Annotated in this window: 42 protein-coding genes and 1 riboswitch (1 of these 43 running past the window's edge); of the genes, 26 read left to right on the forward strand and 16 right to left on the reverse strand. The window is 37.3% G+C overall.

Features of this window, described 5'->3' with window-relative positions:
- Nucleotides 1-318, reverse strand: the 5' end (the start) of a protein-coding gene (locus Q0X77_RS01420) for an iron ABC transporter permease (protein WP_297792123.1). The gene continues 663 nt to the left of window position 1, outside the view; only the first 318 of its 981 coding nucleotides appear in the window; its start codon is at nt 316-318; the stop codon falls past the left edge of the window.
- 50 nt (nt 319-368) lie between these two features.
- Nucleotides 369-1,529: an ABC transporter substrate-binding protein gene (locus tag Q0X77_RS01425; protein ID WP_297792125.1), complete on the reverse strand. Its 1,161-nt coding sequence runs from the start codon at nt 1,527-1,529 to the stop codon at nt 369-371.
- 202 nt (nt 1,530-1,731) lie between these two features.
- A riboswitch (cobalamin riboswitch) is annotated at nt 1,732-1,958 on the forward strand.
- Nucleotides 1,959-2,027: 69 nt separating this feature from the next.
- Between Q0X77_RS01425 and Q0X77_RS01430 the strand changes: the two genes are divergently transcribed.
- Nucleotides 2,028-3,893, forward strand: a complete 1,866-nt coding sequence (locus Q0X77_RS01430; RefSeq protein ID WP_297792127.1) for a TonB-dependent receptor plug domain-containing protein — start codon at nt 2,028-2,030, stop codon at nt 3,891-3,893.
- 7 nt (nt 3,894-3,900) lie between these two features.
- Here the strand turns inward: Q0X77_RS01430 and Q0X77_RS01435 are convergent, their stop codons facing one another.
- Nucleotides 3,901-5,379, reverse strand: coding sequence for a S41 family peptidase (locus Q0X77_RS01435; protein WP_297792129.1), 1,479 nt, complete (start codon nt 5,377-5,379; stop codon nt 3,901-3,903).
- 238 nt (nt 5,380-5,617) lie between these two features.
- On the opposite strand from Q0X77_RS01435, the gene Q0X77_RS01440 reads away from it, so the two are divergent.
- The 5 genes from Q0X77_RS01440 to Q0X77_RS01460 all read left to right on the forward strand — a co-directional run bounded on the left by Q0X77_RS01440 (nt 5,618) and on the right by Q0X77_RS01460 (nt 8,706).
- Nucleotides 5,618-6,127 carry an RNA polymerase sigma factor gene (locus tag Q0X77_RS01440; RefSeq protein ID WP_297792209.1) on the forward strand — a complete coding sequence of 170 codons (510 nt, stop codon included), beginning with the start codon at nt 5,618-5,620 and terminating at the stop codon, nt 6,125-6,127.
- Nucleotides 6,114-6,533, forward strand: coding sequence for a hypothetical protein (locus Q0X77_RS01445; RefSeq protein WP_297792132.1), 420 nt, complete (start codon nt 6,114-6,116; stop codon nt 6,531-6,533). Before Q0X77_RS01440 ends, Q0X77_RS01445 begins: the two co-directional genes overlap by 14 nt.
- Nucleotides 6,534-6,545: 12 nt before the next feature.
- A complete protein-coding gene (locus Q0X77_RS01450; RefSeq protein WP_297792134.1) occupies nt 6,546-7,100 on the forward strand; it encodes a DUF4252 domain-containing protein in 555 nt (184 codons plus the stop codon).
- A 98-nt stretch (nt 7,101-7,198) separates the two neighbouring features.
- On the forward strand, nt 7,199-7,738 hold the full coding sequence (locus tag Q0X77_RS01455; protein ID WP_297792135.1) for a DUF4252 domain-containing protein: 540 nt from the start codon (nt 7,199-7,201) through the stop codon (nt 7,736-7,738).
- Nucleotides 7,739-7,893: 155 nt separating this feature from the next.
- Nucleotides 7,894-8,706 carry a mechanosensitive ion channel domain-containing protein gene (locus Q0X77_RS01460; protein ID WP_297792137.1) on the forward strand — a complete coding sequence of 271 codons (813 nt, stop codon included), beginning with the start codon at nt 7,894-7,896 and terminating at the stop codon, nt 8,704-8,706.
- 71 nt (nt 8,707-8,777) lie between these two features.
- Here Q0X77_RS01460 and purB read toward each other — a convergent pair whose 3' ends face one another.
- Nucleotides 8,778-10,121, reverse strand: coding sequence for an adenylosuccinate lyase (gene purB, locus Q0X77_RS01465; RefSeq protein WP_297792139.1), 1,344 nt, complete (start codon nt 10,119-10,121; stop codon nt 8,778-8,780).
- Nucleotides 10,122-10,232: 111 nt separating this feature from the next.
- Nucleotides 10,233-10,814 (reverse strand): adenylosuccinate lyase, encoded by a 582-nt coding sequence (locus Q0X77_RS01470; protein ID WP_297792141.1) that lies wholly within the window; start codon nt 10,812-10,814, stop codon nt 10,233-10,235.
- A gap of 36 nt (nt 10,815-10,850) precedes the next feature.
- On the opposite strand from Q0X77_RS01470, the gene Q0X77_RS01475 reads away from it, so the two are divergent.
- Complete coding sequence (locus Q0X77_RS01475) at nt 10,851-11,324, forward strand: heme-binding domain-containing protein (RefSeq protein ID WP_297792143.1); 474 nt, start codon at nt 10,851-10,853, stop codon at nt 11,322-11,324.
- On the opposite strand, the gene Q0X77_RS01480 is transcribed toward Q0X77_RS01475, so the two are convergent.
- Complete coding sequence (locus Q0X77_RS01480) at nt 11,287-11,982, reverse strand: NAD-dependent deacylase (RefSeq protein ID WP_297792145.1); 696 nt, start codon at nt 11,980-11,982, stop codon at nt 11,287-11,289. The genes Q0X77_RS01475 and Q0X77_RS01480 overlap by 38 nt on opposite strands.
- Before the next feature lie 45 nt (nt 11,983-12,027).
- Between Q0X77_RS01480 and Q0X77_RS01485 the strand changes: the two genes are divergently transcribed.
- Genes Q0X77_RS01485 through Q0X77_RS01495 form a run of 3 tightly spaced genes read left to right on the forward strand, consistent with a single transcriptional unit; the run spans nt 12,028 to nt 13,639 of the window.
- On the forward strand, nt 12,028-12,684 hold the full coding sequence (locus Q0X77_RS01485; RefSeq protein WP_297792147.1) for an RNA methyltransferase: 657 nt from the start codon (nt 12,028-12,030) through the stop codon (nt 12,682-12,684).
- A gap of 41 nt (nt 12,685-12,725) precedes the next feature.
- Nucleotides 12,726-13,259, forward strand: coding sequence for an SRPBCC family protein (locus Q0X77_RS01490; protein ID WP_297792149.1), 534 nt, complete (start codon nt 12,726-12,728; stop codon nt 13,257-13,259).
- A 2-nt stretch (nt 13,260-13,261) separates the two neighbouring features.
- On the forward strand, nt 13,262-13,639 hold the full coding sequence (locus tag Q0X77_RS01495) for a VOC family protein (RefSeq protein WP_297792151.1): 378 nt from the start codon (nt 13,262-13,264) through the stop codon (nt 13,637-13,639).
- A gap of 6 nt (nt 13,640-13,645) precedes the next feature.
- Here Q0X77_RS01495 and Q0X77_RS01500 read toward each other — a convergent pair whose 3' ends face one another.
- The 5 genes from Q0X77_RS01500 to Q0X77_RS01520 all read right to left on the reverse strand — a co-directional run bounded on the left by Q0X77_RS01500 (nt 13,646) and on the right by Q0X77_RS01520 (nt 19,747).
- Nucleotides 13,646-14,458 carry a metallophosphoesterase gene (locus tag Q0X77_RS01500; protein ID WP_297792154.1) on the reverse strand — a complete coding sequence of 271 codons (813 nt, stop codon included), beginning with the start codon at nt 14,456-14,458 and terminating at the stop codon, nt 13,646-13,648.
- Nucleotides 14,459-14,531: 73 nt separating this feature from the next.
- A complete protein-coding gene (locus Q0X77_RS01505; RefSeq protein WP_297792156.1) occupies nt 14,532-16,223 on the reverse strand; it encodes an alpha-amylase family glycosyl hydrolase in 1,692 nt (563 codons plus the stop codon).
- A 130-nt stretch (nt 16,224-16,353) separates the two neighbouring features.
- On the reverse strand, nt 16,354-17,133 hold the full coding sequence (locus Q0X77_RS01510) for a carboxypeptidase-like regulatory domain-containing protein (RefSeq protein ID WP_297792159.1): 780 nt from the start codon (nt 17,131-17,133) through the stop codon (nt 16,354-16,356).
- 74 nt (nt 17,134-17,207) lie between these two features.
- Entirely contained in the window at nt 17,208-19,013 is a 1,806-nt protein-coding gene (locus tag Q0X77_RS01515; RefSeq protein WP_297792161.1) for a DEAD/DEAH box helicase, read from the reverse strand.
- Between the two features lie 149 nt (nt 19,014-19,162).
- A complete protein-coding gene (locus Q0X77_RS01520) occupies nt 19,163-19,747 on the reverse strand; it encodes a non-canonical purine NTP diphosphatase (RefSeq protein WP_297792163.1) in 585 nt (194 codons plus the stop codon).
- Between the two features lie 74 nt (nt 19,748-19,821).
- On the opposite strand from Q0X77_RS01520, the gene Q0X77_RS01525 reads away from it, so the two are divergent.
- From Q0X77_RS01525 to serA, 5 genes are all read left to right on the forward strand, one after another.
- Complete coding sequence (locus tag Q0X77_RS01525; RefSeq protein WP_297792165.1) at nt 19,822-20,274, forward strand: methyltransferase; 453 nt, start codon at nt 19,822-19,824, stop codon at nt 20,272-20,274.
- Nucleotides 20,275-20,387: 113 nt separating this feature from the next.
- Complete coding sequence (locus Q0X77_RS01530) at nt 20,388-20,999, forward strand: SatD family protein (RefSeq protein WP_297792167.1); 612 nt, start codon at nt 20,388-20,390, stop codon at nt 20,997-20,999.
- Nucleotides 20,996-21,694, forward strand: a complete 699-nt coding sequence (locus tag Q0X77_RS01535) for a DUF3307 domain-containing protein (protein ID WP_297792169.1) — start codon at nt 20,996-20,998, stop codon at nt 21,692-21,694. The genes Q0X77_RS01530 and Q0X77_RS01535 overlap by 4 nt, the downstream gene beginning before the upstream one ends.
- Before the next feature lie 9 nt (nt 21,695-21,703).
- A complete protein-coding gene (locus Q0X77_RS01540) occupies nt 21,704-22,864 on the forward strand; it encodes a cellulase family glycosylhydrolase (RefSeq protein WP_297792171.1) in 1,161 nt (386 codons plus the stop codon).
- A 199-nt stretch (nt 22,865-23,063) separates the two neighbouring features.
- Nucleotides 23,064-24,947: a phosphoglycerate dehydrogenase gene (serA, locus tag Q0X77_RS01545; RefSeq protein ID WP_297792173.1), complete on the forward strand. Its 1,884-nt coding sequence runs from the start codon at nt 23,064-23,066 to the stop codon at nt 24,945-24,947.
- Between the two features lie 63 nt (nt 24,948-25,010).
- Here serA and rlmH read toward each other — a convergent pair whose 3' ends face one another.
- Nucleotides 25,011-25,484, reverse strand: a complete 474-nt coding sequence (gene rlmH, locus Q0X77_RS01550; protein ID WP_297792175.1) for a 23S rRNA (pseudouridine(1915)-N(3))-methyltransferase RlmH — start codon at nt 25,482-25,484, stop codon at nt 25,011-25,013.
- Nucleotides 25,485-25,567: 83 nt separating this feature from the next.
- Between rlmH and nadC the strand changes: the two genes are divergently transcribed.
- Genes nadC through priA form a run of 4 tightly spaced genes read left to right on the forward strand, consistent with a single transcriptional unit; the run spans nt 25,568 to nt 30,304 of the window.
- Nucleotides 25,568-26,425, forward strand: coding sequence for a carboxylating nicotinate-nucleotide diphosphorylase (gene nadC / locus Q0X77_RS01555; RefSeq protein ID WP_297792177.1), 858 nt, complete (start codon nt 25,568-25,570; stop codon nt 26,423-26,425).
- Entirely contained in the window at nt 26,426-27,391 is a 966-nt protein-coding gene (locus Q0X77_RS01560) for a YihY/virulence factor BrkB family protein (protein WP_297792179.1), read from the forward strand.
- Nucleotides 27,388-27,834 carry a DUF2147 domain-containing protein gene (locus tag Q0X77_RS01565; RefSeq protein ID WP_297792181.1) on the forward strand — a complete coding sequence of 149 codons (447 nt, stop codon included), beginning with the start codon at nt 27,388-27,390 and terminating at the stop codon, nt 27,832-27,834. Before Q0X77_RS01560 ends, Q0X77_RS01565 begins: the two co-directional genes overlap by 4 nt.
- A gap of 13 nt (nt 27,835-27,847) precedes the next feature.
- On the forward strand, nt 27,848-30,304 hold the full coding sequence (gene priA, locus Q0X77_RS01570) for a primosomal protein N' (protein WP_297792183.1): 2,457 nt from the start codon (nt 27,848-27,850) through the stop codon (nt 30,302-30,304).
- 21 nt (nt 30,305-30,325) lie between these two features.
- Here priA and Q0X77_RS01575 read toward each other — a convergent pair whose 3' ends face one another.
- Nucleotides 30,326-31,018, reverse strand: coding sequence for a LytTR family DNA-binding domain-containing protein (locus Q0X77_RS01575; RefSeq protein WP_297792185.1), 693 nt, complete (start codon nt 31,016-31,018; stop codon nt 30,326-30,328).
- 242 nt (nt 31,019-31,260) lie between these two features.
- Between Q0X77_RS01575 and rpsF the strand changes: the two genes are divergently transcribed.
- The 6 genes from rpsF to hisS all read left to right on the forward strand — a co-directional run bounded on the left by rpsF (nt 31,261) and on the right by hisS (nt 38,040).
- Entirely contained in the window at nt 31,261-31,599 is a 339-nt protein-coding gene (gene rpsF / locus Q0X77_RS01580; protein WP_297792187.1) for a 30S ribosomal protein S6, read from the forward strand.
- Between the two features lie 5 nt (nt 31,600-31,604).
- A complete protein-coding gene (gene rpsR / locus Q0X77_RS01585; protein WP_019668764.1) occupies nt 31,605-31,901 on the forward strand; it encodes a 30S ribosomal protein S18 in 297 nt (98 codons plus the stop codon).
- A gap of 13 nt (nt 31,902-31,914) precedes the next feature.
- Nucleotides 31,915-32,367 carry a 50S ribosomal protein L9 gene (gene rplI / locus Q0X77_RS01590; RefSeq protein ID WP_297792189.1) on the forward strand — a complete coding sequence of 151 codons (453 nt, stop codon included), beginning with the start codon at nt 31,915-31,917 and terminating at the stop codon, nt 32,365-32,367.
- Between the two features lie 98 nt (nt 32,368-32,465).
- A complete protein-coding gene (locus Q0X77_RS01595) occupies nt 32,466-35,642 on the forward strand; it encodes a carboxypeptidase regulatory-like domain-containing protein (RefSeq protein ID WP_297792191.1) in 3,177 nt (1,058 codons plus the stop codon).
- A gap of 57 nt (nt 35,643-35,699) precedes the next feature.
- Nucleotides 35,700-36,170 (forward strand): DUF6495 family protein, encoded by a 471-nt coding sequence (locus Q0X77_RS01600; RefSeq protein WP_297792193.1) that lies wholly within the window; start codon nt 35,700-35,702, stop codon nt 36,168-36,170.
- A 64-nt stretch (nt 36,171-36,234) separates the two neighbouring features.
- Nucleotides 36,235-38,040, forward strand: a complete 1,806-nt coding sequence (hisS, locus tag Q0X77_RS01605) for a histidine--tRNA ligase (RefSeq protein ID WP_297792195.1) — start codon at nt 36,235-36,237, stop codon at nt 38,038-38,040.
- On the opposite strand, the gene Q0X77_RS01610 is transcribed toward hisS, so the two are convergent.
- Together Q0X77_RS01610 and Q0X77_RS01615 are read right to left on the reverse strand one after the other, a co-directional pair.
- On the reverse strand, nt 38,020-38,568 hold the full coding sequence (locus Q0X77_RS01610; RefSeq protein ID WP_297792197.1) for an NUDIX domain-containing protein: 549 nt from the start codon (nt 38,566-38,568) through the stop codon (nt 38,020-38,022). The genes hisS and Q0X77_RS01610 overlap by 21 nt on opposite strands.
- 38 nt (nt 38,569-38,606) lie before the next feature.
- Nucleotides 38,607-39,695, reverse strand: coding sequence for a M42 family metallopeptidase (locus Q0X77_RS01615; protein ID WP_297792199.1), 1,089 nt, complete (start codon nt 39,693-39,695; stop codon nt 38,607-38,609).
- A gap of 140 nt (nt 39,696-39,835) precedes the next feature.
- Here Q0X77_RS01615 and Q0X77_RS01620 point away from each other — a divergent pair, with 140 nt between their 5' ends.
- Entirely contained in the window at nt 39,836-40,486 is a 651-nt protein-coding gene (locus Q0X77_RS01620; RefSeq protein WP_297792211.1) for a DUF4294 domain-containing protein, read from the forward strand.
- 168 nt (nt 40,487-40,654) lie between these two features.
- Here Q0X77_RS01620 and Q0X77_RS01625 read toward each other — a convergent pair.
- Nucleotides 40,655-40,848, reverse strand: a 194-nt coding sequence (locus Q0X77_RS01625; protein WP_297792201.1) for a hypothetical protein, incomplete at its 5' end; no start/stop codon positions are given.

Genomic DNA, 40,848 nt, shown 5'->3' on the forward strand with positions numbered 1-40,848 from the left:
AACTTCAAAAAAATACCAATGAGAAAACAGGGATGACCCCATGATTAAAAGCGCCGCGCCAAGGCTTGCCCCCGAGCTTATTCCTAAAACAAAAGGTCCTGCCAATGGGTTTCTAAAAAGAGTCTGCATTAATAAACCACTCAGAGAAAGCCCGCTACCCACCAAAACAGCTGTAAAAGCCTTAGGAATTCTATAGTTCCATATAATGTAATGCCAGGATTCGTTCTCAACTGCACCACCAAAAATACTTTTCAAAGTGGCAGTGAAGGGAATGGTTACCGATCCAAGGCTCAGATTAAGTACAAAGCATAAAAACATAACCACAATTAGGATTAGAAAGGGAAACAGGTATGTATTTGATCTTTGCACTATTGTAAAGGTTTAAAAAAGAAAAGCTTGTGTTCCGGCAGTAACTGAGGATGAAAAATATGTATAAGGTCTTTTAGTATTAAATCGGGTTTGGAAGGCCCTAGTTCATAAAACAACAAACCTCCGCTTTCTCCTTTTGTATTGGCAAAAGTGTATATTTTTTTTTCTTTATAAGCTTTAAACTGACTGTAGTGTCTGCTTGCCTTATCAAGTTCATTATAAGAAATAAATTGAGAGGGAGAAATCCAAAATGAAGCGTAGGCAGCTTTTGCAAGTACACTTTCAATACTTAAAGAAAGGCTGCCTGTAGCACTTGTGTCACTCCATAAATAATCTGCATTTGCGTCATTAATAAAGCTGGCCGCCCAACTCTTTCCTCCGGGTAGATACCAAACATCTTTATAAAGTGCACCGCTAAGCACCGTTGGCCTGGTAGTGGCTTTCAGAGCTAAATCCCTGGCAGTTAAGTAATTTTTCTCAGTAGTTTTGAATATGTCCTGAGCTTCAGCCTCCAGGCCAAAGAAGGGTGCAAAGAATTTGATCCACTCTGCCTTGCCCAAGGGTGTTTCTTCAGTCCAATCCCCATTGTAAACCACCGGAATATCTGAACGTTGTAAGGTTTCATAGGCCCTATTCTGATTATTTATACTAAACCCTATTACCAGGTCAGGATTAAGGTTTATGGCCATTTCAGTATTAAGAGACTCGTTATTACCTAAATCCTTGATTTTTCCCTCATCTATTTTCTTTCTTGCAGCATCCGAAGAAATATATTTGGTATCCGGAAAACCTACAAGCATGTCTAATACACCAAGATTCTCCAATGCCGGTATATGAGTTGTGGAAGTAACGATTAGACGTTCTATGGGAACATTAATAATGGCGTCAAAATCTTTATTGCTGAGTTCGGGTTTTGTCTTAAGTCCCTTAGGTACTAAAGCATAGGTAAATCCTTCTTTCGCATCCGGCCAGGGAGATAAAATCTTAATTATGGTAATTCCTGAAGCGGACTTTTCAATTGAAAATCCTTTTGCATAATTAATAGCTACCAGCTCACTTTTTACGATTTGTTGTAAAGAGGTCTCAGTTTTCGGTTTACATGAAACGAAGACCACAATGAAACTAAGCAAGGCTATATATTTAAATGGGAACAGATTCATAAACACTTTCGCAAGGTAACAAAAGTCACATTTTTAAAATTAGATACGTTCTAAATTTGTTAAAACTTCATATTTGGTGAGAGATTCGAATATCATAGTCTATATCATAATTGGGATTGTAATACTTCATTTTATTATTGGAATTCTCTGGTTAATTATAAAACTAGGAAGGAAAAGTGACCCGGACTAGAGAAATTGCACTACATTAGCTTCGAATTATGGTTTTCAGTTCTTTAATTAGAAATGAAATTAAAAGGGAATCCGGTTTAAATCCGGAACTGTTCCCGCAACTGTAAGCTTTATTCCTTTTGTTAGGAATGCTTGTTACTACTTCATTACCACTGTAACTATTCATATAAACTGAATATTCACGGGAAGGTTGGTAGCAAGACGTAAGTCAGGAGACCTGCCAAATTCAACCAACAATGTTAAACTTTCGGGATAGAAGTTTGCGTATAGGAACAGCTGTACCTTTTTCCCGCAATATTATTGACTTTAATGATAAAAAGGTATTCTTTTTTTTCCATTTTTATCGTAATACTAACAACAGTTTCTGCCCAGACAAAGGTTGACTCCATTAGGTTGCAGGAATTAGATGAGGTGGTTGTCAGTGATTCCAGATTTCCTTTAAAAAGGGAGAACTCTGGCAAAACAGTCATAAAGATTGGCCCCGGTGAGTTGGAAAATAACCAGGGTAAAACCGTTGCAGAAATAATTAATACCAAAAGTGGTATAGAAATCGCCGGTAGCCGTGGTAGGCAAGGGGAGGTTTTGGGTGTTTTTGCCCGGGGAGGAAGAGGCAGGCAGGTTTTAGTCTTAATTGACGGCGTAAGAGTATCGGACCCTTCTTCATTTTCTCAGGAATATGATCTTAGGCTACTTGCTGTATCAAATATAGAATCAATTGAAATTATAAAGGGAGCTGCCAGTACCCTGTATGGTATGAGCGCAGCAACAGCCGTGATAAATATAACCAGCAAGAAAGTCTCAGATAAAAAGATAAGCGGTGATTTTCAATCCAGTTTTGGAACAAACCAATCTTCCTCTGATCAGAATTATAATATTGCGGATATTAGCAATACTGCTCTGGTTAACGGAACCCTTGATGATTTTACCTATTCTCTGGGCTTTTCCAATGTATATACCAACGGTTTGTCATCAATTATTACTGAAACTAATGAGGAAGACCCTTTTTCAAGATACAATATTGACCTAAAACTGGGGTATGAGTTTAATGACAAGGTAAAGCTAGTTATTTACGGCAATCAGACGAATTTGAACAGTGCCTATGACGAATCTTTTGGTTTGCTTGATGCCCCCTACACTTTTCTTACAGAGCAAAAACGTCTGGGATTATCTTCTAAATGGACTTACAACAAAGGGAATTTAAATTTAAATGGTTCATATACCAATTATAGGTCGGATAACAGAAGTGCATTTCCTTCCATGTTTGAAGGGAATAATTACGTTGTTGATCTGTTTAACAGGTATACCTTTAACGATCGGATATACACAATATTAGGTGTTAATTATAATCTGGATAGGGCGGAAGTTGATGGAACACAAGAATTTTCACTTATAGATCCTTATGCAAATTTGGTTTATGTTTCACCCTTTGGATTAAACGTTAATGCAGGACTGAGACTAAATATTCATTCAGAATATGGTTCACATCTGGTCTACAATATTAATCCGTCTTATACTTTGAAATTTAATGAGGGTTATCTAAAGTTTATGGGCACTTATGCAACTTCATATATCACACCTTCTTTAACACAGTTATTTGGGATTTTTGGTGCAAACCCATTGCTGGAACCTGAAATTAACCGCACAGTCGAAGGAGGTTTGGAGTATAAAGTGAATGAGAAACTGAGGTTGAGCGGGTTGTATTTTAATAGAAAAGAGGACAATTTTGTGTTTTTTGATAATACGCTTTTTCAATACTTTAATGCTTCAAATACCATTGACATACAGGGTTTTGAGGCTCAATTAGACTGGATTCCTCTTGAGAAAATGAATTTTAGCGCAAACTATACTTTTACTGAAAGAAAAGGAGATAATGCAATTAGAATACCCAAGCACAGTATTAATGCGGCCTTGAGCTATAATTTTACATCCAGCACTTATGCCTCACTGACGTATGCCTTTTTAGGGAAGCGCCTCGATACCGATTTTAATACATTTAATGATGAGGTTCTCGATCCGTTTTCAACCTTTGGCATTTACATTTCACAAGAAGTGATGGCGAACAAACTCAAATTCTTTTTAAACATAGAGAATGTGTTTAATGCAAATTTCACCGAGGTTATCGGATTTACCACAAGAGGGAGGAACCTTAGATTAGGAATAAATCTAAAACTTTAAAAAGTTGCTATTTCAGATCAAGATTCAAATGAAGCGGCTTATCCAATACCATATTGTCTTTCATTGGCGTAAACATTTTGGAACTTGTGAACAAATTAACGGGGGTCTTAACGGTAAAATCTCTTTTTCCGGAGACTCCTGTAATGGCTTCAATTGCTCTGGCAAGTAAGGGTTCATTTTCATCTCCCAAAATTCCCAGATTCTCCAAATCCTCGGCTAATTCGATATCCGGTGCAAAACCGGCAGTATAATCAGAAAAACCAACGGCATTTTCATTTCTTCCAACCAAAGGTTGTATGGCCCAACTATTATCCGGATTAATTTGGTTTTCTCTGGAAGGAGTATAAATAAACGGAGCACCTTCGCGGCTGGGATCATCTACCATAGTAAGCGAAAATTCATTCTTACCCCGGGTTGTAGTCCCTATTTTAATAACTTCTACGTATGGATCCAGGGCATTAATCACCAATTCACTAGCTGAAGCTGAACTGCCTGTAGTTAATATGTAAACCCTATTCAGGTTTAACGTATTAATTGTGGTACCTGCTCCTGTTCGGTCTGCAAAATAATCTGTTAAATCTTCATCAGAAAAAATGGCCTGCAATTTGTCATTCCAGCGTTGGCGTAGGTATAAATTATTGGTATTGGTGCTAAAGATCATACTTGAAAGTAAGCGGGAAGAATTTACAGAACCTCCCGGATTATAACGTAAGTCGAGCACTAAATCGGTAACTCCATCAGCCTTTAATTGTCCAAAGGCATCATTCAATTCTTCATCAAATTCATTGGTGAAACCATTATACATTAAATATCCTATTACGTTCCCACTTATGTCAAATGAATTTACAATAAACACAGGATTTTCAACTAACCCATCCTGTTTAGTCAACTCCACACTTTTGCCATTCGGAGTAATTTCACCATTATTGATATCGGCCATATTCAGGGTATAGGTGGCGTTTTCGCCAAATAAGAGATCCCGGTAATTGCTTTCATTTAAACCCTGGCCATCCACTCCGGTGAATAATTCTCCGCGTGAAATATCTTTGGTAGAAGCATCAGAATTTGCCACGATGTAGCGGACGTATCCAAAGATATCTGTATCATTTTCACCATAGAAAAATAACCCAAACTCCAAACCGTTACTTCGTGAAATACCAGCTAAATTTTCAGTGAGCTCTTTATAATCCATGCTATAAAAGCTAAAACGATCTTCTGCAAAGCGCAGTTTATTGTCGAAAAAATCCGCTGGGTCTGCTTCCGAGGCTAAAAATGCGTTGTAATCCTCGTTGTTGGTGAATCTATCATCTGCAAGGTCATCTACATCAGATTGCCAGAAATACCAAATATTCATTGCTTTCCACATAAAGTCCTGAACATTGACAGAAGCGCTGCCTGGGCCATCCACGCCTCCAATATCATCGTCTTTACTGCAAGAAACACTTAGGGAGATTATTCCCACAAATAAAAGGAGAAACTTTTTCATTTATTATTTTTTTTGCAATTTACATAGTTTATGCAACTATCATTCCAATTTTAATATTCATTAACACTATTTTACCTCCCTCGCTAATTATCTGTATATTATCATGATAAGTAGCTTTGAGCGCACAAATTACTTACATCTGCAAGAAAATAAAATTTTTTGTAACAAAATTCGATGTACTTCGTCTTGCTTATGTAAAACACCTTGAATGGTTTATACAACAACAGAACAACCGAATATGACGCAATCAGAATTTTTAAATGTGGTTATGCCTTTTAAAGACAAGTTATACAGACTGTCAAAAAGACTACTCACATCCGCAGAAGAGGCAGAAGATGCCACTCAGGAGATCCTGATGAAGTTATGGTCTAAGAATGACAATATTGCGAAATATAAGAATGTTGAAGCTTTCGCAATGACAATGACCAAAAACTTTTGCCTGGATAGGTTAAAGTCGAAACAGTCCGGTAACCTGAAACTGGTTCACAGCAATTACGAAGATGGGAATGCATCATTACAAAGACAGCTGGAGGCGAGAGATAGCGTAAGTTGGGTGGAAAAGATTATGATGGAATTACCGGAACAACAAAAAATGGTATTGCAATTGAGAGATGTTGAAGAATACGATTTTGATGAAATTGCAGATTTGCTGGAAATGAAACCTACGGCAGTAAGAGTAGCTCTTTCCAGAGCAAGAAAAACAGTCAGAGAAAGATTAATGAAAAAACATAGTTATGGAATTGGATAAAATTGAAAAATTATTAGAAAAGTACTTCGAGGCTACTACCACGGTAGCTGAGGAGAAACAATTGAGAAAGTATTTTTCACAGGATGCGGTGGCACCACACCTGGAGCAGTACGCCCCAATGTTTACTTACTTTTCTACAGCCAAAGACGAACGGTTTACAAAGCAGGTTCCATTAAAACCTAGAGTATCGTACTACAAATGGATTTCTATTGCAGCAGTAGCGGTTATAGCCTTTGGAATATTTTTCGGTAATGATTACCGCCAACAAATGGAAGCAGAATATGCGTATAATGAAACTAAAAAGGCATTAAACCTGCTGGCAGTTAATTTGGAGCGCGGTACTGAAAAAGTGGGTTATTTAAATGAATTTGAAGAAACAAAACAAAAAATTTACAAAAACAATTAAAATTTAAAAAAGATGAAAAAGTATATTCTAATAGTTGCATTGGCAGTTTTACCGCTTTGTGGTTTTTCACAGTCAATCTTTGACAAGTTTGAAGATTCAGATGAAGTAAGTTCTGTAATAGTTAATAAAAACATGTTTAATCTTTTAATGAAGATGGATGTGGATGTTGATGATCCCGAAGCTCAGGAGTTTATGGATGTAGCCAAGAGTTTAAGCGGACTTAAAGTTTTTATCACAGAAGATAAATCGGTTTCTGCAGATATGCAGGCCACGGTGAATAAGTATCTTAAATCTTCTTCTTTGGAAGAACTGATGAGGGTTAAGGATAAAGAAACCAATATAAAATTCTATGTAAAAAACGGTAAAGATGAAGATCATGTAAGCGAATTATTAATGTTTGTTACCGGTATCGACAACGTAGATATGGAAATAAATGACAGAAAGATTGAAACTGTTCTTCTTACATTAACAGGAGATATTGATCTTACCAAAATAGGTTCCCTTACAAAAAAGATGAATTTACCGGAAGAATTGAACAAGGCAGAAAAAAAGGACAAATCAGAATAATATATGCATATAGAGGTAATTGACCGTTGAGATGTTACAAACTTCCCAACAGGTCAATTGCCTTTAGACAAAATTCTGATTAAATAAAAGATCAAAAAATGAAAAAAATATTAACTGTATTTTCCGTAATGAGCTTGCTGTTCTTTATTGCTTGTTCTTCAACTCAAAGCCTTCAGGAATATTATGTGGATAATTCAGAAAACCCCAATTTTATTGCATTGGATGTTCCGACAAGCATGCTGAATCTGGAAAATCAGGATTTATCAGAATCGCAACAAGAGGCCCTGCAGTCCTTAAGGAAATTGAATTTATTGGCTTTTAAAAAGACAAACGAAAACGGGGCAGAATATGAAGTTGAAAAGTCAAAGGTAAAAGCTATTTTAAAGAATGACGACTTTGTTGAATTAATGAAGCTGAATTCACAATACGGAAAAGGAGTTGTTAAGTATGTTGGTGATGAAGACGCTATAGATGAGGTAATTATTTATGGCAGCAGCGATGATAAAGGTTTCGCTATTATCAGGGTTCTGGGAAAAAATATGAATCCCGGACATATTATTCAATTAATGAATGCGATACAAAGTTCTGATTTCAATGGTGAAGGTCTTGGAGAAATAGGAGAATTTCTCAAAGGATAATTCAAATAATTTTATATGCGAAACCCGTCCGGATACTTTCCGGCCGGGTTTTTTTATTCTATTTCTAAAAAAGGGACTAAAAGTTCTTATTTGGTTTAAATTTCTCTATTCAATTTTATATCTTCCCAACTCTTTAATTCTAAAAGTTATATATCATGGAAGACGCTCAGATATGGATGAATAAAGGTATTGATTTCATTACCGAATACGGCCCCAAGCTAATTGGTGCAATTCTGATTTTTATGATAGGTTCCTGGATAATAAAAAAGATAGTCGGGGTATCCAGAAAGGCCATGTCCAAGGGTAAGTATGATGAATCATTGCAAAGATTTCTCTTAAACCTCACTTCATGGGCTTTAAAGATTTTGCTGATTATTATGGTTATTTCTACCCTGGGGGTCAATGTAACAACTTTTGCTGCAGTTATTGCCGCGGCAGGTTTGGCAGTTGGCCTGGCTTTACAGGGATCCCTTTCTAATTTTGCTGGAGGAATTTTGATCATGATCTTTAAACCTTACCGTATTGGTGATTTAATTGAAGCACAAGGCGTATTGGGTGCAGTGAAAGAAATTGAGATTTTCACCACTAAGCTTATAACACCTCAAAATAAGTTGGCGATAGTGCCAAATGGTGCTATGGCTAATGGAAATATTGTTAATTACACGGCTGAAGGTAAAATCAGAGTTGATGTTGAAATTGGTATAGGCTATGGAGAAGATATTAAAAAGGCCAAAGAAGTTTTGATGGAAGTACTTACCTCAAACGAAAAAGTTTTACAAGATCCTGAACCTTCAGTAAATGTTTCAGCCCTGGCAGATAGTTCAATTAACTTTGCAGTCCGCCCATATGCCAAACCTGAGGATTACTGGGATGTATTTTTTGCCACCACCGAGGGATGTAAACTAGCACTGGACAAGGCTGGAATTGAAATTCCTTATCCCCATGTACAAATATTAAAAAACGGATAACCTCAATTAATGCCTGGTTTTTTGGTAAAGGATTATAACATTTCAACTTGATTGTTTAAGGAGACCTCTTGTTATATTCCGGTATAATTTAAGGGACTTATATTTTTTAGTTCCGTTTTAAGATCTTCGCTAATTTCTAATTGGTCAATAAACGTTGCAATCGAGGTCTTGGTTATAGCTTCGTTGGTCCGGGTAAGTCCTTTTAATGCTTCGTAGGGGTTGGGATATCCTTCCCTTCTAAGTATGGTTTGTATCGCTTCGGCTACGACCGCCCAATTATCGTTCAGATCTTTTTCAAATTGGGCCCTATTTAGTAATAATTTGCTCAGCCCTTTAATTGTGGCCTTAAAGGCAATTAAGGTATGAGCGAATGGCACTCCTACGTTACGCAAAACGGTACTGTCCGTTAAATCGCGCTGCATACGCGAAATAGGTAATTTAGCGGACAAATGCTCAAATATTGCATTGGCAATCCCCAGATTTCCTTCGGAATTTTCAAAATCAATCGGATTTACTTTATGAGGCATGGCTGAAGAACCCACTTCACCCTTAGTTATTTTTTGTTTAAAATAATCCATGGAAATATATGTCCACATATCCTTATTCAAGTCTAGGACTATTGTATTGATACGTTTTAATGCATCAAATAAGGCAGCCATATGATCATAATGTTCAATTTGAGTAGTAGGGAATGAGTGGACCAAACCCAAGCTGTTCTGAACAAAACCTTGTCCAAAATTTTGCCAGTCTAAATCGGGGTAAGCCACTTTATGCGCATTATAATTACCGGTTGCACCACCAAATTTTGCGGCCTGTGGAATAGCTTTTAAAAGACCAAACTGTTCTTCTAGCCGAACTACAAAGACGTTAATTTCTTTACCCAAACGAGTTGGCGACGCAGGTTGACCATGGGTTCTGGCCAGCATGGGCACTGCATCCCATTTTTTTACCAATGTTCTTAATTCAGAAGTCAGTTCTTCGAATACCGGGATATATACTTCATTCAGAGCCTCTTTCAAAGAATAGGGTATAGCAGTATTGTTAATGTCCTGAGAGGTAAGTCCAAAATGGATAAACTCCTTGTATTTTTCGAGTCCCAGTAAATCAAATTTGTCTTTGATAAAATATTCAACAGCTTTTACATCATGATTAGTAGTTCGCTCAATTTCCTTTACGGCTAAAGCATCTTCTTCACTAAAATTTTGGACAATATTCCGAAGGGCACTGATTTTTTCTTTGCTTAATGAAGGGAGTTGTGCCAATCCTAATTCACAAAGGGCTATGAAGTATTCAATTTCCACCATTACCCGAAACTTGATTAAGGCTTCTTCAGAAAAGAAATTAGCCAGGGATTCTACTTTTGATCGATATCTTCCATCAATAGGTGAAATGGCGTTTAATTGATTTAACGACATATGCTTTTAGATTGGTTAATTTTTGAAAAATGTAAAGATACTTATATGCTCGGGAGATAAAAAGGATAGTCACTTTTTTTGAATGAATACTCCGGGGTAATAAACACAATTTTATTTAGATAACTTTTCATTCTTTTTAATTAATGCCAGGATTTGCCTTGCCCTTGCCTTATATGCTGCGCTACCCGCATAGAAATTTTGCTCAAGAACAAGCTTAAGTTCAGGTCTTATCCATTCAAATTTTTCGCCTAGTAAATATAGGCTCGACATAGAATAAGCCTTAGCAGCTACTTTATGATCGCCTATAAGCCAATCAAAACAACAGGATGTGATTCTCTTTAAGTGATCGTCTTTTAATGAATCCCGAACATCATTATTTGAACTCGAAAAATAAACCTTCATAAGGATTTCGCAAATTTTGGCTATAGGTCTTACCGACGAATCTAAATGTACTTTTGATATCCCGTGAATAAAAGAATCCGTATGCATTAGGATGTATTTCAGGTCTTTTTTAGCTATAAACTCCAAAATCCAGCACGCTTTAGAAGATATTGATCCACGATCCTCAAAAGCAATTTCCATTAAGGGTGCAATATTTCCGGGATTATCCAGAACAAGTTCTGTAGTTTCCTGCCGATTATAGCGTGTACCGTTTACATAATTTAAAGATTCTAACAATTCAGCTTTGGTCACGAAAATTTGTATTTTAGCCCTTTAAAGCACCCCCAAATGAAAATAATAAAAAAAATAGCAAAATTGCTATTACTACTTTTTATTGCGCTTCAATTTTTCAGACCGGACAAGAATAGTAACCAAGGCGATCATACAGTCTACTTTAGAACGGAAACTAATCCGCCCGAAGATGTCATGGCTATTCTGACACAAAGTTGTTTTGATTGTCATAGTAGCAATACTCAATATCCCTGGTACAACAATATTGCACCTGTTTCCTACTGGATTTCAAATCATATAAAACACGGTAAAGAAGAATTGAATTTTTCGGAATGGGACCAATATAGCAAGAATCAGAAGGACCATAAGTTGGAGGAATTGATTGAGGAAGTGGAGGCAGCTAAAATGCCTTTAAACGAGTACACCTGGACACATGAAAAAGCAAGGCTTACGGAAGAGCAGCAAAAAGCTTTAGTGGAATGGGCTAAACGAACTAGAATTCTTTATGGATTAGGTGAGTTACCAAGGTAGGAACTCCTTTTGCCGCTGTATTTTCAATAACGGTCAGGTTTTCATAATAGGAGGCGTTGATATTAGGCTTGGGGTCAATAAAGTATATTGGGATGCCTTGTTTTGCAAAGTTTAATAAACCAGCTGCTGGATATACCTGCATTGAAGTTCCAATAATAATAAGAATGTCTGCAGATTCAGTAATTCGGGAAGCTTCCGTTAAAAGAGGAACCTCCTCGCCAAACCATACTATATGCGGACGTAATTGGTACCCCTTTGGGCATGTATCTCCGAGATTCAAATCTTTTTTCCACTCTAATACCGTTGACGCATCACCAGTACTACGAACTTTTAGCAATTCTCCATGAAGATGGATTATGTGTGAACTTCCCGCACGTTCATGCAAATCGTCTACATTTTGTGTTATTATAGTTACATTAAAGTGCTGTTCAAGGGCAACAAGTACCTCATGACCGGGATTGGGTACAACTTCCGACAGTTGCCTTCTCCTTTGGTTATAAAAATCAAGAACCAGAGCCGGGTTTTGGGCGAACCCGTATGGAGAGGCTACCTCCATTACATCATGTCCTTCCCATAACCCATCGGCGCCACGAAAAGTTCTAATCCCGCTATCTGCGCTCATGCCGGCGCCTGTAAGTACTACAATCCTTTTTTGCATAATTTAGGTTCTACTATAAAGATACATTTTTCTTAAATTAGAAGGATGATAGATCAGAATCTGCTTGCCTATTTGGAAACATTTATTACCCCTGACCGGATAAATCGATTTAAGGCGGTTTTAGCGGAGCGCACAGATTATATCACGGTGGCTATTGAGGATGTTTTTCAGATGCATAATACCAGCGCTGTTCTGAGGAGTTGCGATGTTTTTGGTATACAAAGTATTCATGTTATTGAAGCAAAATTTGCTCAGGATCTCGATAAAAATATCGCTATGGGAGCTGAAAAATGGGTAGATATTCAGCGATATTCAACCGCCAAATCCTGTATAGATCATCTAAGAGAACAGGGATATAAAATTGTTGCAACCACGCCTCATACGGAATCTTGTTTGCTCGAGGACTTTGATATAACAGATAAAACGGCATTGTTTTTTGGGACCGAAAAAGAAGGCCTGAGCGAAGTGGTTTTAAAAGAGGCGGATGCTAAGTTGAAAATACCTATGTCCGGGTTTTCTGAAAGTCTCAATATCTCCGTATCTGCCGCTATTATTCTGTATGATTTAACCCAAAAGTTAAAACGATCAGATGTATCCTGGCAATTGACAGATACTGAGATTTTGAAAAAACGATTGGATTGGACTAAAAAAACAATAAAGAGTATTGAAGAAATTATGGAAAGATATGTGAAAGGGCATTAAATTTTTTTATATTTAAAGGTAACTAATTAATTGATAAACAAATGGATACAGTATTATATATTCTTGCCGGCATAGCTGTTCTGATTCTGATTTTAGGTATCATAGCTCCTAAAGGTTATGATGTTAGCCGTTCTATTAAAGTACGGCAACCCGTTTCTGTGGTATTCGATTATCTGAAATATTTGAAAAATCAGGACCATTGGAGTCCGTGGGGTAAAAGGGACCCTAATATGAAAAAGGAATTTGTTGGAACAGACGGTGAAATAGGAGCAACCAGTAAATGGGAAGGAAATAAAGAAGTTGGTAGCGGCGAACAGGAAATAACAAGGATAGTGGAAAACGAACTAATTGAGTCTGATCTGCGATTCCTCAAACCCTGGAAGTCGCAATCAGATGCCTATTTGAAGGTTAATGAAGCCGGTTCGGGTGAGACAGAAGTTACCTGGGGTTTTACAGGTAAGAATAAATTTCCAATGAGCATTATGATGCTTTTTATGAATATGGATAAGGCTGTAGGCAAAGACTTTGAAGAAGGTTTAGCGAGTTTAAAGGCTATTTTGGAAAAAAACCCGTAATTATGGAACATAATATGGTGGGGTGGTTTGAAATACCTGTTAATGAAATGGACAGGGCGAAGAAGTTTTATGAGGAAGTCTTTCGCATTTCAATTTCAGTACATGATTTAGGTGATATTACAATGGGTTGGTTTCCAGGGGTACAGGGAAAACCGGGCAGTCCCGGGTCTTTGGTAAAACATGAAATGTATACTCCAAGCGATAATGCCGGACCACTTCTTTATTTTTCGTGCAAAGACCTTGCAATAGAATTGGCCAGAGTACCAAAGGCCGGAGGATCTGTAATTCAGCAAAAAAAAGAAATAGGCGGTGGCCATGGTTTTATGGCACTTCTCACGGATACTGAAGGAAACAGGATAGCACTGCATTCCCTGCAGTAAATTAAACTAAACATAAAAAACGGTAGCTTCGGCTCTGGAACCCATTCGAATTGGAATATATTTTGTTCCAATGCCTTTGGATACATACATTCTTGTATCATTAAGCCTATACCACCCTCTTAGAAACCTTCCACTGCCACCTGGCTTATAAAACGCCTTCCCAAGAAAGGTTATTTGCCCTCCATGGGTATGACCGGATAATATAAGTTTAATATTGACCTTTTGAGTTTCATTTAAAAATGCAATTTCATCACTATACTCAGGACAATGATTTAGTACTATAGCTTCTTCAGATCTGTCATAGGCCGATGTGGCATTTATGAAATCCGGATTACCTCCAATTAGGTCATCAATGCCTATTATATTAAGGTGTCTGTTGGCAGTTGTGAATTTTAGACTTTCATTGATCATTAATTGACCATTGTGTTTTTTAATTAGCGTTCTGAAAGAATCTATATTAACTTTTCCCGCATATTCCTTGTTACCCATGATCACAAACTTGGGTATTTCTTTACTTATAAGGTCTAAAAATTGATCTAAGACGGGTAATCCCTTATTATTGTTAACTGCATCTCCTGTAATGCAAATGAGATCCGGCAATTCTTCGTTTATTTTAGAGGCAATAGATTTATGGAAAGTTTTTAGCTCATTTATATGAAGATCAGATAATTGTATGATTTTTATTTTGCTATCCGATTCGGAGAGATCATAGGTTGTCCACTGAATAACATATTTCTCAAACCAGAAAATGTCAAAAAGGAATAACCCCAGAAAGGCTAAAACGGACTTAATGATAAAACTTCTCCTATTTATCTTCATAAAAATCCCTTAATTAACGCAAATATCTTAAACATAAAAAATCATAGATTATGCTTTACAATAAGAAAACTAATTAATCTGCTAATTCAAGGAGCGCTATATCATTATCATTTTCCAGGATTACCTTTCCATTTCTTACTTCAACATAAGTTTCGGAGTAGGTATCAAATAGTTTTGTGCCATCACCAAAAAAGCCTTTCACCCACAGGGACTTTTTACCTTTAGGCAAATCGAGGCCAACAACGACCTTATCCTTATAATTCTCATCCACAAATGTTCTGCTGAAAACATAGGGTTTTTTAGCCAGTCTCTTATGCTTTCCGGCTCCGATTGCGGGGTGGTTGTTTCGAAAGCTACCTAGTTTTCGCCAATGGGCCAGAATATTCTGGGTTTCCGGGATACTATCAATATCCTGCCAATTCATAAATGACCTCAGAGTAGCATCCCCCGCCGTATTTTCTATCGTGAGATCTCTGGCAGATTCATCCCCGTAATAGATCTGTGAAGTACCGGGGGTTAAGAAAAGGACATTCGCCATGTAATAGGGTCGTTTCCTTTCTTTATCAAATGGTTCTGCGTCATCATGGGAAGTCAGATAATTCACCACACCTTTATTTTTTAATCCTGTGTTTAGGATGCGGTTGTATTTTTTAAAAATTGTTTCGTAATTCTTTTTGGCGTCATTTTTTAGCTCAAAATTGATAAGACTTTCAAATCCATGGTCAAAATAATCAACATCTTTATCGCCAAAGGAATATTTTCTGCCGTTTGAAATTCCATAGCCATAGACTTCACCAACCATATAGAAGGGGGTATCATCCAAAACATCTTCCGGGTGCTTTTTTTTCCAGGTTGCGAAGGCGTTTGAAGCTTCAGCATATAATTCAGCCCATGTTTGTTCGTCGGCGTGTTTTACAGTATCCACTCTGAAACCATCAATACCAAGATCATTTACATAATCGGTCAGCCATTTAATAATATAAAACCTGGGAGCCCTTGGATATCCCGTCCTTTGAAAGAAAAGCTGGAGTTCGTCCAATTCATTACTCAACCTTCCTTCTTCCTTCCATTTGGCCAGTAAGGGGTCCGGGAGTTCCACTGCTTCATCAGATTCTGTATAAATATCCGGCAAGTTCGCAACCAGAGTACAACTTGTAGTAGTCTCGTAATTGGTATATTCACATACCGGTGCAGTTCTAACCCAATCCTCTGGCCATACCGGATCTTTTTCCGTTACAGGCCCCGTATGATTAATTACAACATCCATAAGTATCCGGATATCATTTTTATGGGCTGTTTTCACAAGGTTTTCGAGATCCTTTTTAGTGCCAAAATTGGGATCAAGAGCTGTCCAGTCCTTCGTCCAGTAACCGTGGTAACCATATGTGTTACCTGTTCCTTCATCAGTATCTCCATGAACTTGCTCTACCACGGGTGTAAACCAAATTGCATTTACTCCGAGTTTTGAGAAGTAACCATCTTCAATTTTATTAATTATTCCCTGAATATCGCCACCCATAAAACCTCTCAGTGGAGCCGTTTCATTTGTTCGGTCAAAGTTTAAATCATTTTCGGGGTTTCCATTGTTAAATCTGTCTGTGAGTAAAAAATATATATTGGCGCCTTGCCAGACAAATGGAGCTTTTTTAGGAGCGGTTTGCGTGCTATCAACAGCTGCTGCAACTACAATTTCCGATTCTTTTTTTTCTTCTTTACAAGTTAAAAAAAGTGCAGAAATTATGAAGGCAATAAGCAGTTTTTTCATTTTCACAGATTTTGGCTAAAGCTATAAAATGAATATGTAATAATAAAATTTATTTCACCAACCTTCAAAACAATTCATAAGGCTATTCCTACATGAAAATATTGACTAAGTGATGTTTTTAACTTTTGATTTATTTCTTACGGTTAAGGACCTTGTACTCTTCATAGCAACTGCTGATCGCATCCAATATTTGCAAATCATTGGCGGTTTTTATAAAAGAAGTAGAATAGTTGCAATTGGAGAGGATATCATCAATATCGAATTTATCAATTTGCAGTAATTCCGTAAGTGTTTCACGGTCAAATTTTGAGGCCAGCAGATCCCTGATATCTTCATCCTCTTTAATTTGCCTTAATTTTTTCATCTGATTAGGTCGTTTACCAAATAGGTTACGCAACAGATCTGCCGGATTGAGAATGGAACCTAGTACCTTGGTGACGGCGCTGGGGTTTTTACTGCCTGCCTCATAGCTGGTAGGCAGTCCTGAAATGCTATATTGATATGAAGTATTTATAGGTAAGTTTTTAACATCAATTTCAAGATACCCGGTTAATTGGTATGGTTTAACTATAACTTCTTCCAAAGCATAGGCGAGTTCAGTAAGTGAAATTTTGGTATCCTTAAACTTCAATAAATCGTTAGTTACTCTGACTTTTTGAGATTTAAATCCCAAATAGGAAAAATAAAGGGTATCGTTAACTGAAGCATTAAGGGTAAACTCACCTTTGGCGCTGGTAATTGTACCCACTACCTTATTGAGATTAATAACGTGAACGCTTTCCAGTGGAATACCGGACTGTGCATTAACCACTACTGCCTTAAACTCCTGTTCCTGTTGATCAGCTTCATTTTCCTGGGATATCCCGAAAAAGCCTGTAAACGCCAACATGCACAATAAATAGTTCCTCATTCAGCCTTATCCTAATTAATATTGCGAATAAAACAAAAATAGATTCTCTGGCACATTTTTTAATATACAATTAACTAAAAGAAACCATCTCTATTTTTACTTCGTCTTTTTCCGGAAGATGAACCTTGTTTGGATCCGGATCTTCGGGAACCACTTTTGGAATATTTACCTTCCCTTTTCTTTCCATAGCTTCTATCCCGGTCTCGGTTATCCTTATTCTTTCTTGGTCCTCTATCACTTCTTTTTCTTCTTCTTCCACCTTCGGGGCTATCGGAGACTTCAACGTTTACGAAGCGTCCTTTTACTTTGAAGTCTGTAAACGTCTCCAAAATTTGGTCTTTAAGAGCCGCTTCGGTATTGAAAAATGAAAAACTGTCTTTAACATCTACTTTAAACAAATCGTCTTTACCAAGATGAAGTGTATCCTTTAAAAAGTCCTTTAATGACATCCAGTCATAGCCATCTCGTTCGCCAACATTAATAAAATAACGAACAGATCCGTTTCCTGAAAAACTCTGGTCGGTTTTGCCTTTACCTCTTTCCCTGCGATCCGGTTCTGCAGAATTCAGATCCTTGGTTTTGTTATAATAATTGAAAAAACGGGTAAATTCTACTGATACAATTTTTTGAATTAATTCATCCCTGTCCAGACCATCTAAAACGTCATGGATGGCAGGCAAATAATTATTTATTTCCTCATTGATTTCCGTTGTACGTATTCTATTGGCCAAATGATACAATTGAATTTCGCAAATTTCGATTCCTGTAGGTATTTTTTTTGAGATAAAATTTTGCTTTATCTTTTTCTCAATGGAATGAATTTTCCGCAACTCACTTCGGGTTATAATTACCATAGAAATACCAGACTTTCCGGCTCTACCCGTACGACCACTCCTATGGGTATAGGTTTCAATTTCATCCGGGAGCTGATAATTTATTACGTGGGTGATATCGTCTACATCAATACCTCTTGCCGCAACATCTGTTGCTACCAACATCTGAATTTGTTTCTTGCGGAAAGCATTCATTACCAGGTCGCGTTGATTCTGGCTTAAATCACCATGCAGTGCTCCGGCATTGTAACCATCTTCAATTAACTTCTCGGCCACCCTTTGAGTATCTCGCTTAGTTCGGCAAAAGACAACGGAAAATATTCCAGGATTTGCATCTGATAAGCGTTTTAAAGCAGGATACCTGTCGCGGCCACCTACTAAATAATATTCATGCTGCACGGTGTCTACTCCCGAATTCTTGGCCCCCACTGTAATTTCCGTAGGATTGTGCATGAACTTTTTTGCAATTGTAGCTACTTCTTTTGGCATGGTAGCCGAAAAAAGCCAGGTTGATTTCTCCTTGGGTGTGTTTGAAAGAATATCTTTTATATCTTCATAGAACCCCATATTTAGCATCTCATCCGCTTCATCAAGAATGCAATAGTCTATTTTGGTTATATCTATAATACCACGGCCTATCATATCTTTCATTCTTCCCGGGGTGGCAACCACAATTTGGGCACCTCTTTTAATTTGGCGCGCCTGCTCTGTTATGCTTGCACCACCATAGATTGCTACTGTATTCAATCCTTTTACGTATTTAGAATACAATTGCATTTCATTGGTAATCTGTAGGCAGAGTTCTCTGGTTGGTGAAAGTATAAGGCCCTGAGTGGTTCTGCTATCGCTGTTTATCTTTTGAATTAGCGGAAATCCAAACGCTGCAGTTTTCCCTGTACCAGTCTGGGCCAGGGCAACCAGATCTATTTCATCATCTAATAAAAGGGGTATGGACTTCTCCTGAACTTCTGATGGAGTTTCAAATCCTAAATCGGCAATAGCATTTAATATGGAACTATTAAGCCCCAATGCTTCAAATTTTGTCATAATATGTTATAATTTACCTAATCGCAAATATGTATGTTGCATAGAGCGATTATCCTTATAACGTCTTAGACTCAGCGCAACACATGCTATACCAGCGGCTTTAATTTAAGCGGCAAAGATACTCCTATTTATTTAGATGGTAGCCAAACTTAAAATCTTTTCCGTTTTGTAAGGTAGTTAATGAGCTTTTGAAAGGCCTTTCCGCGATGACTTATTTGATTCTTTACCTGCAAAGGCAATTCAGCAAATGTTTGGTCATAACCTTCAGGTCTAAAGATAGGATCGTAACCAAACCCTTCATCACCTATTTTTTTTGTGGCTATTGTACCTTCAACTATCCCGTCAAAAAGTAATTTTTGATTATTAAAATTTAAGGCAATTACTGTTTTAAACCTTGCTTCACGAGAGGATATATTCCTTAGTTCCTTCAAAACTTTCTCCATGTTTTTTTCCGGATCTTTTTCTTCACCTGCATACCTGGCGGTATGCACTCCGGGGGCGCCATTCAAAGCATCAATAATCAACCCTGTATCATCTGAAAAGCATGGAAGTCCAAAGCGATCACTGATATAATCTGCTTTTAATTGTGCATTAGCTTCAAGGGTAGCTTCTGTTTCCGGTATTTCTTCATGGAAGCCAAGTTCTTCCAGGGAGATAAGACGAATATCATTGGGAAGTAAAAGATCTACTTCCTTAACTTTGTTGGTATTGTGCGTAGCGAATATCAAATCCATATAAAGAAAAAATTCACCTTATCAAAATGGTTGAGGGGATCAAAAATAGTAATTTTAGCTGCCTTATTTTTATTATGAAACTTAAAATACCACCAGTACTTGTTTTCGTGATCTTTGGAGGTCTGATGTTTCTGTTGGCAGAATTTTTGCCATTTGGATATTTTGATTTTTTTGGAAGGAGGTATCTAATCCTGGCCTTATTGTTTTTGGCCATAGTGATTAGCTGTTATGCCTTAATTCAGTTCTATCTGGCAAAGACCACATCAAACCCAAAAGATCTTTCCAGAGCCTCATTTTTGGTTACGAATGGTATTTATAAATATTCGAGAAATCCTATGTATTTAGGTTTGCTACTACTATTATTGGCTTGGGGCCTTTATTTGGGTAACGCATTCAATGTTCTTTTAGCTGCCGGTTTTGTGTCGTATATGAATACTTTTCAGATAAAACCTGAAGAAGTGGCTCTCACCTCCTTATTTGGTAAAGAATACAAACAGTATTGTATACTGGTGAGAAGGTGGTTTTAGCCAAAAAGCGCTTCTTTTCAAAAGCATACTAAATATTATCTAAATAACTAATATTTAAAATAATTAGTAAAATAACTTATAATATACTATATTAGCAATTAAGATTATAAAATATGATTGCAGTATTAACAGGTGATATTATTAATTCGGCAGGTTATAACACCTCTGAATGGCTTCCGAAATTAAAGGAGTATTTTTTAGCTCTGGGCAATACACCACAGGATTGGGAAATATACAGAGGAGACGAATTTCAGCTAAGGATTGTACCTGAAAAAGCCATGGAGGTAGCTATATATATTAAAGCCCTTATAAAAACTACCAAGAACCTGGATGTAAGAATAGGGATCGGATTGGGAGAAGAAGATTTTAAGGGTTCCGGAGTAAGTGAGTCTAATGGTACTGCTTATCAAAGATCGGGCAGGACCTTAAGTTTTTTGAAGGAAAAAAAAATAAATCTGGCTATTGCAACAGGTGACCTGCAATTGGATGATACCCTTAATTTAATATTGAAATTGGGATTAGATTTCATGGATGCCTGGAGTGTGGTTTCTGCCGAGATCATCATAATGGCGCTGAAAAATCCAAAAACTTCCCAAACTGAATTTGCTAATCAACTTAAAATTCAACAATCTGCAGTAAGCCAGAGGCAAAAACGAGCGCGATTGGACCTTGTTAAAGACCTGTTGAACTATTACCACAAAAATTACAAAAACCCCCAATCATGATACTCCTTACGAAACTTTTTCTGGCACATATCATTGGCGATTTTATTTTACAACCAAAACGTTGGGTCATTCAGAAAGAATCTAAGAAGGCGGCTTCGGCATTTCTGTACCTGCATATTTTAATCCACTTTTTGCTTGTCATTGTGATCCTGTGGGATATAAACTATTGGCAAATTGCCCTGATTATTGCCTCCTCTCATTATGTAATCGACCTCCTTAAAATCTATTTAACCCCTGCATTTAAAAATAAAGCCGTTCCTTTTTTTCTAGATCAATTTCTGCATATCGTGGTCTTGTACATATGTGTTTATTACGGTAATCTTATTGAACATACCAATTCTTTAATAGAACAAATAGACTGGAGACTTTTAACCGTTATGGTTTTTGTTACCTACCCTGCAGCTATCTTAATGAGAATTCTTCTTGAAGGAATGTCCAATCAGATAAATTTAGATCATAAATCACTTCCAAATGCCGGAAAATATATTGGCATAATTGAACGATTATTTGTCCTTGTTTTTATCATTATGGATCGATGGGAGGCAATAGGATTGCTTATTACAGCTAAATCGGTATTTCGATTTAATGATTTGAAAGAAAGTAATAGCAGAAAATTAACAGAATATATTTTAATAGGAACCCTCTTGAGTTTTGGTATAGCAATAATAGCAGGGATTATTTACAATTACATATAAATTAGGTTTATGAAAATACTTTGCACCGGTCTTTTAATACTATTGGTACTTGGTTGTGGCGAGAAAAAGATCCGAAAAGAAGAAAAGCTAACTATAGAAATCCCTGGAGAACAATGGACTGAGGAAAAAGCCTGGGATTGGTATGAGGAACAACCCTGGTATATGGGAACCAATTTCAATCCAAGTACAGCCATTAATCAGCTCGAATTCTGGCAAGAGGATTCATTTGATCCTAAAACTATCGAAAGGGAATTAAAATGGTCGGCAGACCTGGGAATGAATCTGCATAGGGTATATCTGCATAATTTACTTTGGAAACAGGATTCAATTGGTTTTTTGAATCGGGTTGATCAATATTTGACAATTTCTCAAAAGTACAGGATTAAGACCATGTTTGTATTGCTGGACGATGTTTGGCACCCAATCCCTAAACTGGGAGTACAACCAGAACCAGTTCCTCATGTGCATAATTCCGGTTGGGTGCAGTCGCCAGGAGCCGATATTCTGCGGGATACCAGCAGGTATATAGAATTGAAGCCATACATTAAAGGGATAATTGGGCGCTTTTCTAATGATGAGAGGGTTTTGGTTTGGGACCTTTATAACGAACCTGATAATGTTGCAGGTCAGCCAGGGAGGAAAGAGCTTGAAGTACAACAAAAGCACATATATTCCCTTAAACTTCTAAAGAAAGTCATGAATTGGGCAAGGGAGATAAATCCTAGTCAACCCCTTACAACCGGAATTTGGAGAGGCAGGATTGAATATTGGGGCACTCCGGATAGTTTACCTGCCTTAGATCGTTATATGCTAATGAATTCTGATGTAATTTCATTCCATGCCTATGACGGCAATATAGAAAAGGTAAAGAAGAAAATTTCGGAGTTGAAAATATACAACAGACCTCTATTTTGTACCGAGTACCTCGCAAGAGGAGTTGGGAATACGTTTCAAAATGTGCTACCTGTTCTAAAGGAGAACAAAATTGCAGCAATCAATTGGGGTTTTGTTTCGGGTAAAACCAATACTATTTACCCGTGGAAGAGCTGGGATTCTACATTTACATCTGAACCTAAAATATGGCATCATGACATACTCAGGGGTGATGGCACACCCTTCTCTAAGGAAGAAATAAGCTTTATTAAGCAATTAACCGGTATTTCTCAATGATATTAGGTAATTGTTAGGGAATTAAATGATCACTGTATACAGGTAAATTTCAATTTCGAAATTAAATAGCCATATCTACGAAAGATCAACAATGGTTTTGATTTATCCTTGAATTAACTTCATTTTTAAACAATTAAGCCCTTGTGCACCAAATTAATTTAATAATTTTACGCCCTAAATTTAATAAAGCCGGATAGAAGTGGGACGTAAGTATGTATTTGATTTTGATAGTACCTTAACCCGTGTTGAAGCACTGGATGTATTGGCAGAAATGACCCTGCAAGGAAGGCCTGAGAGAGATGATGTTATCCATAAGATCCAGGAAATAACGAATCTTGGCATCGACGGGGATATTTCTTTTACGGAATCCCTCGAAAGAAGAATTCAACTTCTAAAGGCACACAAAAACCATTTAGACCCGCTCGTTGAGGAATTACGTCAAAAAATTTCTAAATCAATTTTGGCAAACAAGGAGTTTTTTGAAAAATATTCCGATGACATTTATGTTATTTCATGTGGATTTAAAGAATTTATAGATCCCATAGTTGCCGAGTATAATATTCCTTCTGATAGGGTATATGCCAATACCTTCGAATTTGATGTGGATGGAAATATTGTGGGATTTGATGAAAAAAATGTCCTCGCCACACACAATGGCAAAATTGAATGTTTGAGACAACTCGATCTTGAAGGCGAGGTACAGGTCATTGGAGATGGTTATAGTGATTATGTAATGCGTGAAGCAGGCATCGCCCATAAATTTTTTGCCTATACTGAAAATGTACACAGAGATAAGGCTGCCGACAAGGCAGACCATGTTACACCGAATCTGGACGAATTTTTATTTGTTAATGACCTGCCCAGGAGTCTTTCCTATCCAAAAAACCGAATCAAGATACTTTTACTCGAAAATGTACATCCCGCAGCTTTTGATAATCTTTCAGAAGATGGTTTCTCCGTTGAGCTTATAGATAAAAGTTTATCGGAAGATGAGTTAATTGAAAAAATAGAAGGAGTTCACGTCCTCGGAATACGGTCAAAAACAAGGCTTACCCCCAGGGTGTTGGATGCAGCCAACAAATTATTGGTCGTTGGTGCTTTTTGCATAGGGACAACCCAGATTGATCTTGACTATTGCAAAAAGAAAGGAGTGGTAGTTTTTAATGCACCCTATAGTAATACAAGGTCTGTTGTGGAATTGGCTATTGGCCAAATTATTATGCTGTTTAGGAATGTTTTTCCGCGCTGTACGGAAATACACAATGGCGAATGGAATAAGACAGCGGTTAATTCCAGAGAAGTCCGGGGTAAAAACCTTGGCATTGTGGGATATGGAAATATAGGTAAACAATTGTCTGTTCTGGCCGAGGCAATAGGGATGCGTGTTTATTACTATGATATTGAAGATAGATTAGCATTGGGTAACGCCGTAAAATGCGAAACACTCGAAGATTTATTAAATGTATCCGACGTGGTTTCCTTGCATATGGATGACAATAAAGCCAACGTCAACTTTATTGGGGAACGTGAAATTAACCAAATGCGTGCAGGTGCTATCCTCATAAATCTTTCAAGGGGATTTAGCGTTGATATTGAAGCCTTGGTAAAAGGGTTGAAAAGTGGCAGATTACGTGGTGCAGCTATTGATGTTTTTCCGCAGGAACCTATGTCAAATGGCCCTTTTAAATCAGAATTACAGGGAATTGATAATGTTATTCTAACACCACATATTGGGGGTAATACCGAAGAAGCTCAGAGAAATATAGCCGATTTTGTACCCAATAAGATTATGTATTATATCAACTCGGGAAATACGGTAGATGCGGTTAACTTTCCCAATATTCGCCTGCCTAAACAAAATCAGGCACATAGATTCCTGCATATTCACAAGAATGTACCAGGGATTATGGCTAAGATTAACGAGGTGCTTGCTCACTATGAGATGAATATTTCCGGGCAATACCTGTCAACCGACAGCGATGTTGGTTATGTGATCACAGATCTGGATAGAGATTATAATAAGGAGGTAATTAAAGCCCTTAAAAAGGTAGAAAATACAATTAAATTCAGGGTGTTATACTAAATTATTATTTACTTCAGGGAAATTCGATGCTCAAATAGTCTTGGGTTGGACAGCTATTAGTTGCTATTTATTATGATAAGATTCATTTCTTAGGATGGTAAATGCCCGGTAAATTTGTTCTACTGTAAATAATCGCACCATTTGATGAGAGAAGGTCATTTTTGAAAGACTGATTTGGCCTTTAGCTTTTTGTTTTAATACGTCACTAAAACCATAAGGTCCACCAATAACCAAAATCCATTCTTTAATCCCTGCATTCATTTGTTTTTGTAAAAGGTTAGCAAAGCCGGTTGAAGTATATTCCGTACCGCTTTCGTCTAATAAAAATACATTATCAGTGTTATTGACATGTTTAAGGATAATCTCGGCCTCCTTCTTCTTTTGATCACTCTCAGACAGGTTCTTGGTGTTTTTGATATCGGGTAAAACGATAAGTTCAAAGTTGATATAATGTCGTAGTCTTTTCAGGTAGACCTCTATTAATTTCTGTAATTCCCGGCTATCAGTTTTTCCAACGGCAAGTAGTTTTATCCTCATCCTGCTAAGTTATGATTTTAGGGAAAGTGAATTTCTTTATTGGCTAATGTTTTTATTAATTTAGTAACCTTCAAGAAAGGATAATGATATCAGAAGAACAATTTCAAAAGGAGATATCTTTAATAATTAAAAATGCCATAAGGGAAGATGTTGGAGAAGGGGACCACAGTTCTCTTGCATGCATCCCACAGGATGCAATGGGTAAGGCTAAACTCCTGGTTAAAGATGAAACTGTATTAGCCGGTGTTGATTTTGCCAAACAGACTTTTAATTATGTGGATAAGGATTTGAAAATGGAAATCCTCCTGAATGATGGCCAAAAAGTCAATTATGGGGATGTGGCCTTTTATGTTGAAGGCAGATCACAATCTATATTGAAAGCGGAACGCCTGGTGTTAAACGCAATGCAAAGGATGTGTGCCATAGCAACCAAAACCAATTATTTTGTTTCACTTCTGGAAGGTACTAAAACAAAAGTCCTTGACACCCGTAAAACCACTCCCGGAATTAGAGCGCTTGAAAAGTGGGCGGTAACCATCGGAGGAGGGGAGAATCATAGGTTTGCTTTGTATGATATGATTATGTTAAAAGATAACCATATAGACTTTGCAGGGGGCATTACCAGGGCAATAGAAAAAACCAGGCATTACCTGGAAGAATCAAATAGGAATTTAAAGATTATTGTTGAAGCCAGGAATCTAAGAGAAGTAGAAGAAATTCTGCAAGCCGGAGGCGTTTTCAGGATCCTGCTAGATAATTTTAATTATACGGATACACGAAAAGCGGTAGCCTTAATAGGCGATCAGTGCTTTACCGAATCGTCCGGGGGGATAAATGAAAATACAATGAGAAAATATGCTGAATGTGGTGTGGATTACATTTCATCTGGTGCTTTAACGCATTCAGTATATAATAAGGACCTTAGTCTAAAAGCAATTTGAATGACCGCTGAGATAGAAGAAAAACTGGAGAAAATTCCCGTTGTAAAATGGCTGGTCAGGTTGCTAAAAAAAATCAAACTCCCCGCGTTTGAAGGACTTTCATTATATGATCTTGTAGAAATGTACATAATAGGCTTGGTGCAGGGTGCTTTATCAACCCGTGCAAGTTCCATATCTTTCAGCCTTTTTGTGGCTCTTTTCCCGTTGCTTATTTTTTTATTTACCCTGATTCCTTTTATTATTCCATACGTAAGTGTCGGAAACCAAAATTTCGATAGTCAATTCCTCGATTTTTTGGAATCTTTTTTGCCTTCCGCCACGGGTGATTATTTTGAAGGAATTTATTACCAAATTAAGGATCAACAGAGTGGGGGACTACTTTCCTCGGCATTTATTTTGTCCATTTTTCTAATGACAAATGGTGTAAGTGCCATTTTTGCCGGGTTCGAGGATTCCTACCATATTAAACTTACCAGAAATTTCTTTAAGCAATACGGTTATTCCATGATGGTAGGCTTTCTTCTTTCATTATTATTAATCGTTGGGGCAGTGGGATATGTTTACTTCGAATTCTATATTTTGGAATATTTAAATGAGTGGGCTGTTCAAACAGGGACCTATGATCTTTCGGAAAAAGATATTGTTGGAGCTAAAATAGGGAAGACCTTGTTTTTTATTCTGCTTTCCTATCTTACTACTGCAATTCTGTACTATTTCGGTACCATGGAGGGTAAACAGGCCAAATTCTTTTCTTACGGCGCACTAATGACTACCTTGCTGTTCTTATTAACCTCCTATTTATTTGGGATCTATATCGACAATTTTGCACGCTATAATGAATTATATGGTGCCCTGGCAGGATTGTTAATTCTTATGTTTTATATATGGCTTAATTCTAACATTTTATTGCTTGGATTTGAATTAAATGCCACCCTCAATTATCTTAGAAAAAAACACCAGAAATGAAATACCTATTCTTCAAAATACTTTTATTGGTATGCATGTTAATATTAAACGTGCAGGTGGTGAGTTCCCAGAGTGTTTTAGGGCAATGGAAGACAATAGATGATGTTAGCGGAAATGCCAAATCTATTCTTGAAGTATATAAAAAAGGGGATCGTATCTACGGAAAAGTTCAAAAAATTCTTGAAAAAGGAAAGGAAAATGCACTTTGTATTAAATGTGAAGGTGAACTAAAAGACAAACCCGTTGTAGGGATGCAAATTATCAACGGTTTGAAAAATTCGGATGACAATGAATATAGCGGCGGTGAAATACTCGATCCTGAAAATGGTAAAAAATACAGATGCAAAATCTGGGTAAACCCTGAGAACCCCAACGAACTCAAGGTAAGGGGTTATCTGGCTTTTTTTTATAGGACACAAACCTGGCATAGGGTAACCAATTAGATGGTAGAGTTTAATGGAAATATTTATAAATGTAGTACTGCCTATTCCCCTGCAAAAACACTTCACTTACAGCGTAAGTGAAATTGAGGCTGCGCGTTTAAATATTGGGATGAGGGTGGCGGTGCCATTTGGTAAATCTAAGTTATTTACCGCCCTGGTGGTTAAAATTCATAATGACCCGCCTGAAGTATATGAGGCTAAACCCATACATGACATCCTGGATGAACATCCAATAGTAACCACAATTCAATTAAAACATTGGCAGTGGATAGCTGATTATTACATGTGTACATTAGGAGAGGTATTTAGAAGTGCCATTCCGAGTGCACTTTTACTGGAGAGCGAAAGCCTTATTCTTCTCAATAAAGATGTTGTAATTGATGAAGATGACTTAAGGGATGATGAATTCCTGATCTATGAGGCCCTCAAACAACAGAATATTCTTCGTGTGGATGATATAATGGAAATAGTTGAAAGGAAGAACATTTTACCAATTCTTAATGGTCTTATCAAAACAGGGGCTATATCAATAAAGGAAGAAATTCACGAACGATACAAGCCAAAAATGGTTCGTTATGTTCGAATGGGGGATAAATACAATTCGGAAAAAGAATTGCAGGAACTATTAAATTCACTAACCCGGGCTCCAAAACAAAGTCAGGTCGTATTATCCTTATTTCATCTTCAGGCCACCCAAAAGAAACCAATAAAGCTTAGTGAATTGGAAATTGATAGCAGGACGAGTCGCGCTGTAATTCGTGCCCTGATAAAGAAAGAAGTTCTTGAAGAGTATTTCATCCAAAAAGATCGTGTTGAGTTCAAAAGCACAAAAGAACTTGTGCCCCCAAAAACTTTGAATGAATATCAGGTAAAAGCATTGAATGACATTAAAGGCTATTTTCAAAATGATAGCGTTACACTGCTTAAAGGGGTAACCTCTTCCGGTAAGACCGAAGTATATGTAAAACTGATTGCCAATTGTCTTTCCGAGAATAAACAGGCGTTATATCTGGTTCCGGAAATTGCCATTACCACACAACTTATTTCAAGGTTGCAGGAATATTTTGGTTCTGCTATTTCTGTTTTTCATTCCAAATACAATATGCAGGAAAAAGTAGAGGTTTGGAGGAATGTTTTAGAGGATAAACCCAAGGCACAATTAATAATTGGTGCACGTTCTGCTCTGTTTTTACCTTTTGCAAGTTTGGGACTTATAATTATAGACGAGGAACACGAAACATCATTTAAACAGTACGATCCCGCTCCGAGGTACCATGCAAGGGATGCGGCTATTGTTCTTGGGAGTTTCTTTAAAAGCAACATGCTTTTGGGATCGGCAACGCCAAGTATAGAAAGTTATCACAATGCCAAAACAGGGAAGTACGGATACACACAAATCGAAAGAAGGTTTGGAAATGTATTAATGCCCGATATGGAATTGGTTGATATCAAGGAGCAACATAGGAAAAAGCGAATGAATGGGCATTTTTCTGAACGCCTGATAGAGGAGATCACCGAAACCCTTGATCAGGGAGAACAGGTCATCTTGTTTCAGAACCGCAGGGGATATGCCCCCATTTTAGAGTGCACTACCTGCGGCCACACTCCGCAATGTCCCAATTGTGACGTTAGTTTAACATATCATATGCATAGAAAACAACTTAGGTGCCATTATTGCGGACATCATATGGCTTTACCTGATAGTTGTCTGGCTTGTGGGAGCACTACCCTGGACACCAAGGGTTTTGGCACGGAACAGGTAGAGCAGGAACTAAATACAATTTTTCCTTCTGCAAGGGTGGGCCGAATGGATCTGGACTCTACAAGGGGGAAACACGCCTATGCGAAAATTATTCATGCCTTCGAAAACCAGGAAATGGACATCCTTGTCGGAACCCAGATGCTTACCAAGGGTCTTGATTTTCGAAATGTAAACCTGGTGGGTATTATGAATGCAGATGCACTTTTAAATTTTCCCGATTTCAGAGCTCATGAGCGAACGTATCAATTGCTAACACAGGTAGCCGGCCGGGCCGGGCGCACCAAAAAAAGAGGTAAAGTAATCATTCAAACTTACAATCCTTATCATCAGATCCTTAAGCAGGTAACTACCGGAGATTATGAAGGAATGTTTCGGGAACAATTATATGAAAGGGAGCAGTATAAATATCCTCCGGTCAACCGGATCATAAGATTAACTTTTAAGCACAAAGAGTTCAATAAATTAAATGAAGCTTCGGCCTGGTTTGCCAAAGCCCTCCGTAATAGGAATGAAATTATAGTTTTAGGGCCGGAGTTCCCTCCGGTTGCCCGAATTCGCAATCAGTATTTAAAACATGTTCTGATAAAGATACCTCAGGGCGTATCTCTTAAGATCACAAAAAAAAACATCAAAAGAATACATAATTCCTTTGATGCTATTTCTCAGTTTAAAGCGGTTCGGATAATCTACAATGTAGACCATATGTAACTAGAACAATGCTTAGTGTAACTAAACATTGCTTAAAGCTTCCGCCAACTCTGTTTTTTTGTTTCTGCTCAACGGAATAGACCTCCCGCTTACCTCTACATTCTTACTATTGAATTTCTCAATTTTTTCAAGATTTACAATGTAAGACTTGTGAATTCGCAGGAATTTATCCTCCGGCAATTGTTTTTCGAATGCTTTCATTGTAGATAGAATAACAATGTTTGCTTCATCAGTAACTAATTTTATATAGTCACCTAAAGCCTCTATCCACTTTATCTCATTCAGGATAACTTTTCTTTTCTTAAGATTACTTTTTACGAAGATATGCTCTTCATCTTCCGTTACCTTATTCATCTGCTCATATTTCGCTACCGCTCTTTTCACAGAGGCATCAAAACGAGCCATGGTAATGGGTTTATGGAGATAGTCGGTAACATCGTAATCAAATGCTTTTAAAGCATAATCCGGCTTTCCGGTAATTAAGATAACTTGTGGTCTGTTTTCCAGGGACTCCAATAAGTCAAAACCACTAATGATAGGCATCTCAACATCAAGAAAAATTAGGTCAATTTCATTATTCTTGATGCCGTTTTTGGCTTCAATAGCATTACTGTAGTCGGCGACAAGTGCTAGATTGGGATGATTGTTAACTAATTTTGCAACTGCCATACGTTGCATCGACGAATCATCAACAACAATACTTCTTAGTTTCATAAATGGGTTGATTTGTGGGGTTAAATCATCGACAAAGTACCGAAAAAACAAGTTTAACTGCAATAAAAGTTGTAAACATTGTTAATAAATACGTGTAAATGGTAAATGATTATAGATTTTAGGTTTAAATAGGTTAAGTCTGATTTTTATGATTCTTGATACCTATAACGAAGAATTTTTCAATTTCTTGTAATTAGAACTAAATATTATTACTTTTGCGCTCCTAAAAAATATATAACGATATGAATAATTATGAAACTGTTTTCATTTTAAATCCCGTTCTATCAGACACTCAGATAGAGGAAACAGTAAAGAAATTTGAGGATTTCTTGAAAAAAAACAAGGCCAAAATGGTCGCAAAAGAGAATTGGGGGCTAAAGAAGTTGGCCTATCCAATCCAGAACAAAAAAAGTGGTTTTTATCACTTATTTGAATTTACTGCTCCCGGTGAGGTAATTGCCCCTTATGAGCAGGAATTCAGAAGAGATGAACGTATTATGCGTTTCCTAACCGTAAAATTGGACAAACATGCCATTGAATGGGCGGAAAAAAGAAGAACCAGACTAAAAGATAAAGCGTAAGTAATATGGCATCAATAGAACAACAAGCAAAAGGTAAAAAGGACGGTGAAATCAGGTATTTGACCCCTCTTAACATTGAGACTAACAAGCAAAAAAAATATTGCAGATTTAAGAAATCCGGTATCAAATATATAGATTATAAAGATCCTGATTTTTTGATGAAATTAGTAAATGAACAAGGGAAACTTTTACCCAGAAGATTGACCGGAACTTCATTGAAGTATCAAAGAAAAGTGGCCCAGGCCGTTAAAAGAGCACGTCATTTGGCACTTATGCCATATGTTGGAGATTTATTAAAATAAAAAATAACGGAGTATGGAACTTATTTTAAAAGAAGACGTCCAAAACCTAGGTTTTAAAGATGATTTAGTGAAAGTGAAGAATGGTTATGGTAGAAATTACCTTATACCTCAGGGCTTAGCCATGTTGGCAACACCTTCCGCGAAAAAAGTCTTGGCAGAAAACTTGAGGCAAAAAGCACATAAAGAAAAAGAAATTGTAGCAGCAGCAAACGAAACTGCTACAGCTTTGAAGGACTTACAGATAAAAATTTCGGCAAAAGTAGGAGCGGCAGAGAAGTTATTTGGTTCAATAACCAGTATAGATGTTGCTGATGCCTTGGTGAAAGAAGGACACGAAATTGACAAAAAATATATCAGTATAAAGGGAGGAACAATTAAAAGAACCGGACCCTATGAAGCACAAATCAGGCTTCACAGAGATGTGGTTGTTGAATTTCCTTTCGAAGTTGTGTCTGAGAAGAAGTAGTCAAAATTAGTTGATAACTTAAAAGAGCTATAATTTTATAGCTCTTTTTTTTATGCTACTTTTAAAATTAGAATTTCAATCAACTAAACTCATTACCAATGAAAATCAAAACACTATTAAGCATCCTGCTTCTCAGTATCGGGATCAGCTCTTTTGCTCAGGTTACAACCTCAAACATCAGAGGTTCTGTGGTAGATGACCAGGGAACTCCACTATTAGGTGCAAACGTCGTTGCAATACATACACCAACAGGTACCAAACACGGCACCGTGAGTAACGAAGATGGACGCTTTAACCTTGTAAACCTTCGGGTAGGGGGCCCTTATGAACTGACAATTTCTTACATAGGGTTTAAATCTCAAACCCAAAATGACGTTTATTTATCATTAGGTAAAACATTTAATGTAGACGTCAAATTGGTATCTGAAAGTCAGGCATTGGACGAAGTTACCGTAACTTCTGATAGAGGAGGTACATTCGGTAGTGATCGTACAGGCCAGGAGACCAGTATTGGAAATAGGGAATTAACAAGATTACCTACTATTTCCAGATCAGCCAGTGATTTTACCCGGCTAGATCCTACCGCTTCAGCAGGAGCATCAGGCACATCTTTCGGAGGAAGGAATGACCAATACAATAACTTTTCCCTTGATGGTGCAATCTTTAATAATCCATTTGGATTGGATGCCGCTACCCCAGGTGGACAAACCAGTGCCCAACCGATTTCATTAGATGCTATTGACCAGATACAGGTTACAACAGCGCCCTATGATGTTACACAATCTGGTTTTACCGGTGCATCTGTTAATGCAGTTACGAAAAGTGGGACCAATGAATTCTATGGCACGGTATATGGATTCTTTCGAAATGATGATCTTACGGGAGGTAAGATTAAAGGCGATAAAGTCTTTAAAACAGGACTCGAACAAAAACAGTATGGCGTTAGTATTGGAGGCCCTATTATAAAAAATAAATTGTTCTTTTTTGCAAATTTTGAACGTGATGAGTTAACATCGCTCGGAACGGATGGCTTTGTACCCAATACTGGAACAGGAGAAATAAATGAAAGTAGGGTGTTGGAATCGGACTTTCAATTGGTGGATAATCTGTTGCGCCAGGTGGTAGTTGGTCAGGATGGTCAGGGAAATGATATTTTCTATGACCCTGGTAGATATACCGGATTTAATTTCGATCAGGAATCAACTAAGGGTATTTTTAAGCTGGATTGGAATATTAATGATAATAACCGTTTGGCCATTATATATAATTTTCTGGATGCTTCCAAAGGTAAACCGGCCAATAGGGATGCAATAGCATTCAGAGGTCCCAATACACAAACCCTGCAGTTTGAGAATGCGGGTTATGAAATAAATAATAAAATTAACTCCATTCAATTGGAGCTCAATTCCAAATTGTCTGATGTGGTTACCAATAAACTGCAATTCGGGTATACCCATTTTGATGATTTCAGAAATCCCTTTTCCAGCCCGGCACCCAGTATTGTAATTTTGGACGATACAGGGAGTTCCAATTATATTATCGGCGGTCATGAACCTTTCTCTATCAACAATAGATTGGATCAGAAGGTGTTTCAAATCACCAATAATCTAAATTATTTTGCTGGAAATCATACCTTTACAATTGGTTTTTCTTTTGAAAAATTTGAATTTGATAACTCATTTAATTTGGGTGCTTATGGTGCCCAGGGTGTTTTCTTTCCAACAACAACGATAACAGATTTTCCGAATTTCGCGAGTTCTGGTGCATTACAACAATCATTTGATGATGCTATAGCTGCCGATAGGGCATTTAATGCTGCCGGCACAGGTAATCCGGGAGGATGGTCATTGGCAGAAACTAATGTAGGTCAGTTATCTTTTTATCTGCAGGATCAATGGGATATCAAAGAGAATTTTAAGCTTACCTATGGAATACGTTTCGACAAGCCGTTATATTTTGACACAAAACAGAAAATCCAGGAGAACATCCAAAGGAAAGGCGGTGAAATGGGGACTTATATACCATCAATTCAATACTTTGATCCGGAAACCAATGAACCCATATTCCTTGATTCAGAACAGTTGCCAACGAACAAAATATTGCTTTCTCCAAGAGTAGGATTTAACTGGGATGTAAAAAGTGATAAAACATTGCAGATCAGAGGTGGGTCCGGATTATTCACCGGGAGATTTCCTTTTGTTTGGCTGGGTAACCAGGTTCAGGGCGTAGACTTTTTCTTTTATCAATTGGTGGACCCTGATTTTAGATGGCCACAGGTTTGGAGAACTAATGTGGGCGTAGACAAACAGTTTAAGGATGGGCTAATACTTACTGCAGATGTATCATACACCAAGGATGTTCATGCAGCTCATGTACAAAACTGGGGTCTTAGTGCTCCTTCATTGACATTAAATGGGGTTGATAATCGCGCAAGGTATTCCAACGATGACAAATCACAAATTTTTGGAGGTCCTACAAATGCCTATGTGTTTACAAACTCCGATAAAGGCAGAATATGGAATGCTTCTGTTAAGGCACAAAAAACATGGAGAAATGGGATCTACGCCATGGCGGCTTATAGTTTTTTAAATGCAAAGGAAGTAAACTCAATAGATGCCGAAATTACCGGAGATGCTTTTGCTGGCAATGCCGTAGTTGGGGATGCCAATAAAGATGTTCTTGCTTTTTCAAGATATGGTGATAATCACAGATTTATTGGGGTATTCTCCAAAGCATTTAATTTTGGGATGACAGTATCGGCTTTCTTTGAATATGCTAAAAGCGGACGTTTTAATTATATCTATGGCGGGGATATCAACAATGATGGATCGAGCATCAATGACTTGCTTTATATCCCAACCGCTTCTGAAATTGGACAAATGGCTTTCAGCGGTCCCGGCCAAGCTGAGGCATTAGAAACATTTATCCAACAAGACAAGTACTTAAGTGGCCGAAGGGGTCAATATGCAGAACGTTATGGAGCCCTTGCACCCTGGAGAAGTACATTTGATTTAAAAGTTCTGCAGGACATTAAGATCAATGACAAAAACAAATTTCAAATAAGTGTGGATATTCTTAACGTTGGTAACCTGTTGAATTCGAATTGGGGGGTTGTTCAGGCACCTAATTTTGACCAGCTAATAGGGGTAAGTGTAGACGACACCAATACGCCAACCTATACTTTTGATCCCAGTAGAAATGATACTTTTGGTCCTGTAACTTCAGAACTTTCAAGATGGAGGATGCAGATCGGACTACGTTACTTATTTAACTAGTAAACATTGAAATTAAATAGGGCTGCACAGTTTGTGTGGCCTTTTTATTTTTGTAAAATGAAATATATTCGGTTAACCAGGCAGCAATTGGAAGAAATGCACCAGGAGTTTATTAATTTTCTGGCAACTCAGTCCATTACCGCTCGGGAATGGGAATTACTTAAGAAGACACAACCTGAGGTCGCAGAAGAAGAATTAGATGTTTTCAGTGATCTTGTTTGGGAAGGAGTGCTGGGTAAGGTTACATATTTGGAGAATATTTCCGCACAGCATATGCATCTTTTTCATTTATCTGAGAAAGAAATGAAACTGATATCGGTAAAAGTATTAAACCCGGATATCGATTTAAATACCTCTGTTGGCTTCAACTGGTTTAAGAAGAACTGGCAATCAGATTTTGTTGAATACCTAAATGCCTCTAAAGCTTATACTGAAGATAAGAACCTGGATAAATTTAAGCTTATTCAGGAAGGTGCAGTTATTACAAAAGGAGAATTGTACCAATGGTTCGAAAAGATTATAGGATAATATGTAGCAACCTTTTAAAACCCGTTTGAACAAACCATTATATTTGCAGCAGTTAGCTTAACATATGGCACAAAAACCATCAATACCAAAAGGAACCAGAGATTTTTCACCAAAGGAGGTTGAAAGAAGGAATTATATTATTCAAACTATACAGGGCCATTTTAAAAAATTTGGATTCCAGCCTATCGAGACGCCTGCAATGGAGAATCTGGAAACTCTTACGGGTAAATATGGGGATGAGGGTGATCGGCTAATCTTCAAGATAATCGATTCTGGAGATTTCTATAGTAAGAATCTATCTAAAACACTTGAGAGTGCTATCTCAGTGTTTCTTGCAATCACCTACATCTTTAAGGAAATTACTAATTCAATTCTAAACCAACTTAATGAATCGAATTTGGAATTTGCAACAAAAGATGAACTGACAAAAATAATATCACAAAAGGGCCTTCTTAATCAATATAATGAGAAGGTTTACTATTGGGCAAATGTTCTGATTTTTGATGAACAACATCGAGATGCATTTATTAAAGTTCTTAATACAATAGAGAAATTATTCCTAAATCAGTGTGTTGATTTCATATACCTGAAAGGACTGGATTTCTCACAAAAAAGAAAAGACGTTTCAGACCACGAATTTACCTGGGCAAATAGACACATTCTACAAGATTTTACCAATGAAGTCTTAATATTCATTCAAGTAGAGCTTCCTGGCGCTGAGGTGTTAGAATTAACTAGTAAAAATTTGGTAAAAAAGGTTTCTGAAAAAGCGTTGAGATATGATCTTACCGTACCTTTTGCGCGTTATGTGGTGATGCATCAAAATGAAATAGACTTTCCCTTTAAGCGCTATCAAATTCAACCGGTATGGAGGGCAGACAGGCCGCAGAAAGGTCGGTTCCGTGAATTTTATCAGTGTGATGCGGATGTGGTTGGCACCAATTCCCTTCTTCAGGAAGTTGAGCTTATTAAATTGTACGATGCTGTTTTTGCGGATTTAAGTTTAGAAAACGTGCTTATAAAACTTAACGATCGCAAAATTCTTTCGGGCATTGCAGAGGTGATTGGAGAAAAACATCACCTGGTAGACTTTACCGTAGCTCTTGATAAATTGGATAAGATTGGTAAAGAGGGAGTGATAAAAGAAATGCTGAGCAAAGGAATTTCAGCAAGTGCAATTGAAAAGGCTCAACCACTTTTTGCACTTACCGGTTCTAATTCTGAAAAGTTAAAACAGTTAAGTGATTTTTTAAAAGATTCAGAAGAAGGCAGTAAAGGGGTTAGAGACCTGGCCTTTATTCTTGATGGCATATCAGAATTAGGACTAAATTCTTCGCAAGTAACACTAGATGTGACATTGGCAAGAGGCCTTAACTATTATACCGGTACTATTTTTGAAGTAGCGCCACCTGCTAAAATAAGCATGGGCTCTATAGGTGGTGGTGGTCGCTACGATGATCTTACAGGGATTTTCGGATTAAAGGATGTTAGCGGTGTAGGTATCTCGTTTGGGCTTGATCGTATCTATCTGGTTATGGAGGAGCTCGACCTATTTCCTTCGCGTATTGGCCGTGCATTAGATGTGTTGTTTTTAAATTTTGGTAATCGTGAAGCCATGGCCTCCTTAAAACTTGTTGGAAAACTAAGGAAAGAAGGAGTGAAAGCCGATCTCTATCCGGATGCAGCTAAAATGCAAAAACAAATGAAGTATGCCAACAAAAGAAATGTTCCTTATGTTGTGCTTATAGGCGAAAGGGAAATGTCCGATAAAACTTTTGTGGTCAAAAATATGTCCAATGGAGATCAAAAGGCATATGATATCAATTCTTTTAAAGATTTTACAGGCGAATTAAAGCAGTTCCTTGATTGACTTTATTATTGTTTTATAGTATTCACGACTATGGGGGACATATTTTGCGGTGTTGGCCAGTCCCCAGACTTCTTCTGCAAAAGTAAAAAGTGGAATCATAGCTAGTGATTCAACCTCGCTGTCCTGTTTATTTAAGTTTTGTATAGGAGTTTTTAGCTCACAAAGAAATGTATGGTGAAACTCATTGTCAATAATGGCATTATCATGATTTTGAGTCGATTTGAAAACACCTATTTTGATGAGACTTTCTTTAGGTGTATTAAGCCCTATTTCTTCTTTGATTTCCCTAACAGCAGCCTCTAAAATTTCTTCTCCTGCACCAACATGTCCGGCGACTGAAACATCCCAAAGCAGGGGATAAGTCGACTTATTTTTACCTCTTTGCTGAAGCAACAAATTACCACTTCTTGTATAAAACCAAATATGCACGGTAGGGTGAAATATACCAAGACGATGTGCATCAGATTTTATAATGGTCTGTCCGGTATAGTTCCCTTCTGCATCCAGGCGATCAATAAGTTCATCCATAACCTTATAAGAAAAAGTGTATTTACAAATAGTCTTCGCTAATCAAAATAGCTGAATGTCTCCCCGGATTTGATGTTTAGTAAGGTTTCATAAATTAACCGAATAACATTTTCCACATCACTTTTATGTACTGTTTCTACGGTAGTGTGCATATATCGCAGGGGTAGGGATATTAATGCAGAAGCAACTCCTCCGTTACTATAGGCAAAAGCGTCGGTATCAGTACCGGTAGATCGGGAAGCTGCCATCCGTTGAAACGGTATTTTTTTGGCTTCAGCAGTTTCAATAATCCTTTCTCTGAGTTTATTCTGAACGGCCGGGGCGTATGAAATTACCGGTCCCGATCCTAATTCGGTGTGTCCCTGCTTTTTCTTGTCGATCATAGGCGTGGTTGTATCGTGGCAAACATCAGTAATAATTGCGGCATTTGGGCGTATGGTATGCGTAATCATTTCCGCTCCGCGTAAACCAATTTCTTCCTGTACGGCATTGGTTATATATAAACCAAATGGTAATTTTTTCTTGTTTTCATGCAAAAGTCTGGCAACTTCTGCTATCATGAATCCACCCGCCCTATTGTCAATTGCGCGGCAGACAAATTTATCATTATTTAAGACATGGAATTCATCAGGATAGGTAATCACACAGCCCACATGTACCCCCATTTTCTCAACTTCTTCCTTGTCTTTTGCTCCAACATCAATGAAAATATTATCTAATTTGGGAGGTTCTTCTTTCGCCCGGTCGCGTGTATGAATGGCAGGCCATCCAAAGATTCCTTTTACAATTCCGTTTTTAGTGTGGATATTTACCCATTTTGAAGGTGCGATTTGATGATCACTTCCCCCGTTGCGTATAACATAAAGTAGTCCATTATCCGTTATATAATTAACATACCAGGAAATCTCGTCGGAATGTCCTTCGATGACAACTCTATATTCTGCCTCGGGATTAATTACCCCAACAGCTGTTCCATACGTATCAGTAATAAATGTATCAACATAGGGTTTAACATAGTTCATCCATAATTTTTGACCTTCCCATTCGTAACCGGTCGGCGACGCGTTGTTAAGGTATTCTTCAAAAAAAGCCAGGGATTTTTTGGTAATAATCTTCTTATCGCTCATCTATATTTAGTTTGATTACAAACTTAACAATATTCACTTTTATTTAGTAATCCGGTCCAATGTTTATGATTAATTTTGGCAAGAAATTTGAATTGTAGATTAGTGTGAAAAAGTATTTCCATTTTATTCTTATCGGTCTTATGGGCTACATTGGTATTTCTCAGGTAAAAGAGGAGCCTTTGGACTCTATTGCTGAAAAAATGATAATCATTGAGGGAGATTCGATTTTTAAGCAGTCAATTGCCCTGGATGAGGTATACATTTTTGGAAAGTTAGAGTTTGCATCGTATAAGGATAAATTGAACTATTATATTTTGCGAAGAAAAACTCTTAAGGTTTATCCCTATGCTAAAATGGCGTCGGAAAGGTTGGAAGAGTTAAATGATAGTTTAATGAGAATTAAATCAAAACGAAAAAAGAAAAAGTACACAAAGCAATTACAAAAGTATATTGAGGGAGAGTTTTCGGATGAATTAAAAAAATTGACTCGTACAGAGGGTCAGATTTTGGTGAAATTAATTTACCGGCAGACAGGGAATACTACCTACGGCTTAGTTAAAGATTTACGAAGTGGCTGGCGTGCATTTTGGTATAACACAACGGCTAAAATGTTTAAGATTAACTTAAAGGCAGAATTTCAGCCGGAATACATACATGAAGATTACATTATTGAAGATATTCTGCAAAGGGCTTTTGCGTCTAATAGGCTGGTGAAGCAGGAATCTGTTTTGGATTATGATTATTCATCGCTCACTAATAAATGGAGTAAGGTAAATAAGCATAAAAAATAGTTGCAGATAACGTTAAAAAGATGTAGCTTTATAAGCCTTTTTTTGTTTTAGATCCTAAGACAAAATCCTAGCAATAAGTACATTAAAAATTGAGGTAAAAATTATTTCATAAAAATACCTGAAATTTATTTTTAATTAGAAAAAGTGCTTTATATTTGCACCCGCTTATCAGGAGAGGCAGATGATAGATTTGGTGAAGAAGGATTTAGGATAAGCGACTAGAAGTTCATTGACATATTGACGAACAGCGTTTTTTTGTTTGAGGCCAGTGATGGTTTTGGGCAAAGAAATTTGAATTATTTTGAGATTAAGAGGATAAAAACGAGGGTTGGGATTAGGATTTTCGTAGTTATATAGGCGTA

The sequence above is a fragment of the uncultured Eudoraea sp. genome, assembly GCF_947258925.1.
In the GTDB taxonomy this organism is placed as follows: domain Bacteria; phylum Bacteroidota; class Bacteroidia; order Flavobacteriales; family Flavobacteriaceae; genus Eudoraea.

Coding starts and splice junctions, on each gene's coding strand:
- Q0X77_RS01425 (WP_297792125.1), bottom strand. CDS start 1,529: ATGAATCTGTTCCCATTTAAATATATAGCCTTGCTTAGTTTCATTGTG.
- Q0X77_RS01430 (WP_297792127.1), top strand. CDS start 2,028: ATGATAAAAAGGTATTCTTTTTTTTCCATTTTTATCGTAATACTAACA.
- Q0X77_RS01435 (WP_297792129.1), bottom strand. CDS start 5,379: ATGAAAAAGTTTCTCCTTTTATTTGTGGGAATAATCTCCCTAAGTGTT.
- Q0X77_RS01440 (WP_297792209.1), top strand. CDS start 5,618: ATGACGCAATCAGAATTTTTAAATGTGGTTATGCCTTTTAAAGACAAG.
- Q0X77_RS01445 (WP_297792132.1), top strand. CDS start 6,114: ATGGAATTGGATAAAATTGAAAAATTATTAGAAAAGTACTTCGAGGCT.
- Q0X77_RS01450 (WP_297792134.1), top strand. CDS start 6,546: ATGAAAAAGTATATTCTAATAGTTGCATTGGCAGTTTTACCGCTTTGT.
- Q0X77_RS01455 (WP_297792135.1), top strand. CDS start 7,199: ATGAAAAAAATATTAACTGTATTTTCCGTAATGAGCTTGCTGTTCTTT.
- Q0X77_RS01460 (WP_297792137.1), top strand. CDS start 7,894: ATGGAAGACGCTCAGATATGGATGAATAAAGGTATTGATTTCATTACC.
- purB (WP_297792139.1), bottom strand. CDS start 10,121: ATGTCGTTAAATCAATTAAACGCCATTTCACCTATTGATGGAAGATAT.
- Q0X77_RS01475 (WP_297792143.1), top strand. CDS start 10,851: ATGAAAATAATAAAAAAAATAGCAAAATTGCTATTACTACTTTTTATT.
- Q0X77_RS01480 (WP_297792145.1), bottom strand. CDS start 11,982: ATGCAAAAAAGGATTGTAGTACTTACAGGCGCCGGCATGAGCGCAGAT.
- Q0X77_RS01485 (WP_297792147.1), top strand. CDS start 12,028: ATGATAGATCAGAATCTGCTTGCCTATTTGGAAACATTTATTACCCCT.
- Q0X77_RS01490 (WP_297792149.1), top strand. CDS start 12,726: ATGGATACAGTATTATATATTCTTGCCGGCATAGCTGTTCTGATTCTG.
- Q0X77_RS01495 (WP_297792151.1), top strand. CDS start 13,262: ATGGAACATAATATGGTGGGGTGGTTTGAAATACCTGTTAATGAAATG.
- Q0X77_RS01500 (WP_297792154.1), bottom strand. CDS start 14,458: ATGAAGATAAATAGGAGAAGTTTTATCATTAAGTCCGTTTTAGCCTTT.
- Q0X77_RS01505 (WP_297792156.1), bottom strand. CDS start 16,223: ATGAAAAAACTGCTTATTGCCTTCATAATTTCTGCACTTTTTTTAACT.
- Q0X77_RS01510 (WP_297792159.1), bottom strand. CDS start 17,133: ATGAGGAACTATTTATTGTGCATGTTGGCGTTTACAGGCTTTTTCGGG.
- Q0X77_RS01515 (WP_297792161.1), bottom strand. CDS start 19,013: ATGACAAAATTTGAAGCATTGGGGCTTAATAGTTCCATATTAAATGCT.
- Q0X77_RS01520 (WP_297792163.1), bottom strand. CDS start 19,747: ATGGATTTGATATTCGCTACGCACAATACCAACAAAGTTAAGGAAGTA.
- Q0X77_RS01525 (WP_297792165.1), top strand. CDS start 19,822: ATGAAACTTAAAATACCACCAGTACTTGTTTTCGTGATCTTTGGAGGT.
- Q0X77_RS01530 (WP_297792167.1), top strand. CDS start 20,388: ATGATTGCAGTATTAACAGGTGATATTATTAATTCGGCAGGTTATAAC.
- Q0X77_RS01535 (WP_297792169.1), top strand. CDS start 20,996: ATGATACTCCTTACGAAACTTTTTCTGGCACATATCATTGGCGATTTT.
- Q0X77_RS01540 (WP_297792171.1), top strand. CDS start 21,704: ATGAAAATACTTTGCACCGGTCTTTTAATACTATTGGTACTTGGTTGT.
- rlmH (WP_297792175.1), bottom strand. CDS start 25,484: ATGAGGATAAAACTACTTGCCGTTGGAAAAACTGATAGCCGGGAATTA.
- nadC (WP_297792177.1), top strand. CDS start 25,568: ATGATATCAGAAGAACAATTTCAAAAGGAGATATCTTTAATAATTAAA.
- Q0X77_RS01560 (WP_297792179.1), top strand. CDS start 26,426: ATGACCGCTGAGATAGAAGAAAAACTGGAGAAAATTCCCGTTGTAAAA.
- Q0X77_RS01565 (WP_297792181.1), top strand. CDS start 27,388: ATGAAATACCTATTCTTCAAAATACTTTTATTGGTATGCATGTTAATA.
- priA (WP_297792183.1), top strand. CDS start 27,848: ATGGAAATATTTATAAATGTAGTACTGCCTATTCCCCTGCAAAAACAC.
- Q0X77_RS01575 (WP_297792185.1), bottom strand. CDS start 31,018: ATGAAACTAAGAAGTATTGTTGTTGATGATTCGTCGATGCAACGTATG.
- rpsF (WP_297792187.1), top strand. CDS start 31,261: ATGAATAATTATGAAACTGTTTTCATTTTAAATCCCGTTCTATCAGAC.
- rpsR (WP_019668764.1), top strand. CDS start 31,605: ATGGCATCAATAGAACAACAAGCAAAAGGTAAAAAGGACGGTGAAATC.
- rplI (WP_297792189.1), top strand. CDS start 31,915: ATGGAACTTATTTTAAAAGAAGACGTCCAAAACCTAGGTTTTAAAGAT.
- Q0X77_RS01595 (WP_297792191.1), top strand. CDS start 32,466: ATGAAAATCAAAACACTATTAAGCATCCTGCTTCTCAGTATCGGGATC.
- Q0X77_RS01600 (WP_297792193.1), top strand. CDS start 35,700: ATGAAATATATTCGGTTAACCAGGCAGCAATTGGAAGAAATGCACCAG.
- hisS (WP_297792195.1), top strand. CDS start 36,235: ATGGCACAAAAACCATCAATACCAAAAGGAACCAGAGATTTTTCACCA.
- Q0X77_RS01610 (WP_297792197.1), bottom strand. CDS start 38,568: ATGGATGAACTTATTGATCGCCTGGATGCAGAAGGGAACTATACCGGA.
- Q0X77_RS01615 (WP_297792199.1), bottom strand. CDS start 39,695: ATGAGCGATAAGAAGATTATTACCAAAAAATCCCTGGCTTTTTTTGAA.
- Q0X77_RS01620 (WP_297792211.1), top strand. CDS start 39,836: ATGGGCTACATTGGTATTTCTCAGGTAAAAGAGGAGCCTTTGGACTCT.